Annotated in this window: 59 protein-coding genes and 2 pseudogenes (1 of these 61 running past the window's edge); 24 read left to right on the forward strand and 37 right to left on the reverse strand. The window is 68.7% G+C overall.

What is annotated here, in order from left to right; genetic code table 11:
• Together ON43_RS40900 and ON43_RS40905 are read right to left on the reverse strand one after the other, a co-directional pair.
• A partial coding sequence (locus ON43_RS40900) for a maleate cis-trans isomerase family protein (RefSeq protein ID WP_040816399.1) occupies nucleotides 1–726 on the reverse strand: 726 nt, incomplete at its 3' end.
• Between the two features lie 27 nt (nucleotides 727–753).
• Nucleotides 754–1323 (reverse strand): TetR/AcrR family transcriptional regulator, encoded by a 570-nt coding sequence (locus ON43_RS40905; protein WP_040816401.1) that lies wholly within the window; start codon nucleotides 1321–1323, stop codon nucleotides 754–756.
• 81 nt (nucleotides 1324–1404) lie between these two features.
• On the opposite strand from ON43_RS40905, the gene ON43_RS40910 reads away from it, so the two are divergent.
• Nucleotides 1405–2298 carry a DUF4437 domain-containing protein gene (locus ON43_RS40910; RefSeq protein ID WP_040816403.1) on the forward strand — a complete coding sequence of 298 codons (894 nt, stop codon included), beginning with the start codon at nucleotides 1405–1407 and terminating at the stop codon, nucleotides 2296–2298.
• A gap of 43 nt (nucleotides 2299–2341) precedes the next feature.
• On the opposite strand, the gene ON43_RS40915 is transcribed toward ON43_RS40910, so the two are convergent.
• Genes ON43_RS40915 through ON43_RS40955 form a run of 9 tightly spaced genes read right to left on the reverse strand, consistent with a single transcriptional unit; the run spans nucleotide 2342 to nucleotide 11029 of the window.
• Nucleotides 2342–3325 carry a serine aminopeptidase domain-containing protein gene (locus tag ON43_RS40915; protein WP_157514443.1) on the reverse strand — a complete coding sequence of 328 codons (984 nt, stop codon included), beginning with the start codon at nucleotides 3323–3325 and terminating at the stop codon, nucleotides 2342–2344.
• 25 nt (nucleotides 3326–3350) lie between these two features.
• Nucleotides 3351–4094: a maleate cis-trans isomerase family protein gene (locus ON43_RS40920; RefSeq protein WP_040816407.1), complete on the reverse strand. Its 744-nt coding sequence runs from the start codon at nucleotides 4092–4094 to the stop codon at nucleotides 3351–3353.
• 15 nt (nucleotides 4095–4109) lie between these two features.
• Nucleotides 4110–4904, reverse strand: a complete 795-nt coding sequence (locus ON43_RS40925) for an SDR family oxidoreductase (RefSeq protein ID WP_040816409.1) — start codon at nucleotides 4902–4904, stop codon at nucleotides 4110–4112.
• Nucleotides 4901–5818, reverse strand: coding sequence for a hypothetical protein (locus tag ON43_RS40930; protein ID WP_040816411.1), 918 nt, complete (start codon nucleotides 5816–5818; stop codon nucleotides 4901–4903). Before ON43_RS40930 ends, ON43_RS40925 begins: the two co-directional genes overlap by 4 nt.
• Nucleotides 5815–6504 carry a hypothetical protein gene (locus ON43_RS40935; RefSeq protein ID WP_040816544.1) on the reverse strand — a complete coding sequence of 230 codons (690 nt, stop codon included), beginning with the start codon at nucleotides 6502–6504 and terminating at the stop codon, nucleotides 5815–5817. The genes ON43_RS40930 and ON43_RS40935 overlap by 4 nt, the downstream gene beginning before the upstream one ends.
• Nucleotides 6479–7621, reverse strand: coding sequence for an aromatic ring-hydroxylating dioxygenase subunit alpha (locus ON43_RS40940; protein WP_040816412.1), 1143 nt, complete (start codon nucleotides 7619–7621; stop codon nucleotides 6479–6481). Before ON43_RS40940 ends, ON43_RS40935 begins: the two co-directional genes overlap by 26 nt.
• A 10-nt stretch (nucleotides 7622–7631) precedes the next feature.
• Entirely contained in the window at nucleotides 7632–8573 is a 942-nt protein-coding gene (locus ON43_RS40945; protein ID WP_040816414.1) for an alpha/beta hydrolase family protein, read from the reverse strand.
• Nucleotides 8574–8576: 3 nt separating this feature from the next.
• Nucleotides 8577–9386, reverse strand: a complete 810-nt coding sequence (locus ON43_RS40950; RefSeq protein ID WP_051180178.1) for an oxidoreductase — start codon at nucleotides 9384–9386, stop codon at nucleotides 8577–8579.
• Nucleotides 9383–11029 (reverse strand): nitrilase-related carbon-nitrogen hydrolase, encoded by a 1647-nt coding sequence (locus ON43_RS40955; protein ID WP_040816416.1) that lies wholly within the window; start codon nucleotides 11027–11029, stop codon nucleotides 9383–9385. Before ON43_RS40955 ends, ON43_RS40950 begins: the two co-directional genes overlap by 4 nt.
• A 249-nt stretch (nucleotides 11030–11278) precedes the next feature.
• Here ON43_RS40955 and ON43_RS45395 point away from each other — a divergent pair, with 249 nt between their 5' ends.
• Genes ON43_RS45395 through ON43_RS40980 form a run of 5 tightly spaced genes read left to right on the forward strand, consistent with a single transcriptional unit; the run spans nucleotide 11279 to nucleotide 14936 of the window.
• The gene (locus ON43_RS45395) at nucleotides 11279–12346 is read left to right on the forward strand and encodes a hypothetical protein (protein ID WP_040816418.1); all 1068 of its coding nucleotides are present in this window, start codon (nucleotides 11279–11281) and stop codon (nucleotides 12344–12346) included.
• Nucleotides 12343–12945 (forward strand): neocarzinostatin apoprotein domain-containing protein, encoded by a 603-nt coding sequence (locus ON43_RS45400; protein WP_040816420.1) that lies wholly within the window; start codon nucleotides 12343–12345, stop codon nucleotides 12943–12945. The genes ON43_RS45395 and ON43_RS45400 overlap by 4 nt, the downstream gene beginning before the upstream one ends.
• A gap of 9 nt (nucleotides 12946–12954) precedes the next feature.
• Nucleotides 12955–13365 carry a neocarzinostatin apoprotein domain-containing protein gene (locus tag ON43_RS40970; protein WP_083914350.1) on the forward strand — a complete coding sequence of 137 codons (411 nt, stop codon included), beginning with the start codon at nucleotides 12955–12957 and terminating at the stop codon, nucleotides 13363–13365.
• Between the two features lie 7 nt (nucleotides 13366–13372).
• Nucleotides 13373–13945, forward strand: coding sequence for a hypothetical protein (locus ON43_RS40975; protein ID WP_157514444.1), 573 nt, complete (start codon nucleotides 13373–13375; stop codon nucleotides 13943–13945).
• 16 nt (nucleotides 13946–13961) lie between these two features.
• Nucleotides 13962–14936: an alpha/beta hydrolase gene (locus tag ON43_RS40980; RefSeq protein ID WP_083914353.1), complete on the forward strand. Its 975-nt coding sequence runs from the start codon at nucleotides 13962–13964 to the stop codon at nucleotides 14934–14936.
• Between the two features lie 300 nt (nucleotides 14937–15236).
• Here the strand turns inward: ON43_RS40980 and ON43_RS40985 are convergent, their stop codons facing one another.
• The 6 genes from ON43_RS40985 to ON43_RS41010 form a co-directional block, all read right to left on the reverse strand.
• Nucleotides 15237–15656, reverse strand: coding sequence for an Hsp20/alpha crystallin family protein (locus ON43_RS40985; protein WP_040816546.1), 420 nt, complete (start codon nucleotides 15654–15656; stop codon nucleotides 15237–15239).
• Nucleotides 15657–15776: 120 nt separating this feature from the next.
• Nucleotides 15777–17198 carry an aldehyde dehydrogenase family protein gene (locus ON43_RS40990; RefSeq protein WP_040816425.1) on the reverse strand — a complete coding sequence of 474 codons (1422 nt, stop codon included), beginning with the start codon at nucleotides 17196–17198 and terminating at the stop codon, nucleotides 15777–15779.
• Nucleotides 17195–18337 carry an FAD-dependent oxidoreductase gene (locus ON43_RS40995; protein WP_040816426.1) on the reverse strand — a complete coding sequence of 381 codons (1143 nt, stop codon included), beginning with the start codon at nucleotides 18335–18337 and terminating at the stop codon, nucleotides 17195–17197. Before ON43_RS40995 ends, ON43_RS40990 begins: the two co-directional genes overlap by 4 nt.
• Nucleotides 18334–19722 (reverse strand): aldehyde dehydrogenase family protein, encoded by a 1389-nt coding sequence (locus tag ON43_RS41000; RefSeq protein WP_040816428.1) that lies wholly within the window; start codon nucleotides 19720–19722, stop codon nucleotides 18334–18336. The genes ON43_RS40995 and ON43_RS41000 overlap by 4 nt, the downstream gene beginning before the upstream one ends.
• Nucleotides 19719–20993, reverse strand: a complete 1275-nt coding sequence (locus ON43_RS41005) for an acyl-CoA dehydrogenase family protein (protein ID WP_040816429.1) — start codon at nucleotides 20991–20993, stop codon at nucleotides 19719–19721. The genes ON43_RS41000 and ON43_RS41005 overlap by 4 nt, the downstream gene beginning before the upstream one ends.
• Nucleotides 20990–21469, reverse strand: a complete 480-nt coding sequence (locus ON43_RS41010; protein WP_040816431.1) for a flavin reductase family protein — start codon at nucleotides 21467–21469, stop codon at nucleotides 20990–20992. The genes ON43_RS41005 and ON43_RS41010 overlap by 4 nt, the downstream gene beginning before the upstream one ends.
• Nucleotides 21470–21592: 123 nt before the next feature.
• Between ON43_RS41010 and ON43_RS41015 the strand changes: the two genes are divergently transcribed.
• A complete protein-coding gene (locus tag ON43_RS41015) occupies nucleotides 21593–22381 on the forward strand; it encodes an IclR family transcriptional regulator (RefSeq protein ID WP_040816547.1) in 789 nt (262 codons plus the stop codon).
• A gap of 10 nt (nucleotides 22382–22391) precedes the next feature.
• Here the strand turns inward: ON43_RS41015 and ON43_RS41020 are convergent, their stop codons facing one another.
• From ON43_RS41020 to ON43_RS41030, 3 genes are all read right to left on the reverse strand, one after another.
• Nucleotides 22392–23099 (reverse strand): hypothetical protein, encoded by a 708-nt coding sequence (locus tag ON43_RS41020; RefSeq protein WP_040816434.1) that lies wholly within the window; start codon nucleotides 23097–23099, stop codon nucleotides 22392–22394.
• A gap of 83 nt (nucleotides 23100–23182) precedes the next feature.
• Entirely contained in the window at nucleotides 23183–23791 is a 609-nt protein-coding gene (locus ON43_RS41025; RefSeq protein WP_306304997.1) for an isochorismatase family protein, read from the reverse strand.
• 103 nt (nucleotides 23792–23894) lie between these two features.
• Entirely contained in the window at nucleotides 23895–25109 is a 1215-nt protein-coding gene (locus tag ON43_RS41030) for a CaiB/BaiF CoA transferase family protein (protein ID WP_040816435.1), read from the reverse strand.
• 142 nt (nucleotides 25110–25251) lie between these two features.
• Here ON43_RS41030 and ON43_RS41035 point away from each other — a divergent pair, with 142 nt between their 5' ends.
• Entirely contained in the window at nucleotides 25252–26166 is a 915-nt protein-coding gene (locus ON43_RS41035) for a hydroxymethylglutaryl-CoA lyase (protein WP_040816437.1), read from the forward strand.
• Nucleotides 26167–26169: 3 nt separating this feature from the next.
• Here the strand turns inward: ON43_RS41035 and ON43_RS41040 are convergent, their stop codons facing one another.
• The 3 genes from ON43_RS41040 to ON43_RS41050 are packed head-to-tail and all read right to left on the reverse strand — an operon-like array spanning nucleotide 26170 to nucleotide 29584.
• Complete coding sequence (locus tag ON43_RS41040; protein WP_040816440.1) at nucleotides 26170–27585, reverse strand: MmgE/PrpD family protein; 1416 nt, start codon at nucleotides 27583–27585, stop codon at nucleotides 26170–26172.
• Nucleotides 27582–28400, reverse strand: coding sequence for a cyclase family protein (locus ON43_RS41045; protein WP_040816442.1), 819 nt, complete (start codon nucleotides 28398–28400; stop codon nucleotides 27582–27584). The genes ON43_RS41040 and ON43_RS41045 overlap by 4 nt, the downstream gene beginning before the upstream one ends.
• On the reverse strand, nucleotides 28397–29584 hold the full coding sequence (locus ON43_RS41050; RefSeq protein WP_040816443.1) for a CaiB/BaiF CoA transferase family protein: 1188 nt from the start codon (nucleotides 29582–29584) through the stop codon (nucleotides 28397–28399). The genes ON43_RS41045 and ON43_RS41050 overlap by 4 nt, the downstream gene beginning before the upstream one ends.
• 138 nt (nucleotides 29585–29722) lie before the next feature.
• Here ON43_RS41050 and ON43_RS41055 point away from each other — a divergent pair, with 138 nt between their 5' ends.
• Nucleotides 29723–31180, forward strand: a complete 1458-nt coding sequence (locus ON43_RS41055) for a dihydroorotase (RefSeq protein WP_040816445.1) — start codon at nucleotides 29723–29725, stop codon at nucleotides 31178–31180.
• On the opposite strand, the gene ON43_RS46635 is transcribed toward ON43_RS41055, so the two are convergent.
• Together ON43_RS46635 and ON43_RS47395 are read right to left on the reverse strand one after the other, a co-directional pair.
• Nucleotides 31162–31824, reverse strand: a complete 663-nt coding sequence (locus tag ON43_RS46635) for a carbonic anhydrase (protein WP_051180221.1) — start codon at nucleotides 31822–31824, stop codon at nucleotides 31162–31164. The two genes, ON43_RS41055 and ON43_RS46635, sit on opposite strands and share 19 nt — an antisense overlap.
• A 99-nt stretch (nucleotides 31825–31923) precedes the next feature.
• Nucleotides 31924–32481: pseudogene (locus ON43_RS47395) on the reverse strand (TetR/AcrR family transcriptional regulator); the annotation flags it as partial.
• 376 nt (nucleotides 32482–32857) lie between these two features.
• Here ON43_RS47395 and ON43_RS41065 point away from each other — a divergent pair.
• Nucleotides 32858–33283, forward strand: coding sequence for a DUF4189 domain-containing protein (locus ON43_RS41065; protein ID WP_083914361.1), 426 nt, complete (start codon nucleotides 32858–32860; stop codon nucleotides 33281–33283).
• A 139-nt stretch (nucleotides 33284–33422) separates the two neighbouring features.
• Here ON43_RS41065 and ON43_RS44280 read toward each other — a convergent pair.
• Nucleotides 33423–33806 (reverse strand): annotated as a pseudogene (locus tag ON43_RS44280) (flavin reductase family protein); the annotation flags it as partial.
• Between the two features lie 191 nt (nucleotides 33807–33997).
• Between ON43_RS44280 and ON43_RS41075 the strand changes: the two are divergent.
• Nucleotides 33998–34561, forward strand: coding sequence for a TetR/AcrR family transcriptional regulator (locus ON43_RS41075; protein ID WP_040816552.1), 564 nt, complete (start codon nucleotides 33998–34000; stop codon nucleotides 34559–34561).
• 16 nt (nucleotides 34562–34577) lie between these two features.
• Entirely contained in the window at nucleotides 34578–35270 is a 693-nt protein-coding gene (locus tag ON43_RS41080; RefSeq protein WP_040816554.1) for a ubiquinone/menaquinone biosynthesis methyltransferase, read from the forward strand.
• Nucleotides 35271–35416: 146 nt separating this feature from the next.
• Here the strand turns inward: ON43_RS41080 and ON43_RS41085 are convergent, their stop codons facing one another.
• Nucleotides 35417–35647 carry a hypothetical protein gene (locus ON43_RS41085; protein ID WP_040816450.1) on the reverse strand — a complete coding sequence of 77 codons (231 nt, stop codon included), beginning with the start codon at nucleotides 35645–35647 and terminating at the stop codon, nucleotides 35417–35419.
• Between the two features lie 421 nt (nucleotides 35648–36068).
• Here ON43_RS41085 and ON43_RS44285 point away from each other — a divergent pair, with 421 nt between their 5' ends.
• Nucleotides 36069–36284: a winged helix-turn-helix transcriptional regulator gene (locus ON43_RS44285; protein WP_281033417.1), complete on the forward strand. Its 216-nt coding sequence runs from the start codon at nucleotides 36069–36071 to the stop codon at nucleotides 36282–36284.
• A 162-nt stretch (nucleotides 36285–36446) separates the two neighbouring features.
• The gene (locus tag ON43_RS41090) at nucleotides 36447–37037 is read left to right on the forward strand and encodes an Rv1733c family protein (protein ID WP_444543751.1); all 591 of its coding nucleotides are present in this window, start codon (nucleotides 36447–36449) and stop codon (nucleotides 37035–37037) included.
• Between the two features lie 20 nt (nucleotides 37038–37057).
• Here the strand turns inward: ON43_RS41090 and ON43_RS41095 are convergent, their stop codons facing one another.
• Genes ON43_RS41095 through ON43_RS41100 form a run of 3 tightly spaced genes read right to left on the reverse strand, consistent with a single transcriptional unit; the run spans nucleotide 37058 to nucleotide 38708 of the window.
• On the reverse strand, nucleotides 37058–37975 hold the full coding sequence (locus ON43_RS41095; protein ID WP_040816454.1) for a 2-hydroxyacid dehydrogenase: 918 nt from the start codon (nucleotides 37973–37975) through the stop codon (nucleotides 37058–37060).
• A 55-nt stretch (nucleotides 37976–38030) separates the two neighbouring features.
• Nucleotides 38031–38183, reverse strand: coding sequence for a hypothetical protein (locus ON43_RS44520; RefSeq protein WP_086008116.1), 153 nt, complete (start codon nucleotides 38181–38183; stop codon nucleotides 38031–38033).
• Between the two features lie 51 nt (nucleotides 38184–38234).
• Complete coding sequence (locus tag ON43_RS41100; RefSeq protein ID WP_051180180.1) at nucleotides 38235–38708, reverse strand: LapA family protein; 474 nt, start codon at nucleotides 38706–38708, stop codon at nucleotides 38235–38237.
• 130 nt (nucleotides 38709–38838) lie between these two features.
• Between ON43_RS41100 and ON43_RS41105 the strand changes: the two genes are divergently transcribed.
• The 6 genes from ON43_RS41105 (at nucleotide 38839) to hpnE (ending at nucleotide 45400) form a co-directional block, all read left to right on the forward strand.
• Entirely contained in the window at nucleotides 38839–39030 is a 192-nt protein-coding gene (locus tag ON43_RS41105) for a hypothetical protein (RefSeq protein WP_040816455.1), read from the forward strand.
• A 162-nt stretch (nucleotides 39031–39192) separates the two neighbouring features.
• Nucleotides 39193–40131: a non-homologous end-joining DNA ligase gene (gene ligD / locus ON43_RS41110; RefSeq protein WP_040816456.1), complete on the forward strand. Its 939-nt coding sequence runs from the start codon at nucleotides 39193–39195 to the stop codon at nucleotides 40129–40131.
• A gap of 71 nt (nucleotides 40132–40202) precedes the next feature.
• Entirely contained in the window at nucleotides 40203–40616 is a 414-nt protein-coding gene (locus ON43_RS41115) for a pyridoxamine 5'-phosphate oxidase family protein (protein WP_040816457.1), read from the forward strand.
• Between the two features lie 182 nt (nucleotides 40617–40798).
• The gene (locus ON43_RS41120; protein ID WP_040816458.1) at nucleotides 40799–42202 is read left to right on the forward strand and encodes an amino acid permease; all 1404 of its coding nucleotides are present in this window, start codon (nucleotides 40799–40801) and stop codon (nucleotides 42200–42202) included.
• 159 nt (nucleotides 42203–42361) lie between these two features.
• Entirely contained in the window at nucleotides 42362–43921 is a 1560-nt protein-coding gene (locus ON43_RS41125) for an LCP family protein (RefSeq protein ID WP_040816459.1), read from the forward strand.
• Nucleotides 43922–44011: 90 nt separating this feature from the next.
• The gene (hpnE, locus tag ON43_RS41130; RefSeq protein WP_040816461.1) at nucleotides 44012–45400 is read left to right on the forward strand and encodes a hydroxysqualene dehydroxylase HpnE; all 1389 of its coding nucleotides are present in this window, start codon (nucleotides 44012–44014) and stop codon (nucleotides 45398–45400) included.
• Between the two features lie 38 nt (nucleotides 45401–45438).
• Here the strand turns inward: hpnE and ON43_RS41135 are convergent, their stop codons facing one another.
• Nucleotides 45439–46098 carry a TetR/AcrR family transcriptional regulator gene (locus ON43_RS41135; RefSeq protein ID WP_245569082.1) on the reverse strand — a complete coding sequence of 220 codons (660 nt, stop codon included), beginning with the start codon at nucleotides 46096–46098 and terminating at the stop codon, nucleotides 45439–45441.
• A gap of 65 nt (nucleotides 46099–46163) precedes the next feature.
• On the opposite strand from ON43_RS41135, the gene ON43_RS41140 reads away from it, so the two are divergent.
• Both ON43_RS41140 and ON43_RS41145 read left to right on the forward strand, forming a co-directional pair.
• A complete protein-coding gene (locus ON43_RS41140; RefSeq protein WP_051180183.1) occupies nucleotides 46164–47204 on the forward strand; it encodes an oxygenase MpaB family protein in 1041 nt (346 codons plus the stop codon).
• Between the two features lie 4 nt (nucleotides 47205–47208).
• On the forward strand, nucleotides 47209–48543 hold the full coding sequence (locus tag ON43_RS41145; RefSeq protein ID WP_040816465.1) for an oxygenase MpaB family protein: 1335 nt from the start codon (nucleotides 47209–47211) through the stop codon (nucleotides 48541–48543).
• A 4-nt stretch (nucleotides 48544–48547) separates the two neighbouring features.
• Here ON43_RS41145 and ON43_RS41150 read toward each other — a convergent pair whose 3' ends face one another.
• From ON43_RS41150 to ON43_RS41160, 3 genes are all read right to left on the reverse strand, one after another.
• Nucleotides 48548–48898, reverse strand: coding sequence for a hypothetical protein (locus ON43_RS41150; RefSeq protein ID WP_040816467.1), 351 nt, complete (start codon nucleotides 48896–48898; stop codon nucleotides 48548–48550).
• Nucleotides 48899–49027: 129 nt separating this feature from the next.
• Complete coding sequence (locus tag ON43_RS41155) at nucleotides 49028–49669, reverse strand: LysE family translocator (RefSeq protein WP_040816469.1); 642 nt, start codon at nucleotides 49667–49669, stop codon at nucleotides 49028–49030.
• Between the two features lie 217 nt (nucleotides 49670–49886).
• Nucleotides 49887–50690, reverse strand: coding sequence for an SDR family oxidoreductase (locus ON43_RS41160; protein ID WP_051180185.1), 804 nt, complete (start codon nucleotides 50688–50690; stop codon nucleotides 49887–49889).
• 58 nt (nucleotides 50691–50748) lie between these two features.
• Here ON43_RS41160 and ON43_RS41165 point away from each other — a divergent pair, with 58 nt between their 5' ends.
• Nucleotides 50749–51108 (forward strand): winged helix-turn-helix transcriptional regulator, encoded by a 360-nt coding sequence (locus ON43_RS41165; protein ID WP_051180186.1) that lies wholly within the window; start codon nucleotides 50749–50751, stop codon nucleotides 51106–51108.
• A gap of 16 nt (nucleotides 51109–51124) precedes the next feature.
• Here the strand turns inward: ON43_RS41165 and ON43_RS41170 are convergent, their stop codons facing one another.
• Nucleotides 51125–53122 (reverse strand): APC family permease, encoded by a 1998-nt coding sequence (locus tag ON43_RS41170; protein WP_040816471.1) that lies wholly within the window; start codon nucleotides 53120–53122, stop codon nucleotides 51125–51127.
• A 189-nt stretch (nucleotides 53123–53311) separates the two neighbouring features.
• Here ON43_RS41170 and ON43_RS41175 point away from each other — a divergent pair, with 189 nt between their 5' ends.
• Entirely contained in the window at nucleotides 53312–54088 is a 777-nt protein-coding gene (locus ON43_RS41175) for a GntR family transcriptional regulator (RefSeq protein ID WP_040816473.1), read from the forward strand.
• Between the two features lie 70 nt (nucleotides 54089–54158).
• On the opposite strand, the gene ON43_RS41180 is transcribed toward ON43_RS41175, so the two are convergent.
• Together ON43_RS41180 and ON43_RS41185 are read right to left on the reverse strand one after the other, a co-directional pair.
• Nucleotides 54159–54452 (reverse strand): hypothetical protein, encoded by a 294-nt coding sequence (locus ON43_RS41180; protein WP_040816475.1) that lies wholly within the window; start codon nucleotides 54450–54452, stop codon nucleotides 54159–54161.
• 172 nt (nucleotides 54453–54624) lie between these two features.
• Nucleotides 54625–54758 carry the 3' portion of a hypothetical protein gene (locus ON43_RS41185; protein ID WP_040816477.1) on the reverse strand. It continues 52 nt past the right edge of the window, so the window shows 134 of its 186 coding nt (coding positions 53–186); its start codon lies off the right edge, out of view; its stop codon occupies nucleotides 54625–54627.

Raw genomic sequence — 54758 nt, forward strand, 5'->3', positions numbered from 1 at the left:
CCGGCCCGCGCCCTCCACCCGGTCGTCGAGGCCGTGGTCGCGTAGCGCGTGCCACAGGGTCGCGGCGTTGATCGCGATCACCGGTTTGCCGAGTTCACGCTCGAGTTCGTCGGCGAGGCCGACGAACGAAAGGTTGGTGCCCACTTGGACGATGGCGTCCACATCGGGGGCGTCGAGGGTGGCCACGACCCCGCGCAGCCGGTCGGGGCCGACCTTGGCGATATCCATGGCGGTCGGGCAGCGCAGGCCGGTGATGGCGGCGACGTCGAAACCGGCCTCGGTGAAGAAGCGGCCCACCTCGCGGTCGGCGATGGGCTGGTAGGGGGAGAAGACCGCGATGCGGCGGCAGCCGAGCTCGCGCAGTGCCGCGCGGCACGAACTCGCGCCGGTGGTGACCGGCAGGCCGGTTCGCGCGCGCAGGCGCCGTTCGAAGGCCGCATTGCCTTCGACTCCGCCCCAGAAGGTTTCGGCGGACATGCCCATGACCATGCGGTCCGGTTCGGCGGTCAGCGCGTCGCGCACCGCGGTGTCGATGGAGGCGCGAATCTGGACCAGTAGCGCCTGGAAGTCGTCGTCATCGCCCATGACGGGATCGGGGATGTACATGGATCCGGCCCGGTAGGCGATGCCGGGCAGCCCGGCGCGCCAATAGTCGTGTTCGACAACGGTGTTCGTGCTGGGCACGATCACGCCGAAGACGGCGCGGGTCCCGACGGCGTTGGTCATGGTATTCCTCTTTGTGCTCTTCGATCGTCAGTTCGGGTGGAGTGCGTTGCGGGACAGCGCATCCGACACCGCCCGATGCGCGCGCTCGCGATCGGCCGGGCGTTCCAGCAGCAGGACGTCCAGCAGCAGCGGCGCGACGATGGCCATCGCGGTCTCCTCGACGACCGGTTCGCCCGTGACACCCGCCGCGCGCACGGCCGCGCGGATGGGGTCGAGCAGATCGTCGACGTAGCGCTGCCGCAGTTCGGCGCAGGCGGGATCGGTGGCCGAGGCGGTCACCAGGGCGCGCAGGAACGCGGCGACGGGCTTGTCGCGCAGGCGATCACACAGCGAGTCGACCGCGGCGTGCAGATCGGTCACGGCGTCGCCGGTGGGCTCGGGTGCGGGATGGGGTGCGACCGCGATGAGAGCGGCGAGGAAGTCGCGCGGGGTGGGCCAGTGCCGGTAGATCGTGGTGCGCGCGACACCCGTAATGCCGTGCAGCCGTTGCGGAGTCAGCGCCGCGGCGCCCTCGGTGAGGATCAACTCCAGCGCTGCGGTCAGCACGATCTCTGCGGTGTCGGTGGCGGGGCCCGCCGGGCGTCCTGGTCTGCTCACGAAATAAACGATACATCTTGTTTTGGTTATTGATAAGCACTACATTCTGTATCGGAAACATCGCTTCCCGCAGGAGGATTCATGCGTCCCCATGTCGAACTGATCGACGAAAAAGACCTCATCTGGCATGTCGCCGAATTCACGAACGCCGAAGGCATTGCCGAGCAACGCAATCTGAGTTACGACGAGGAGGACGGCTCGGCGTCACTGAAGGTGCGCTTCACCAGCGACTGGACCCGGCCCGCCGGAGTCCACACCGCCGACACCGAATGGTTCGTGCTGTCGGGGCGAGTCACCATCGGCGACACCGAACTCGGCCCCGAAGGGTTCTGGACGGCACCCGCCGGTGTGTTGACCCCGTCGCTGCGTGTCGCGGCAGGCACCGAGATCCTGCTGTTCCGCGAACGCGGCGGCTGGGATTTCGAACCCGCCGACAACGACCGCGAATTCGTCCGCCCAGACCAGAAACTCGTCGTCCGCGACTCCGCGGCCATGCCCTGGATCGACGTCAAGGACGGCAGTCCGATGCGGTTCGACCTCGGCGGCACCCCTGTCCCCGGGCTCTACATCAAACTGCTGCACCGCGACGAGAAGACCGGCTTCTACACCCGCCTGATCAAGGCCAAGCCGGGCTGGCGGGAAATGCCGCTGGCGCATCACCCGTGCAGCGAGGAGGCCTACTGCCTCGACGGCGGTTTCGAGTACAACTTCGGCAGCATGTGGCCGGGCACCTATTTCTGGCGGCCGCCGTTCATCCGCCACGGCGACTTCACCGCCGACGCCGAACGCGGCTGTACCTGGATCGTCCGCTCCGACGCCGACCTCGTCGACTGGTACACCGATAACGCCAGGGTCGTCATGACCGGCGACCCCACCAACTGGGGCGAGGGCTTCCCGCACAGCGCGGCACCCCGCTTCATCAGCCCGGTGCGCTCCAAATCCATTGGGGAATGGGCGGATCCGACCCATCAGTAGTCGCGCGATACCGCCGGGTGTGCACACCCGGCGGTTCGCATCGTCAGCGGCCGAGGAGGGTCTGTATCTCGCCCGCCGCGGCCTCGCCGTCGTAATACCCGCCGCCCGGGTAGAAATCGGGAGATCCGTCCGCAGTGAGTTCATCGCGGGCCCAGGCCGTGGCGAAGGTTCTGGTCAGCCCGGCATTGCGGTCGGTGACCGTGCCGCACAGCAGGCCCGCGGCCGCGGCCACCGTGGCGTCGCCGGTGCCGAGCGCGTCGACGTGGCTGCCGGTGGTCAGCTGGATGCCCAGGAATCGGCCCGGCAGGCGGGTTTTCGCGGCGGCGGTGGCCGAACCGCTGTTGTTGCACAGGGACGGCGGTGTGGTGATCAGGCGGACGGGCAGGTCGGTGGATGCGAGCGCGGTGAGCGCATCGTCGGTGACCGAGGTGTCGATGCCGAGCACAGGATCGAGCTGAACGAGTCCGGCGAGGTGGATCGGGGCGCTGGGGTAGGTGGTGACGAGCCGGGCGGCGATGCCGAACACCGCGTCGCCACCGGCCGAATGGCCCATCAGCACCATGCGATTCGGGAGCGCGAGGGCGGCACGGCCGACTTGGTTCGCGGCAGCCCGGAAGCTGCGTCGCAGCTCCCCATCGGTGCCGAGCAGCCCCGCGAGACCGTCGAGGAAGCCGCGGTTGGGGATGACGCTCGACAGTGCACAGCCGCTCGGATCCATCAAGGGCAGGGTCGGGACGAAGACCAGATCACCGGCGGCGGCCAGCGCGGTGGCCAGCTCGCGGTACTGGTCCTTGGTAGCTCCGAAACCATGTAGCAGCACGACCAGGCCGCGCGGCTCACCGGTGGGGAAATACCAGTCGGCATCTTGGCGCAGATCCATTCCGGCGCAATCGATATCGATGTCGGCGGCCACGCGGATCGGCCCCGGCGGCGCGGCCGTCGCGAGTAAGGGCGACATCGCCGTGACTCCGCCGAACATCAAGATGCTCAGCATGATTCGCGTGACAATCCGGGATCTCGTGGTCACGGTGGTTCTCCCTCGGTGGATGGGCTCAGTGGTCGCGCAGCAGCCCGCCCGCGCCCTCGACGCGGTCGGTGATGCCGTTGTCGCGCAATGCCATCCACCAGGTGGCGGCATTGATGGCGAGTACCGGTTTGCCGAGCCAGCGTTCGGCCTCGTCGGCCAGCCCGACCATGGACAGATTGGTGCCGCACTGGACGAGGGCGTCGATGCCGTCGCCGTCGACCTCGCGCAGCGCGGCCCGCAATTCGGCCTCGGTGACATGGGCGATGGATACCGCGGTGGGGCAGCGCAGTCCGCGGATCGCTTCGACGTCGAAGCCGAGCTCGCCGAAGAAGCGCACCACGTTCTCGTCGCCGACCGGCTGATACGGGGTGACCACACCGATGCGCTTGGCTTTGTACAGTTCCAGTCCGCGGCGGCAGGCCTCCGCGCCGGTGGCCACCTCCAGCCCGGTCGCCTCCTGGATCTGGCGCACGAAGCGCCGGTTGCCTTCGACTCCGCCCCAGAAGGTTTCGGCGGACATGCCCATGACCATGTAGTCGGGTTCGCAGGTCATGATGCGTTCGCAGGTGGCGGTCAGCTCGGCGCGGATCTGCTCGAGCAGCCGGCCCATGCCGGCGTCGTCGCTCATGTTCTGGTCGCGGATGTGGATGCGCCCGAAGTGGGCGGTCACCCCCGGCACACCCATACGGGCGAAATCGGGTTCGACGACGGTATTGGTGGAGGGTGCGAGCACACCGAACTTGGCGCGCCAGCCCAGGACGTCGGGCATGGATTCTCCGGTAGGTCAGGCGGTTTCGGGGGCGGCGAACAGGTCGCGGTGGCGGAACGGCGCGGCCGCGAAGCGGCGCATCACCTTGCCCGGCGTCAGCCAGGCCACGCGTACGCCATTGCGGGTCTCGGTGACCGCCCGCCGCGCCAGCCAGGGCGCGACGGTCTCGACCCTGTCGGCGAGAACGTTGAACACCTTGCGCGCCTTGGCGAGTTCGGCCTCGTCGTCGTAGCCGTGGGTGAGCAGATCGGTCACGACCATCCCGGGACTGAGCAGCCCGATCGATACTCTGGAAGGCATCTCCTTGGCCAGCCCCTCGGTGAGATAGGTGACCGCGCGTTTGGTCGCGCCGTATCCGGTCAGGCCCGCCACCGAGCGGCCGTCGCTGCCGAGCCCCTCCATGTTCCACACGTGCCCGCCACCGGCCTCGGCCATGCCCGCGATGGCGACCGCGCAGCCGTTCACGACACCGATCAGGTTGGTGTCCACCACTTTCCGTGCCTCGCCGGCCGGTAGTGACCACAGCGGGGTGCGGGTGTGCGTTACGCCCGCGTTGTTGATCCACACGTCCACGCCGCCGAAGCGTTGCACCGCGGCGTCCCACAGCTCACGCACCTGCTCGCGGTCGGTGACGTCGGCGGGCACGACCAGCGCGGGCCCGTCCAGTTCGGCGCGCACCTTCTCGATGCGTTCGATATCGGTGCCGCACAACGCAACCCGATGCCCGTCGGCGAGCAGTGCCCGCGCCATCCCGAGCCCGATGCCGCGCGTGCCGCCGGTGATGACGACAGTGCGTGCGCCCGTGCTCATGCGCGTTCCAGGACGCCGTGCACGACCACCGCCAGCCGATTGCGCTCGAACAGCTGATACACCACGGCCAGCCGCGAACCCGGTCCCATCCCCGGCTCGGCGTCGAGCATGAATTCGCGGCCCACCAGCCGCCGACCGTCGGTCAGGTGCAGGAGCACGAAATTGACGCGGCCGTACGCCTGTCCATTGCCCCAGAGGTCGGGGCCTTCGTGGAACGAGCGCGCGCCGTCGCGGCGCACGGTGGTGCGAACGTCGGAATCGAGGACCCCGGACATGGTCAGGTGATGTTCGGCCGTCAGCAGGCCGAGCGGGTCGACGGTCAGCGACATGCGGGTCTTGCCCAGCTCGACCTGATCGGCGGACCACACCTCGAGGTCACCGGCGAAGCGGCTCTCGTCCTTGGTGGGCAGGGTGAATGTCACCGCACCGCAGCGGGTTTCGGTGGCGATGCGTTCCTGCACGAGCGCGGGATCGCGGGTGTAGACGCCATCGAACACGCCGACGACGGCCGGACCCTGATACAGCACAGAGGAGTACGCCTGCATATCGCCGAGGGTCTGATTCCAGGTGTTGAGCGAGACCTGCCAGCCGGGCCCGTAGTAGTGCGCGTCCACGAAACCGCCGTAGGGCTGCCCGGACCCGTAGAAGTCCGGCCCTGTATAGATCCGATCCCCGTCGCGGTCGAGCACCCCGAACGCGAACGGCGCACCGAGGGTGAACCGCCCGGCCAGCTTTCCGCCGCCGCTCAGCCCGCCGTCCATGAGGTAGGTGATCTCCCCGCTCTCGAAGACCGACGAGCGGCGGATGTCCTCGAATCCGAGCCACACGCCCTCGGCGTCGAACAGAGAGGGCCGCCCCACCCATTCCCCGGCGATACGCTCCTGGAACACACTGGGTTTCGCCTGAACGCTCATGCTTGCAGCTCCCCGCGTACCCGTTCGGACTGTTCGCTGCCCAGCAGCCGGGTGACCTGTCCCCACACCGGATCCACCTGCGGGTTGAACAGATTCGCGCGGTTGGCGCGGTCGCGCGCCGCCAGATCGGTGTCCACCGCGGGAACGCCCTTGTCCACCAGCGTGAGCCAGTGCCGCAGATACGCGTCCACGGTGCCGCTCAGCTCGCCGAAGGCGGACTCGTCGGCCCGGCACACCACCATCCACGGCGACATGAGCGCCCGCTGCCGCGGCCCGATCGCCGCCGCCGACACCCCCTCGAGCTGCCAGGCCGCGTCCAGCAGCGGCGTCAACGGCAGGTAGGCGGCATCGAGATAGTCCAGGTGCACGGCCAGATCGGCGCGCGGAATCAGATCCAGGTGCATGGCGTAGTACTCGCCGCCGTACACCGAGTCCAGCGTGAAATGCGGTACGGCCGAATCGCTTCGGGTGAAGGCGAAGATCATGTGGCTGTCCAGCCCGATGGGCGGCACCACCAGATCGACCGTCACCGCCTTGTCTATGGGCCTGCCGCGCAGCACACGCAGCCGCCCCACCGGATCCGGGGACATGGCGCTGGTCAACGCCACATCCTCGGTGACGGTCAAACCCAGTGTGCTGGAGATGGTTTCGAGGGTGCGCTCACTGAGCGCGGCCGGCAGGGTCATGCGGTTGTCCTCCATTGCGGGCCTTGTGCACCCAGGCGCTGGCCAGTTCGGGATTGTCGCGGCGCGCGGGCGAGGCGATGACGGTGGCGGTGCGCCGGGGCGCGTCACCGGTGATGATGTCGTCGCCGCCGACCCACCAGCCCTGCTTGATCAGCTGGCTGCGCCGGCGACGGTAGGCGACCTGCAGGGCGTCGCTGCGCACGTGCAGCTCGTCGGACAGATCGAAGGGAAGCAGTTCGGGCCGTTGCGATTCCACCACCGGCCGGTCCTGTAAGAGGATCTTCTCGATGCGTTTGCGGGTATTGGCGTCGGCCCAGCCGCCGGTGAAGAAGTTGCGGAAGCCGAGGATCTTCACCAGGGTGCGGTCCTGCGACAGCGGAATGTTGAAGTCGTAGAGCAGTAGATCGCCGATCGGCAGCCGGACATGCAGCTTCACGATATTGGGCAGATACCAGGCATTGGTGACGGTCACGTACTCCGCGCGCGGCTTGCCGCGGAAGAGCAAGCCCCACAGCCCTTTCGGCGGGGGCGGGCTCAGCTCGATATCGGCCTCGGCCGACCAGTCCGTCTGCCGCACCCGGAAATCGGGGATCTCGGGCTTGTCCGGATTGCCGAAGGCGGTGCCGTGCACGAACGGGGTGTGCGAGGCGTCGACGACATTCTCGAAGGTGCGCTCGTAATTGGCGTCGACCACCATCTCGTACTCGACCGCGCGGAAGGCCGGATCACCCCACTGCGGGATCTCGGGAATGGGCGGGCGCTCCGCCTCGGGCAGATCGCCGAGGAACGCCCACACCATGCCGTAGCGTTCCGCGGTCGGATACGCGTCCACCCGCGCCTTGCGGGGAATGGTGCGCTCGGGCGCGTTGGCCGGGATGCGCACGCACACCCCGGCGGAGTCGTACTGCCACCCGTGATACGGGCAGGTGATGCAGTCCCCGGTGACCTTGCCCATCGACAGCGCGCCGCCGCGGTGCACGCACAGATCCGACAGGCAGACCACCGCACCGGATTCGGTGCGGTAGAGCACGAAATCCTGGCCCAGGCAGGTCACCTTGCGGGGCTGACGGCCGACGCGGCTACCGAATTCGACGGCGTACCAGAAGTTCTTGAGCAATGTGATCTCCTCAGCGCCGTTTCAGCAGCATGCCGTCGTCGAACCCGGCCAATTCGTCCCGCGCGGCCGGTGAACCGCGCAGGTGGGCGTGCAGGAACAAGGTGGTCAGGTGGGCGAATCTGGCACAGGCGTCGGTGTCGCCGAGCCCGTCGAGGAACGCACGCGCGGCGGTGGGGTCGGCGTCGGCGATCGCGAAGTGATTGGCGCCCGGCACCACCGCCAGCAGATGCTCGCCGTCGGGCAGCGCCTCGGTGAAGGTGCGCTGCACCGGGTCCGGCCGGTCCTCGCCCTCGCCGTAGCGGTCGGCGCTGCCCTTGATGACGCCGTCCTCGGTGCCGACACCCAGCAGCACCGGACATCGGACCTGGGCGGGAAGCACGGTGCCCGGATCCCAGCCGAGCATGGTGGCGACCATGGTGTGCGCGCCCCACGCGAAAACCGCGCGCACGGAAGGGAAGTAGCGCGCCGACTGCAACACCACGGTGCCGCCCGCCGAGTGCCCGCCCAGCGCGACGCGGTCGAGATCCAGTGCGCCGCGCAAGGGTTCGGTCTCGTTGAGCTCGGCCAGGCCCGTGAGAATGGCGGGAATGCTCGGGCAGGTGGGCCGGGTGCCGTAGGCGTCGGGGCGCGCGGCCGCCAGATCCACGCCGGGCGTGAGGCCGCGCTGCCCGCCGAACAACTCGGCCACCCGATCGAAAGTGACCACCACGAAACCGGATTCGGCGATGGCGGTGGCGAAGCGGCGATAGGAGTCCTGGCCGACATTGACCCCGGACAGGAACACCACCACCGGGTACGGTGCGCCGGCCTGATCGGGCGCGAACACGCCGGTGAGTCGTTCGGCGTCGTCGCCGGTGGCGACGGCCGGGTAGTAGATCTTCAGATGGGCGGTGTCGAACGGCGCGTCGCCGTCGGTGCGGACCGACCACCACAGGGAACGGATCAGGGTCATCGCTCACCCCACCGGCCGCGGCAGCACGCGGTCGCCGCCCCACAGGGCGCGCACCAGGCGCTGGGTCAGCTCGGGTCCGAACATGCGCTCGCCCATCACATTCGCCGGATCGCGTTCGGCGATATTGCGGCGGACCCGCAGATCGCGCGCGGCCAGGTCGGCGCGCTCGGCCTCCGGGACGGTCTCGGCGGCGTCCACCCAGCCCAGCCACTGCTCGACCTTCACGGTGAGCAGCTCGGCCACGGTGTCGAGATTGGGCCGGGTCGGCGGGAACGAGTAGCAGTAGGCGGTGGGGGACAGGCTGGCTCGGATGAACCCGGTGCGACTGGTGAACCAGGTGAAGTCAGGGTGGTCCTGTTTGAAGGTCAGCCACGGCGCATCGGCGTCGGCGTAATAGCGGTCGTAGTAGTCGCCGTCGCCGACCAGGTCGCCGCGCGGCACCCCGTCCACATAGAACCAGCCCTCCGGCCACAGCAGCAGCGCCGACCCCAGATGCGGCACCCGCACCTGCGGACCCAGCCACGCGGTGAGGTGCATGTTCACGAAACCCGTTGCGGGATCACCGATCCAGGAGTGCACCAGCCAGTCGATCTCCGGGCCGGAATAGGCGGCCAGGCTGCCGGACGGGCCGCTCTCGGCGCTGCCGTAGGAGTCCAGATCGATGGTCGAGGGGTCGCGCGTGAGCTCGAAGCGTGCCTCGATGCGCGTCTTCAACCGCGCCAGCAACTCCTGCCACTCCCGAAAGGTCTCGGTCACATCGGTTCTGGGGTTCTCGTCGACCATCTGCTCGACGTGTTGGAGGGTTTCCTTCATGGCAGCTCCGGTTCGGTTGTCGCGGTCACTGATTCGCGCGTGAGGGCGGCGGTGGCGGCGAGCGGTCGGCCCGCCACCAGATCGGTGCCCCGGGACACGCGGCGATTGCTTGCTTGCGCCGGGCGGACGGTAGCGATCAGGCGGTCCGCACCCGGCGGCGCGGCGAACACCTCCGGGTGACTGATGACACCGGTGAACGGGCCCTGCCAGGGCGTCCAGAGGGTGAAATCGGGGCTCAGCGCATAGACGGCCGCGGCGAGCCCACCGGCCGGATCCAGGCCCGCGGCAACGATGTTCACCCGATTCTCGGCCGCGCGTTCGGGCAGGCCGAGCCGGTGCTCCCAGGGCTCGGCGGGCGCGTGCGCGACGGCCACCACATCGGCGTCGGCGAGCGCGGCCAGCCGGAAGGTCTCCGGGAACAGCGCGTCGTCGCCGACCACCAGGGCCAGCCGGGCCCACGGCGTCTCGAAGACCTCGAGCCGGGAGCCGAGCTCGGTGAGCCAGGGGTAGCGGCGGGTGCGATGCAGCTGGGGTTGCCTGCCGCGCACGCCCTCGGCGTTGACGAGCAGTCCGACATGCGCGCCGCCGGACCCCGTGGTCAATACCGCATGCGCTTGCGAGCCACGCAGCGCCGCGACCACGGCGGTGACCGCCAAGGGTTTCGAGAGGCATTCGGGTACCACGATCAGTTGCGCACCGGCGGCAGCCGTTTCGGCGATGAGATCGATATCGGGCAGCGTCACGGCGACCCGCTGGGTCTCCGCGGCCGTGGTGGTGCGCGCGCTGTTCGTCGCGGTCAGCAGCGGGGCGTAGACCCGGGGGCGGCGCGCGGCGAGCAGATCGGTGCCGTCGGGCCGGTGCTTGTCGTCGGCACGGCGAATATCGACGTCCGCCACCACCAGGGCCTCGCCGGTCGGAGCGGCCTTGGCCACGGTGGTGCCGTCCGGGGCCACGATCTGGCTCTCGCCCGCACCGTGCAGCCGATCGGCGGGCACGCCGAGTTTCGCGGCGATGGCGGGCAATTGGTCTTCCGGCAGCAGCGGGCCCACCTTGTTGGCGGCGATCACCCACACCTTGTTCTCTGCCGCGCGCACCGGAATGTGCAGGCTCGCTTCGTCGGTGGCGAAGGAGTTGAGGCTGTTGAGCAGCAGTTGCGCACCGCGCACCGCCAGCGAGCGCGGCACCTCGCAGATCACGCCCTCCATGCACGCGTACAGGCCGAGGCGGCCAAGCGGGGTGTCGACGACCTCGGAATCGGTGTCGCCACGGTCGAGATAGTCGTTCTCCGCGCCCATGAGGATTTGCTTGTCGGATTCACCGAGCAGGCTGCCGTCGGGCCCGTAGAGCAGGCTGGTCGCGGTGGTGCGGCCAGCGGCGCGGGCCAGGGTGACGCCGATCTTGAGATACAGGCGGTGCCGGGCGGCGCGCTCGGCGACGGCGATGAGGAAGGAATCCCCCAACCGGCAGGCCATTCGGCGCGCGTGAGACCGGTCGGTGTACCACGATAGGTGGTTACAGAACTCGGGCAGCACCAGCAGTTCGGCCCCGTCCGCCGCGGCGGCGTCGATCATGCGCAGGCAGGTCTCGAGGTTGACCGCGACATCGGTGCCGGCGGCGAGCTGGGCGGCGGCGACTCGCGTCATGAACGCGCACCTCCTGATCCACAGTGTTTCGGAGATCGAAACACTGTTTCCGATTCTGTACCGGTCTCCGGAATCTGTCCAGTGGACGGGCGAAGATTTCCCGCGGCGGTCCGGCGGCATTCCAAAAGCGCCTGTTTCCAGGCGGTTACGTGCGAATTCGCGCTTGACACCCATGGTCGGCGACGGTTCAATATGGCAACTGCGAAACCGCGTTTCGGTGTGCGAAACGGGTGTTTGGAGGTGAGGCGAGTGGGACCACTGCTCCTGCTGATCGCCACCGCGGCGGCCGGACCCGCCGCCGGAATCGAGATCGCGCTGCTGTGCAAACCGCTCGGCGGGGCCACCGGCCTGCCGGGCGCGGTCGTCGGCTACATCGGGCTCACCGCGCTGGCGCTCGGCTGCGCGGCGATCCCGCCCGCTCGCCGGTGGCGGCTGCTGTCATCCGGCCGGCGCATCGGGATCACGGCACTGGTCGCGGGTGCGGGAATGCTTGCCGCCGGGCTGATTTCGACCGTATGGGGCCTCACCGTCGGCGTCCTCGCGACCGGGCTGGCGGCCGGGCCACTGCTGGCGGCCGCGCTGGCCGAGGCGAGCGTGCGTGGATTCCACACGGCCATGTCCGCGGGCGCTCTCGCCGGGGCACTCGAAGCGGCGGAGTTCTTCGAACGACCGGGTATCGCATTGGCCCTCGCGGGCGGCATCGCCGCAGCGGCGGGATCGGTTGCGGCGGTGCTGAATCCGGTGCCGACCGCAGGTTTCGATGGCGGTCTGCGGGCCGGTGCGCGGAGCCTGCGCTGGGCGTTGATCCACTACGGCGCAATCGGTTTCGTGGCGGGAGGCGCGGTGCTTCCCGCCCTGCACCTGCTGCTTTTCCGGTGGAGTGTGCTCGATGTCGATCAACCCGCGCACCTCGCCGTCGCCATGACCGCGGCCCTGGTCGTCGCGCTGCTGGGCGACAAGCTGATCACCGCACCGGCCGCGTGGTTGATTCTCGCGGCGGGCGGTCTCGTGCTCGTCGCCACCGCGCCGAGCGCATGGCAGGCCACAACCGGTCTGACGGTCTCGGTGGCGTCCGGGGTGGGAGCGATGGCCGTCGCCGATTCGACTGCGCGCCAGTCCATTCCGGATGCCGAGCGGTGGACCTCGGCCGCGGTGACCGGGCTCGCGCTGGCGCTGGGGGCGGGGTGCGGTCTGGGGGCCGCCGTCGGCGCCGGTCGGGTGTGGGGGACCGGGTCCGCGCTGACGCTGCTCGCCATCCCCGTGCTGGCCGCCGCATTGACCGCCACCCGGTTCTCGACGCGAGGAGCCACCCGATGACCCACGCCTGGACGCGCGGCCGTGCCGCGTTCGCCCTCGCCGCCGCCCTGGCCGCGCCGACCGGTCTCGCCGCGGCCGACCCCGGCGCTTCCGCCGCACTGCACATCAACGCGACCGCGGACCTGGCCGAGGGGCAGCGGATCACCGTGAGCGGCAGCGGATTTCAACCCGGGCTCGCGGCCGTGGCGGTGGGCCTGTGCAAGCAGGGGTTCACCAACGGCCTGAAGGACTGCGACCTCGACGGCGGGGCCACCTTCGTCAATATCGACGCCGAGGGCGGTTTCAAGACCCTGACCCTCACGCTGCACGCGCGGTTCAAGGAAATCGACTGCACCCGTCAGCAATGCGTGGTGGCCGCCGCGCCCCTGCCGGGTACCGAGCCGGCGGCGGTCATCGCGGCCAACTCGGCCGCGGTGGCGATGTCCTTCGCCGGATCACAGCTGACACCGGCGGCCTCGCCGCCCCCGCTCACCTCCGCGACGGTCGCGTCCACCGATACCCGGGGCCCCTCCACGGCGCTGTGGTCGGTGACCGCGGGACTGCTGGTCATCGTCGCCGCAATCGCCTTCGCCGATCGGCGCAGGCAGCAAGAAAGGTAAGGAAACACCATGTTTCGATACGGAACTCGACTGGGCGCCGTGCTCACCGGCCTGACCGCCCTGGCCATGTTCGGCGGCGCGACCAGCGCACAGGCGGCCTCGGTGGACGTGAGCCAGGCGTGGGGCGTCTCGGCCGGGCAGACCATCGGCGTCTCGGTGAGCGGGCTCCCGCCGAACCTGGCATCGGTGGCGGTCGGCCAGTGCAAGGCGCAGATCTCCGGGCCGTCGGACTGCAACCTCGGCGGCTCGCTGCTGGGAACCGCTGACGCGCAGGGCAATTGGTCCGGCGGCGGCATCACGCTGGTGGCGTCGATCGGCGGCGTGGACTGTACCGCGGCGGCGGGTGCGTGCACGATCTCCGTGACCAGCCTGACCGATCCCAACAACATCCTGGCCTCGGTGCCGCTCAGCTTCGGGTGAGGACACCATGAGACACGACATCCTCCGGGGTGTGGTGGGCGCGGCGGTCACGGCCGCCGCGCTGCTCGCCACCGCGCCCTCCGCCGGCGCCGCACCCGCACTGCACCCGACACCCGGCGGGGAGGTGAGCGTCGGCGAGGTGATCACCATCGCCCTCGACGGCCTGCCCGCCAATCTGCCCAATGTGGCCATCGGCCAATGCAAACCGGCCATCGCCGCCGCGTCCGACTGCCAGCTGGATCGCTCCCTGCTCGGCAACGCCGACGCGCAGGGCGTGTGGCAACCCGGCCAACGCGGCCGCACCATCGTGCTGACCGCCTCGGTCGGCGGCGTCGACTGCACCTCCGCACCCGGCGCGTGCACCCTCGCCGTCACCAGCCTCACCAACCCGACCGCGATCCTCACCTCCGTCCCGCTCACCTTCGGGACCGCCCCGACCGCGAAACCGGCTGCCCAGCAATCGGACTCGCGCGACTCCCACGTCGGCGAGATCATCGCCGGAGTCGTCGTGGTCATCCTGCTCGCGGCCGCCCTGACGTATCTGCTGCTGCGGCAACGCAAGTCATCCACATCTCGATGAGGAACAGGAAAGTCCCTTGAACATTCGACGCCTGATGGCGGTCGCGGCCTCCGCCGTGGTCGCCCTCGCCGCCTACACCGGCTCAGATACACCGATGGCGAACGCCGACAGTGCCGTCGGCTTCGTCGCGAACACCGTCGACATCCGCTGCGCCTTCACCACGTTGCATCAGAGCAGCAACTGGTACTTCCCGACCGGAACGCCCAAGGCGCTGGTCTGGTTGCAGCACGGTTTCGCCAGCTCCAACGACTCGGTCGCCGACACCGCCCGCAAGTTCGCCGCGCAGGGCTTCCTGGTCTTCGCGCCGACCCTGCCGACCGCCAACCTCTTCGGCTGCACCCTCGAAAACCTCGGCAACAACACCGATTTCCTGCACAATGTGGCGGACCTGTTCGGCAAGTCGAACGACCTCGGCGACAAGCTCGGCCGGAGTTTCACCGACGCGCGGGCCAAAGCGGGTCGCACCGACGTGACGCTGCCGACCGCGTGGGTCTTCGCGGGGCACTCCGCGGGCGGTGAGGCCGTGCCGTACGTGACCCAGGCGCTGCGCGCGGACTATCCGGGCGCCTTCGCCAACCTGCGCGGTGAAATCCTCTACGACCCGGTGAAGAGCTTCATCGGCAGCAACCTGAGCAGCGCGCTCAACCACCTCGACAACACCACCCTGCCGATCCTGGCCGTCACCGCGCCGCCCTACACCTGCAATCGCGACGGCGCCGGCACCCAGGTTTTGATCGATCAGCTGCACCGGCCGTTCCTCGGCGTGCGCCTCACCTCCGGCGCGCACATCGACGTCGAGGGCGCGAGCGCGCCGACACCGGACAAGGTGGCCTGCGGCACCCCGCAGGCCAAGAACATCGATGCCCTGCAACATCTTTCGATCGGCTGGGCCGGTGATTTCGTGAGCGGAGCCAAGACCGCCGACCTCTATCCCGGCGGCGGCTACTACCAGTCACTGGTCTCGGCGGGCACGATCACGACCCTGCCCTGAGACAGGAGAACGCCGGGCGGGCCCGCGAGCCCGCTGCTGTGCGGGCCCACCCGGCGTAGAAGGGATCCGAACCTCATGACTTCATGGTTTCAGCGGCTTCGCGCCGAGCCGGGCGTGGTGTCCGGGCCGTCATCGCCATGTGCATGGCCGGGCACTGCCCGCGGTGACGCTCGCGGGCGTTACGGTGCCGAGAAGCAGGCTCGCGGATCGGACACGTCCGGCGCCGTGCGCGGGAGTCGCTGTGCTGCTGTTCTTTCGATAGGCATCACCTCGCTTGTTCGCATCCGTTCGGGGGGTGGGTCAGGCGTTGATGGCCTGGCGGTCGTCGGAGCGGGAGATCTCGATCTTGCGGGGCTTGGCCTGCTCCGCGATCGGGACCCGTAGCCGCAGCACTCCGTCGCGGTAGTCGGCGCGGATCGCGTCGGTGTCGAGGTTCTCACCCAGGAACAGCTGGCGGGAGAACACACCGCGGGTGCGTTCCGCGGCGATCATCGACCGGTCCTGATCCAATTCCGGGCGTGCGGCTTTCACGGTGACCACATTGCGTTCGACGTCCAGGTCCAGCGAATCCGGGTCGATGCCCGGCAGGTCGAATTCCACGAAGAACTCGTCGCCGTCGCGCCAGGCGTCCATCGGCATCACGGCCGGGCGGGCCGGTGTGCCGAACACCTGCTGAGTCAAACGATCCAGGTCACGGAAAGGATCGGTGCGCATCAGCATGGTCGCCACCTCCAACTAACTCCAATCTCTGTCGATGAGTTGTCAGATAATCTGTTTCATCTGACATAGATATTTTTTAGCACTCGACACATGAGAGTGCAAGAGGGTCGGACGGGGAAATCAGGCGTTCGTGGTGGTGGGGTAGGCGCGGGCGGGGAGGCCGGGGCCGCCGGGGCGGAAGGCGGCGGGGGAGTGGGTGACGGTGGGCTGGATGTATTCGCGCAGTCCGTCTTCGGCGTATTCGCGGCCGTAGCCGCTGCGCTTGATGCCGCCGAACGGGGCGCGCAGCGACATTCCGGTGCGATTGTGGGTGTTGACGAAGGTGAATCCGGCTTCGAGCCGGGCGGCGAAGGCGAAGGCGCGGTCCTCGTCGGCGGACCAGACCGACGCGCCGAGGCCCAGCTCGGAATCGTTGGCGCGAGAGCGGACTTCGGCCTCGTCGTGGTAGGTGAGCAGGGGTACGGCCGGCCCGAACTGTTCGGTGCCGACCAGTGGCGCGTCGTCGGAGAGTCCGCAGGCGATGACCGGGTCGACGAAGTAGCCCTCCCCGCCAGGGCTTTTCGCCAGGGTGATGATCCGAGCGCCGCGGGCGGCGGCGTCGGAGATCAGCGCCGTGACCCGGTCGGCCGCCGCGCGGCTGACCACCGGTCCCATGGTCACCGACTCGTCCAGGGGGTCGCCGACTCGCAGAATGCGGTGCGCCGCTGCCAGATACGAGTCGAGGAACTCATCGGCTCGCCATTGCGGGACATAGAGACGTTTCGCCGCCATGCACACCTGGCCGGAGGTGGCGAAGGACGCCAGCACCAGCCGCTCGTAGTCGTCGGGGGTGAGCGCGAAATCGTCGAGGAACACGGCCGGGTCGTTGCCACCGAGTTCGAGGACAACGGGTTTGAGCGCCTGCCCCGCGGCCGCGGCGATGGCCCGTCCGGCGGCGTCACCGCCGGTGAACGCGACCTTGCCGACTCGCGGGTCGGCGATCAATGCCCGCACCAGATCGGGGCCGCCGTGCACGACGGTGGTCTCCGGCAGCAGCGCCGCGACCCTGGTCACGGTGAGCGGTGCCAGCGGAGAGGGCTTGAGCAGCACCGTGTTCCCCGCCGCCAGGGCCGGGCCGAGCTTCAGCATCGACAGGATGATCGGCGCGTTCCAGGGCGTGATGGCCGCGACCACGCCGTAGGGGCGCGGTGTCACGCTCAGGCGTCCCTGGCGGTCATCGATCTCGGTGGTCACGAACATGGTGCGGGCGTGGTCACAGACCCAGCGCAGATACACCGCGGCGAAGGAGATCTCGCCCCGGCAGTCGGCCACCGGCTTCCCGGTCTCGCGGGCCAGGAGGACCGAAAGGTCCTCGACCTCGGCGTCGATCGCGTCGGCGGCCGAACGCAGCGATTCCAACCGCTCCGCGAGCGTCGTTCGCGACCACTCCCGGAATCGGCGATCCGCCTCCCGCGCAATGATATCCACCGCCTCGGACGGTGTGACCGGCACCGACCCGACCAGCTCGCGCGGCCGGGCCGGATTCTCGCGATGGATTCTCATGCCGTGGCCTCGAGCGAATCCATCAGGCACGCGCGCCGCAGGTGGGCGCGCGCGGCGGCCGGGTCCGCCGCCAATTCCCGCAGGTGCCGCCGGTATTCCTCGTCGTGCCCGTGCAATCGCGACCAGTTGGCGCGGCTGGTGCGCTGCACATGGTCGACCGCGACGGTACGGCGTTGCCGGGCAACGTGATCGAGCACCGCGTCCGGCGCACCGTCGAGCACGTCGGCCAGCGCCGCGGCCATGCGGACCGCGTCGTGGATGCCGCTGTTCATCCCGAGTCCGCCCAGCGGATTGTTGACGTGCGCGGCATCGCCCATGAGCAGCACCCGGCCGTCGCGGAAGCGTGAGGTCACCCGCTCGTGGACCCGATACAGGCTGGCGTGCGCGATGCGCCACGGCCGCCCCAGCTCGGCGACGCCGGTCAAACGGTCCGGGAGCCTGCGTAATTCGTGTTCGTCCGGCGTGCCGTCCGGGGTCGGCAGCAGCACCCGCCAGTGGTCGGGGGTACGCAGCAGCACCAGCCACTCATGCGGGTCGAACACATAGTTGATCGGCGCGATCCCCGGCAGCGCGGCGGAGAGATCCTCGTCGACCGAGGCGACCAGGAAGCGCTCCGGATAGGTGCTGCCCTCGAAATCGGCCGAAATAGCCTGGCGCACCGCCGAATGCGCGCCATCCGCGCCGAGGAGATAGTCGCAGCGCACCGGTCCCCGCGAGGTCGTGATCTCGACGCCGTGCGCGCCGGCCGAAACTCCCTGCACCGCATGGGAGAACCGCACCTGCACCCCGTCGGGCAGCGCGTCCAGCAGTATCGGGGTGAGCTTGCTCTGCTCGCACTGCACCCGATACGGGAAGCCGGTGTCCTCGGCCAGCACGCTCAAATCCAGGGTGGCGATGGCGTCGCCGCCGCGCTCCCGATACTGGAACATGGAGGCCACCAGACCTTTTCGCAGCAGCGCGTCCACCACGCCGAGTTCGCCCAGCATCTCCAGGGTGGGCGGATGGAAGGTGGAGGCTCGGGATTCGTCCGCCAGCCCCGGCCCCTGCTCCAGGACGGTGACATCGATTCCACGCCGCGCCAGGGTCAGCGCCGCGGTCAGCCCGACCGGTCCCGCACCGGCGATCACGACGGTGCTCATGAGGTGTGCAGGGCGAATCGCCCCTCGACGCCGACCACCCGGGCTCCGGTGAAGAACCGCAACGTCTCCGCGGTGCCCTCCTCACCCAGCCCGGAGACGCCCCACGCCGGGCGCGGGGTCATGAGATCCAGGCTCATGATGGACGAGCCGTTGACCTTCACCTCGCCCGCCCGAATCCGGCGCGCCACCGCCAGCGCGAATTCGGTATCCGTCCCGCACACATACGCTTCCAGCCCGTAGGGCCCGGCATTGGCCAGCCGCACCACATCCTCGACGCTGTCGTAGGCGAGCACGCCCGCGACCGGGCCGAACACCTCCTCGCCGAGATCGTCCGCGAGAAGCGCCGGGGCGACATAGTTTCCGCTTTCCGGCGGCGTCCCGAAGGACCGGTGCTCACGTCCCTCCAGCGCCGCCCGCACGGTCCGCACGTGCCGGGAATGCACCAGCGGGCCCAATTCCGTCGCACGGTCCAGCGGCGATCCCATGCGCAGCGCCTCGAGCCGTTTGCCGATGGCCTCGGTCACCTCGTCCGCGCGCGCCGCGGGCACGATCAGCCGCCCCAGCGCCCGGCACCACTGCCCGTTGAGGGTGGTCAGCAGTTCCGCGCCCATGCGCGCCGCGGTGTCGAGATCGGCGTCGGGCAGCACGATCAGCGGGTTGTTGCCGCCCAATTCGAGCTGGCAGGGCCGAAACAGGGGAGCGGACACGGTGGCGATCTCGCGGCCGCCCGGCACACCGCCGGTGAACGACACCGCCTTGATGCGCGGATCGGCCACCAGCCGTGCGCCGGTCGCGGCATCGCCGTGCACGAGCTGGAACATGCCCGCGGGCGCGTGCTCGGCGATCACCTCGGCCAACACCACCGCGCTGTACGGGGTCAGCTCGCTGACCTTGAGGATCACCGGGCAACCCGCAGCCAGGGCGTTGGCGACCTTGTGCGCGGCCATCGGGGCGGGCGCGTTCCACGGCACCAGGCACAGGGCGGGACCCAGCGGCAGCCGATGCACCTCGACCGCGCCGCGGTCGGCCCGCAGCGCGCCGCCGCGAATCTGGTCCGCGGCCAAGCGGAACGAGCCCGACACGATCGCGCCCAGCGGTTCGGTCTGGCGCACCGGCACGCCGGTGGCGAAGGCATCGAGTGCGGTGATGCGCTCCAGGCGTGACTCGAGCCCCGTGGCGATGGCGTCCAGGGTGTCGGCGTCGATGCGCCCGGAGGCCCGCTCCGCCACCGAAAGCGCCCGCTCGAGCCGCTCGGGTCCGGTCGCCACGGCCTGCGCCACCTCCTCTCCGGTGGCCGGATCCTCCAGCGCCAGGCCGATATCCACGGCGGGCGCGTCCCATTCCCCGTCGATCAGATCGCGAATCGGGGGCAGCTCGATGCTCATCGCGCGGCCGCCGCGGGCGCGGTGGCGAACAGGTCGTTGGCGCGGGCCTCGGTGACGATGCGCGCCACCTCGAGCATGCCGCGCTCGGCGGGGAAGGTCATGACCAGACCCATGGCCAGATCCCTCAGTGCGCGCCCGGTGACGCCGTGCATGGAGGCCGCCGAGGTGCCGCCGGCCTTGAGCGCCCCCAGCGCCACCTGGAAGCACGCCTCGGTGACCGCGCCCTTGCCCAGCCGCCACTGCGCGAACACGTCCTGCTTGGATTTGAAGGGCACCTCGGCGGTTTCGACCGCGAGCTGATAGCGCAGCCACAGATACGCGGTCTGCAGGCTGCGGGTCATCTCCCCGAACAGCAGTTGATGCACGGGCGAGGAGGCGATCGGCTCGCCGGTGTCGGCGAAGCGTTTCGTCGTGGTGGCGGTGAGGATCTCGTCGTATACCCGTTGCGCGCAGCCGGTGTAGACCGCCGCGATGGCCAGCTGATTGCCGACGAAGCTGCCCCGGCTCATGGTCAGCATCTTGGTGAAAGCGCCCGGCACGCCGAGCGCTTCGTCGTCGGGCACGAACACGTCCGCGAGCCGGATGCCGTTGTTGGCGGTGGCGCGCATGCCCAGCCCGTCCCACGGGGCCCGGGTGCTCACACCCGCGGCTTCGCGCGGGACGAAGAAGGTGGCCAGCCCCTCGGCGGTTTCGTGGCCCTCGAGTTTGGCGGAGGTCAGGTAGTAGTCGGCGACGCCGGTCGCGCAGCCGAAAGACTTCTCGCCGTTGAGAATCCAGCCGCCGTCGACCTTGTGCGCGGTGGTGGCGATGGTGATGTTGGCCGCGGAGGTCTTCACCGATTCCGAGGCGAAATTGGCCAGCCACGCCCCTTCGCCCATGCGGGTCAGGACCTTCTCGGCGAAGGCCCGCACCACCGGGATCTCGGCGTCGTCGAACAAGCCGGCGTCGATGGCCTCGAGTGGAAGCAGTCCCCGGGAGGCGCTGGTGTTGTGGAAGAAGTAGGCCAGCGCGGTGGACGGGCAGGCGGTGCCCATGGCGTAGGTGGCGGCCGCCAGATCCCGCAGCGTGCCGCCCAATCCGCCGAACTTCTCCGGCACCACCAGCCCCAGCAGTCCGGCCTCGCGCAGCAGCGCGATGTGCGAGGCGGGGAAGGTGGCGGTGGCGTCGGCCTGTTCGGCGGCGGCGCGCAGCGCGGGCAGCACGGATTCGACGCGTTCGGCGCGTTCGAGTTCGGCAGGCGTCATGTCTTCGACGAGTCGTTGGCCGATCATCGGGCGATCCCCTCGTAGTAGGTGCGGTCGTGATAGATGAGCGGGGCGGCCGGACGCGGCATGGCGGCGTCGCGGACCAGCCCCAGGACGATGGTGTGATCCCCGGCCGGATAGCACGCGGCCACAACGCAATCCACCCAGGCGACGGCGTCGGCCAGCACGGCCGCTCCGGTGGTGGCGGTGCCCCAGTCGCCGACCGCGAACCGGTCGGCGGTGGCCGGTCCGGCGAAACGGCGGCCCACCTCCCGATGGTCGCTGCCGAGCACGTTCACCGCGAAGACCCCGCTGTGCCGGATCAGCCGGCAGGTGGCGCCACTGGATGTCACACACACCGAGACGAGCGGCGGATCCAGCGCCACACTGGTGAACGAGCTGGCGGTCATGCCGTGGCGGCCGCCGTCCGGGGTGCGGGTGGTGACCACGACGACCCCGGTTGCCCACTGCGCCAGTACCGTCCGGAGATTCTGCGATTCCATCTCTACTCCGTTTCGGTAGTGGAAACGCTGTTACGCACAAGGTAACGATAGGTGGTCGGGGGCGCAACCGCCACCCGGGCGATCGTGTTTCCCATGGGGAAATCGCACCTCTACACTGGCCGCGTGCCCGATACCGAAACCGACAGCCAGAGCCGGTCCATCGCCGCGGTCGAACGCGCCATGGACGTCCTGCTGCTCTTCGGCCGCAGCGGCCGGCCCGACCTCGGCGTCACCGAGATCGCCAATGAGCTCGGCATCACCAAAGCCGCTGTGCACCGCATACTTACGGCATTGCGGAGCCGCGATCTCATCACCCTGGAACCCACCACGCGGCGCTACGCGCTCGGGCACGCGGCCATGGCACTGGGCCGCGCGTATCTGGCGCGCACCGATCTGCGGGTGATGGCGGGCCCGGAACTGCGGCGGCTGGCCACCCTCACCGGGGAAACCGCCACCCTGTCCATCCGGCGCGGCGACACGCGCATGTACGTGGACCAGGTGGTGCCGGATCAGGAACTGCGCATGGAAGTGGCGCTGGGGCAGCCGTATCCGCTGCACGCCGGCAGCTCCTCCAAGGCGATCCTGGCCTACCTGCGCAAGGAGGAGATCGACGAATACCTGCGACGGCACGAGCTGACCGCCTTCACCGCCGCCACCATCACCTCGCAGCGCAAGCTGCGCACCGAGCTCAATGCCGTCCGCACGCGCGGCTACGCGGTGTCACTGGGGGAGCGGCAGATCGGGGCCGCGTCCATCGCCGCGCCCGTGCTCGATCACGACGGTGGCGTGGTGGCGGCGATCAGCGTGTGCGGTCCGCTGTCACGGTTCGAACCGCACATCGACGATTACGTGCCGATGCTGCTCAAGGCATCCGGCGCGCTGTCGACCCAACTCGGTTACACCGGAGAGTGATTCGCGCACCTCACAGGTGCGCGCCCGGTTTGAACACGCCCAGCGCCGCGGCGGCCAGCACGCTGCCCCAGATGACCCAGACATAGGGCAGGCAGCCGTTCACGCTGCGGCGCAGCACGGTCTCGGCCTCGGTTCCCGGGCCTTCGGCGAGCATGCGGCCGAAGGCGGGACCGAAGGGGCGCAAGGTGATTCGAATGCCCAGCCCGGCGGCGATCGCGGCGCAGTACAGCAGGATCTTGCCGCCCAGCCAGCGAGGGTTGGTGGTGACGCCGAACGGGTCGTTCGCGCACAGCGTGTACACCCCCGCCGCGGTCATACCCGCGATCACCGCGATGCGCAGTGCCAGATCGGCCCGCTGGATCGCGGCGATGCGTCCGTGTGTGCGGTGCGTGATGATCGTGCACGCCAGCCACACCGCGGCGAGAACCCACACCAGCGCGATCGACCACCACGGGAACAGATCGATACCGAGAAAGCTTGCGCCGTGCGGTGATTCGGCCATGAGTGTCACGCCGCTGGGCAGAAACAGCACCAGGCAGATCTTCGGCCCGAGGTCGAGACCGCTCATGATGGCCAGCGCCGTTGCCCGCACGGGCGGGGCGAGCCCGGGGTCGATGACGAAGCGGCTCGAGTAGAACACACCCAGATCACCGCCCAGCCAGAACACGAACAGGACCAGATGCAGCAGGATCCACCACCCGTAGTGATGCGGGCCCATGATTTCCTAACCAGGCTCGGCTGAACGACTGTCAGCGGAAGGGGCGATCGGCGCGGAAAGGCCGATCGGGGAACGAGATTCGGTCAGCCCAGCACCGCGAGGGCGGTGTCCAGATCGATGACGTCGGCGTATTTGGCGTCCAGGTCCAGCAGATTGGCCGCGTGCAGGCGCGGATCGCGGTCGCCGCACGCGTCGGCCACCACCAGCGGCCGAAAGCCGTGCTGCAGCGCGTCGGTTGCGGAGGCGCGCACGCAGCCGCTGGTGGTGAGCCCGGTGACGAGCACGGTGTCCACGCCCAGCGCGGTCAGGGTCGCGGCGAGTGAGGTGCCGTGGAACGCGCTGGCGTACTGCTTGCGGACCACGACCTCACCCGGCGCGGGAGCAGGCTCGGCGAGGAACTCGCCCAGCGGATTGCCTTCCTCGAAGACACTGAGAGCAGGGACTTTTCGGCGAAACAGGCCCCCGTCGGCGCTGCCCGGCCGATAGCTCACCCGGGTGAAGATCACCGGGCTGCCCACCGCCCGGGCACGTGCGACCAGCGTCGCGGTCGCTCGCACGGCCGCCTCGACCGGTGCGCGCAGCGGCGAGTCGTCGGCGAGGTAGGCCGTACACAGGTCGATCACCAGAACGGCGGGTCGCGCGCCCGCCCCGAGCCGCCCCGAAAACCCGTGGCGGCGATAGTCGTCAGCCAAGTCGGAGGCGGACAGGCCGGATGGGGCTGGGTGGGATGTAGGCGGACGCGGTGCGGACGGGTCGGATGCGCTCGGTGCGATCGGGTCGGACATCGCGGACTCCTCAGACGATGCCGTTCGCGGTGAGATCCGCGAGCTGGTCGGGAGCCAGGCCGAGCAGGCGGCCGTAGACGTCGGCATTGTGCTCGCCGAGCTCCGGGCCGAGATGCCGGACGCTGCCGGGTGTTTCGCTGAGCTTGGGGAAGACGTTCTGCATCGGGACCTCGCCGAGTTCGGGATGCGCCAGGCGCACGATGGCCTCGCGGGCGGCGAAATGCGGATCGGCGAACATGTCCCGCGCGGTGTAGATGCGGCCCGCGGGCACGCCTTCGCGATGCAGCAGATCGAGCAGTTCGTCCGCGGGCCGGGTGGTGGTCCACTCGGCGATGATCGCGTCGAGTTCGGCCATGTGCTCACCGCGTGCGGAATGGGTGGCGAAATGCTCGGCGCTCACCAGTTCCGGCCGTCCCATGGCCTTGGCCAGCCGGGTGAAGACGGTGTCCTGGTTGGCGGCGATCAGGATCAGCCCGCCGCCGGCGGTCGGATAGACATTGCTGGGCGAGACATTCGGCAGCACCGGACCGGTGCGTTCGCGCTGGTAGCCGGTGACACCCCATTCGGGCAGCAGTGATTCCATCATGGCCAGTACCGCCTCGTAGATGGCCGAGTCCACGATCTGGCCGTGGCCCGTACGTCCGCGATGGTGCACGGCGGCGAGCGTGCCGATGGTCGCGAACACCGCGGCCAGCGAATCGCCCAGGGAGATACCGGTTCTGGCGGGCGGGTGGTCGGGATCGCCCGTGGTGTAGCGGATTCCGCCCATGGCCTCGCCGATGGAGCCGAAACCGGCACGCGGGGAGTAGGGGCCGTCCTGGCCGTATCCGGTGACGCGGGTCAGGATCAGGCCCGGGTTGATCGCGCGCAGGGTGTCGTAGTCCAGGCCCCACCGCTCCAGCGTGCCGGGGCGGAAGTTCTCCACCACGATGTCGGCCCGGGCGATGAGGTCGCGGGCGAGAGCCTGGCCCCGCGGGGTACGCAGATTGCAGGTGACCGATTTCTTGTTGCGCGCCACCACCGGCCACCACAGCGACTTGCCGTAGGGCTTCTCGCGGCCCCATTCCCGCATGGGATCGCCCTGGCCCGGCGACTCGAGCTTGATCACCTCGGCCCCGAAGTCGCCCAGCAGCTGGCCGCAGAACGGTCCCGCCAGCAGCTGTCCCATCTCGATCACCCGCAGATCGGCCAGCGGGCCCGATGCGGGGGTGGTGTCCTCGGCCATTCGGCAACTCCGTCCTGTCACGCCTTCGGAGTCGCTCCGCGACCTCCGCAAGAATGGATACAATGTATCCCGTAGCGAAACGGCGAGCAAGATCGAGTCGAATCCGGTCGATCGCCGAACACCTTGGCACTACGGAGGATTCGTGGACATCACGCTGGTCGAGGTCGCGCCCCGCGACGGATTGCAGAACGAGGCGCGGCCCATCGCGACCGCCGACAAGATCGAACTCATGCGCCGGGCCGCGGACGCGGGGGCGCGGCGCATCGAGGCGGTGAGCTTCGTCAATCCCGAGCGGGTGCCGCAGATGGCCGATGCCGAGGCGGTCATGGCGGGAGTGCGCCGCGACGGCGAGACCTCCTATGCCGGACTGATTTTCAACGATCGCGGTCTGGATCGCGCGGTCGCGGCGGGGGTGGACGAGATCAATGTGGTGGTGGTCGCGACCGACACGTTCAGCCGCCGCAATCAGGGGTGCACCACCGAGGACGGGATCGGGCGCTGGGTACGGCTGGCCGCGCGCGGCGCGGAGGCCGGGCTGTGGCGCAGCGTCACCATCGCCGCCGCGTTCGGCTGCCCGTTCGAGGGCGAGGTGCCCGAAGCCCGGGTGCGCGATCTCATCGCCCGGGTGGCCGCCGCGGGGCCGGACGAGATCGCGCTGGCCGACACCATCGGCGTCGGAACACCCGACCGGGTGCGGCGGCTGGTGTCCGCGGTGACCGAGCTGGCCCCGGATGCATTGCCGCGCTGCCATTTCCACAACACCCGCAATACCGGCTACGCCAACGCGGTGGCCGCGCTCGAGTCCGGTGTCCGCGTCCTGGACGCCAGCATCGGCGGGATCGGGGGCTGCCCTTTCGCTCCGGCGGCGACCGGCAATATCGCCACCGAGGACCTGCTCTACCTCCTGGATCGCATGGGCGTCACGACCGGCGTGGACATCGCGTCGACGATCGACACCGCACGGTGGTTGGGCGGTGTGCTGGGCGCACCGGTGCCCGCGCTGCTCGGGCGGGCCGGAGTATTCCCCGATGCCGCAGTGGCGCAGGCGCATTCGTGACGCTCATGCCCGCAGCGTCCGGAGGGGCCGGAGCAGTTGGTTCAGATCGGGTGCCGCGGCCAGTCGGAAGGTGATGTCGCTGAGCGCGTCCGCGGTCGCGGCATCGAGCAGCCGGGCGGTATTGAGGCGGAACTTGAGCGCGAGTTCGTCTGCCGACAAAGGGTTTCCGGGGCCGCCGCGGTTCGCCTCGACACGCTCGGTGAGGGTGCGGCCGTCGTGCAGGCTGGCGGTGAGAACGGCGGGAAACTGCCGCGGGAAGATCTCGTCGCAGCGTGCGTCGGGCGCGCACCGGACCCGGGCGGCCAGGGCCAGGCGGCGCGGATCACGGGCCGCACTGTCGGTGAAATCCTCGTGGAACACCCCCAGCCCGCCACCTCCGACCAGCGCGGCGGCCACCGTGTACGGGCCGGAAAACGCGGCGTGGTAACCGGATTCGGGGCGCGCCTTCAGCTCGGGCGGGAAGCCGATGGTGCGCAGGGCCGCCGCGGGCGCACCCAGCTCGAGCGATTCGATCTCCTCGGCCCGCACGCCCCGGGCGCGCAGGCGCAGGGCCGCGTCGATACCGGCGTGGGTGAAATGGTTGCACGGGTAGGGCTTGAAGCAGACCTCGCGCACCTCCCACCGGTCACCCAGCTCGGCGACGAGGGCCGCGGGGTCGGCCCCGTCGCCGCAGAAGGCGTGCAGCAGGCCGAATCTGCCCTCGAAGACGGTAGGCGGGCCGGTGAGCCCGGCTCGTGCGAGACCGGCCGCGACGACCGCGGCGTGGGCGGCCCAGCCGCAATGGACGCGTTTGATGGTGCCGCCGGTCCGGTTGGCCTCCAGCAGGCCCGAACCCATGCTGGCGGCGATGCCCATGGCGTGCGCGATGCCGGGGGCGTCCAGCCCGGACAGCATCGCGACCGCGGCGGCGCCGCCGACCGCACCGCAGATGGCGGTGGCGTGCAGTCCGCGTTCGAAGAAGATCGAATTGCCCAGGGCGGCATCGTATCCGGCGAGCCCGGCGCGCACGGTGATCTCAACCCCGACCGCCACCGCGTCCAGCAGCGCCGCACCGCTCGCGCCGCACTGCTCGGCGACGGCCAGCGCGGCGGGCACCACCGCCGCCGACGGGTGCAGCACCGACAGCAGGTGGGTGTCGTCGAAATCCAAGGCATGCGCGAGGGTCCCGCCGAGCAACGCGGCACTCGGCGCGGGCAGCTCGCCCGGCAGGCCGAGCGCGGTGGCGGCGGCATGACCGCCCCAGTCGGCGATCACCGCGCGCACGGCCGCGGCCGGCGGAGAATCCATGGCCGCCAGACTGTTTCCCAGGACGTCGAGGACCCGGCGCGCCGCGTCGGTGCGGAGCGCGGAGCCGACACCCTTGGCCCGGGCGGTATCGGCGAATTCGGCCAGGCGCGTGACAATGGTCGGCTCGCTCATCGGCTCACCGCCGCGAGCGGGCGCACCGGCGAACCGGTGCCGCCGACGATGCGCAAAGGCGCCAGCAGGAAGGCGAATTCGGCGAGCCCGGCCTCGGCCAGCGCCTCGAGCGCGAGGTGCTCGAGAATGTAGATGCCGGACTCCACGAGCAGGATCCGATGCACCGGCAATACGGCGTGCCCGGCGCCCGGCCGGATGCACTCGAAGGCGGTGGTGTCCGAGCCGGTGGCGACCACGTTTCGCGCCGCGAGCCAGCGCGCGGCCTCGACGCCCACGCCGGGCACACCCGATGCCGCGCCGAGGTAGGCGTCGCGGTCCTCGAACAGCCGCGACCAGCCGGTCCGCACGAGCGCCACATCGCCCGATCCAGGTTGCACCCCAGCCTGTTTGGCGGCGGCCAGCAGATCCTCGACGGTGATCTCGTAGCCGCCGGGCAGTGTGTCGACGCCGTGCACGCGCGCCACGTCGAGCAGCACGCCGCGGCGCAGCAGGCCCGGCAGGTGCTCGGCGCCGTGCTCGTGGAACAGCCCACCGCGCTGTGCGTGCTCGGCCGCGACGCCGCCGTGCAGCAGGCCCTCGTGGCTGACATGGCTGAGCGCGTCGATGTGCGTGCCGACGTGCCCGCCGGTCACGATGATCTCGTTGGCGGCCGATCCGCCGTCGGGGCGCACCATATCGCCGTGGCGGCGGATCAGGGTCATTCGGAAGCCGGGATGGTTGGGCGAGCAGGGCATGCCGGTGAAGAACGGCTGGCCCAGCTCGATCAGGTCGACGCCGCCGGAGATGACTTCCAGCAACGGATTTCGCTCGGTCATCGGACCACTCCCGTCGCCCGCAGCCGCGCCAATTCCGCTTCGCCGACACCGTGGCCGGCCAGCACCTCGGCGGTGTGCGCGCCCAGCGGCGGCCCGCTCCAGCGGATGCCGCCGGGTGTTTCCGAGAGCCGGAAGAGGATGTTCTGCATGCGTATCGGTCCCAATTCGTCGTCGGGCACGGTGACGATCGACTCGAGCGCCCGGAACTGCGGGTCGGCCAGGATATCGGCGGCGGTGTAGATCGGCGCGACGGCCGCCTCTGCCTTCTCGAAGGCCCGCACCACCTCGTCGCCGGGGCGCTGGGCGATCCACTTGCCGACCGCGGCGTCGAGCTCGTCGGCGTGCGCCGCGCGGCCCGCGCCGGTGGCGAACCAGGGCTCGCCGAGGAATTCGGGCCGGCCCACCAGCCGCATGACGCGTTCGGCGATGGATTGCGCGCTGGTGGATACCGCGACCCAGCGGTCGTCGGCGGTGCGATAGATATTGCGCGGGGCATTGTTGCTGGAGCGGTTGCCGGTTCGGGGCTGGATTTCGCCCAGCTGGTCGTAGGCGAGGATGTGGGGGCCGAGCAGGGTGAGGATCGGCTCCACGATGGCGAGGTCGATCTGCTGGCCGTGGCCGTCGCGCTCCCGGGCCCGCAGCGCGGTCATGATGGCGAAAGCGGTGGTGAGCGCGGCGATTCCGTCGGCCAGGCCGAACGGCGGCAGGGTGGGCGGGCCGTCGGGTTCACCGGTCATGGCCGCGAAGCCGCTCATGGCCTCGGCCAGCGTGCCGAAACCGGGACGACGCGCGTACGGGCCGAACTGTCCGAAGCCGGTCACGCGGGCGAGCACCAGGCGCGGATTGTTCTGCCGGAGTTCGGAATAGCCGAGCCCCCAGCGTTCCAGGGTGCCGGGGCGGAAGTTCTCGATCACCACGTCCGCGTCGGCGGCCATGCGGCGGAACAGGTCCTGGCCGTCGGGGGTGCCCAGATGCAGGGTGACCGATTTCTTGCCGCGGCCCAGCATCTTCCACCACAGGCCCACTCCATCGCGCGCGGCGCCGTGGCCGCGCACCGGATCCCCGTCCGGATGCTCGATCTTGATCACCTCCGCGCCGAAGTCGGCCAGCAGGGTGGCGGCCAGTGGGCCCGCGAACAGTGTCGCCGCGTCGATGACCCGGATTCCCGAGAGTGGACCGGCCATTGCTGAACTCCTAACCCCGCCAGAATGTTTCCCACAACGAAACAATGACGATGATGCAGACGTTGACTACCTGCGAATCCTACTGCCATGATCGGTCTGTTGGTAAAGTCGTTTCGCACAAGGAAACTGGAGTCAGTCGTGGCGGAGATCGATCTGCTGATCCGGAACGCTTGCGTCGTCCGCCCCGGGGCGCCGGACGCCGTCGAGCCCGAAACCCTCGACATCGCGGTGACCGCGGGGGTGATCAGCGCCGTAGCGTCCGGGATTCCGGCCGCGTCGGCGACCGAGGTGTTCGATGCGCAGGGGCGGCTGGCGTTCCCCGGTGTCGTTGACGCGCACCAGCACTGGGGGATCTACTCGGAGTTGTCCGAGGACACCGAGACCGAGAGCCGGGCGTGCGCCCAGGGCGGTGTCACCACCTCGCTCAGCTATCTGCGGACCGGTCGTTACTATCTCAATCGCGGCGGCTCCTACCGGGATTTCGTGCCCGAGGTGCTGAGCCGCATGGCCGGGCGATCCTATATCGACCACGCCATTCACCTCGCGCCCATGACGCGCGAGCACATCGAGGAAATCCCGTACCTGGTCGAGGAATTCGGCATCACCTCGTTCAAGATCTTCATGTTCTACGGCGGGCACGGCCTGCACGGCCGTTCCAGCGATCAGGCGGAATTCCTCATGATCCCGCCGCAGGAGCGCTATGACCTGGCGCATTTCGAATTCGTCATGCGCGGGTTGCAGCGGGCGCGCGAGCGGTTCGGGGACGTGATCACGCTGTCGCTGCACTGCGAGACCGCCGAGATCATGGCCGCCTACACCGAACTGGTGGAACGGGAAGGCACTCTCACCGGGCTGCGCGCCTACAGCGCCTCACGCCCGCCGCATTCCGAGGGGCTGGCCGTCACCACCGCCTCGTACCTGGCGCACGAGACCGGCTTCCCGGCCATCAATCTGCTGCACCTCTCCTCCGCCAAGGCGGTCGATGCCGCCCTGCGGATGGCGAAAGCCTTCCCGCACATCGATTTCCGCCGGGAGGTCACCATCGGCCATCTGCTCGCCGACGTCGACACCGCGCACGGCATCGGCGGGAAGGTGAATCCGCCGCTGCGGGAGCGGGCCGATGTCGAGGCGCTGTGGCGGCACATGCTGGCCGGTGAGATCGACTGGGTGGTCAGCGATCACGCATGCTGCCGCGACGAACAGAAGTTCGGCGCCGACCGCGAGGACGTCTTCCTCGCCAAATCCGGGTTCGGCGGCGCCGAATACCTGCTCCCCGGGCTGATCGGGGAGGGCATGAAACGCGGCCTGAGCCCGCAGCACATCGCCCGCCTCACCTCGTGGAACCCGGCACGCCGCTACGGACTCACCGGCAAAGGCGACCTCGCCCCCGGCTTCGACGCCGACATCGCACTCGTCGACACCGGCGTCAGCTGGACGGTGCGCGCCTCCGACTCCGAATCCGCCCAGGAGTACACGCCTTTCGAAGGCTTCGACATGACAGCCCGGGTCAGCGACGTCTTCCTGCGCGGCCATCGCATCCTCGCGGAGGGGCGCGTCCAGGGCGAGCCCCGCGGGCGCTACCTGCCCCGAGGCTGAATCACCGCAGGTAATTCCAGCTCGCCGATATTGCCGATCACCCGCTGCAGCTTGGCCTTGCCATCGGCGAGGGTGTAGGTGACACACGCGATCGCGCACTCGCCGACGGCGATCCGGTCGGCGATGACCTGCGACCGTTGCCGCAGCAGGTCCGCGGTCTCGACCACGTGCCGGCCCTCCAATTCGTCGAGTGCCTCGAGACCTTCGCGGCGGGCGAGCAGGATCGATGGCGTAATCCGCTCGACCACGCTGCGGATGAATCCGCCGGGAACCGTGCCGTTGTCGAGGGCGTCGACGGCGGCCTGGATCGCTCCGCAACTGTCGTGGCCGAGAACCACGATCAGCGGCACCGCGAGCACCTCGATGCCGTACTCGATGGAACCGAGCACGCTGGCGTCGAGGACGTGCCCCGCGGTGCGGACCACGAACATGTCACCGAGACCCTGGTCGAAGATGATCTCCGCAGCCACCCGGGAATCCCCGCAGCCGAACAGAATCGCCGAGGGCCGCTGTCCCGCAGCCAGTTTCGCTCGATCGGCCGCGCCCTGATTGGGGTGCCGCAACCGGCCTTCGACGAAACGATCGTTCCCCTCGCGCAAGGTCTTCCAGGCGGTCACCGGCGTCAGGTCGCTGACGCGGCCCATGCGACGCACCAGGCTGTCCTCTTCGGACGCGGCATCGGGGAGGGCTGACGGCCGCGCCGCCGGATCCAGACGCACACCGGACAAGCCGCGCCAGCCCAACCGCATCGTCGCCGCGACCGCTTCGTCCTTGGGGATCGGCCGCCCGGCCGCCAGCCAGGTCCGCGCGCAGGACTGCGCGGCCCCCACCAGACCGACGGCCAGCAGCTTGGACCGCTGGGCCTCCCACGCTGCATGGGGTGCGATCGCGTCGAAAACCGCGTCGACGCACCGTGCCCCGGCCCGTTGCGCCCTGCCCTGCACCGCGGGCTCCTCGACCACCTGCGCGTCGAACAGCACCATCGAGAAGTGCTCGTGCGCGTCGACGAAATCGAAGTAGGCATTGACCGTCGCCCACACGGCCGACCGCAGTCCGCCGGCCCAGCACAACGCCTCGCCGAGCCCACCCACCATCCGGTCCACAGCCGCATCCAAGACCGTCAGATACAACTCCAGCTTGCTCGAAAACGTCTTGTACAGCACCGGTTTGCTGATCCCGACCTCGGCCGCGATCTCATCCATCCCCGCCTGGTGATATCCGCAGTCGGCGAACACCTCGGCCGCGGCGGCCACGATCGCCCGCCGCCGCACCGCCCTCCGCTCCCGGAACGCCCCTTCCATCGGCTCTCACCTCCACCGCGATGCCCGCCCGGGGCGGCGGGGCTGCACCGAGTGTGCCAGGTGCCAAGTTGACGCGATGGGCGGCGTCGAGGTCGGCGCTCCGGGCGTAGTCGACGACCCGGGTGCCGTCGAGGCTGCGCAGGTCAAGACGCGATTGCCCGGATTGCCCGGACTGGACCGGGCGCCGGGATGTACGGTGCGTGAGGACATGTCCACAGCTACTGATCAGCGAACAGAGTTGGGGCTTTCGGTCACGACCCGCCCTGGTGGCGCTGTAGCGGTCGTGAGCATCGATCGTTCTGAGATCGTCGGTAATGGTGCCGGTCTTCGGCGGTAATGCTCGCCGGAGCCGGTCTCGACGCAGGGAGCAGGCTTCATGTCCAGATCGCTTGCGGCTGTTGGTGTCTCGGTGTTGATGTCGGTGGTGTTCGCGACCTGTGGGAGTGGCGCCGCGGGTGCGGAGGCCGGGCCGGACGGCCGGCTGTACGGGTCGATGGCGGGTGAGGTGCTCGGCGATCAAATCGCCGCCATGTGGGCGGTCAACTACCCCAACTGGGCCGAGGCCGACGCGGACGCGTTGTCGCTGTGCGAGAGCGCCCACTGCACCGTTCTGGCGCGGTTCGTCGACGGCTGCGGCTCCATCGCGGCCAAGGGGGATGTCCTGATGGGTGGGGCCGGAAACACCCGAGGCGACGCCGAGGGCGCGGCGATCGGCGCGTTCGGCCCACCGGATCTGGTGTCGATGAGCGCCGGATTGGGTCCCGTCGTGGTCCACACCGAATGCACCGGCAACGCCGGATAGCTCGCGCTGCCGTCCAGTCAGGGGTTGTTGCCGGGCGTGAGGTCGCTGACCGCGCTGTACCGCAGCGGCTGTAGGGCGGGTCCGGGGCATGTGCGGCGGTCGGGGCGAGCAGCATGCCGACATGGTCACCGAAGTCGGTGCGCCGCAGAATCTCGCCGGTGAACCAGCCGGACGCGGCGGTGAGGATCGGCAGGGCATGCGGTCCTTCCTGCCAATCGCAATGGTCGAACTTGTCGATGTCGAAACCGGTCTCGGAACCGAAAAGCTGTGCCAGTGCGGTGGATTCGTCGGAGAGCAGATGGACCGCCAGATGGTGGGCGCCGGAGGCGACCCGAAAGGTGTAGTTCCGCTTGGAGAGGCAGACCAGGAATCGCCTCGGCTCGATCGAAACCTGTGTGGCGAATCCGACCACGCACCCCGCCCGCCGTCCGGCATCGGCGGTGGTGACGACCAGTACCGCCGCATCGGCGCCCGCGACGACGAGATCGAACGTGCTGTCCGTACCGTGAATTTTGCGTGGCATGCCCCACCTCCCGGCCTCGGGCGCTGTCTGGCCCGCCCAGCCTACTCAAACCGATAGGTCTGTATCCGCCAGGATCGCTCGCCGGATCCCACCGCTGTCGCCGGTCCTCCGAGAATTGTACGGTTGCGTATAGTCGAAGGCTGGATCTGTTATACGGTTCCGTGCAACGGTGGAGTGAGGTGGATCAGGGCATGGGCGCACTGCGCACGCCGCGCGAAACATGGGTCGACGCAGGGCTTTCCGCGTTGGCCTCCGGAGGCGTCGACGCCGTGCGCGTCGAAAGCCTCGCCAAGGCGCTCGGCGTCAGCAAGGGCGGGTTCTACGGGTACTTCGCCGACCGCAACGCACTGTTGACGGCGATGCTCGACACCTGGGAGCGCGAGGCTGTCGACAATGTGCTCGACGAGATCGCGAAATCGGACGGCAGCGTGCTCGACAAGGCCCGGCTGGCCGGCCATCTCACCTTCTCCGGTGACCGGCTGCTACCCATCGATCTGGCCATCCGGGACTGGGCGCGCCGCGACACCGCCGTCGCCGAACGTCTGCGCCGGGTGGACAACCGGCGCATGGACCTGCTGCGCGAGGCGATCGGCACGATCTGCTCGGATCCCGACGAGGTCGAGGCCCGCAGCCTGCTCGCCTTCTGCGCGGCCATCGGCAGCCATTTCCTGGCCGCCGATCACCCCGGCCGTACCCGGGAAGAGGTCATCGCCCGGGCAGGCGACCTGATCCTGAATCGCTCGGCGGGTGCGTGAAATGGCCGAAGGTGGCATGACATCCGGCAAAAGTGTTGAGGTGCACGGGATCTTCCAGAAGATCGCCGGCTACTACGATCTGATGAACCGACTCATGACGCTCGGCCGCCATCGCCGGTGGTGTCGTGAGGTCGCCGAGCGCGCGGCCCCGCCCGAGAACGGTCGGGTGCTCGATCTGGCGACCGGCACGGGTGCGATCGCGTTGGAGGTGGCCCGCAGGTATCCCGCGGCGACCGTCGTCGGCGCCGACTTCTCGGAGCGAATGCTGGCGCACGCGAAGGCGAAACCGGGTGCCGGCGTCGTCCAATGGCGACACGCCGATGCCGCCGACCTGCCGTTCGACGACAACTCCTTCGATGCGATCACCGAGGGGTACCTGCTGCGCAATGTCGACGATGTCGAAGGGGTGCTGCGCGAGCAGCGCCGGGTGCTCCGCTCCGGGGGCCGCCTCGTCATTCTCGAGACCTGCCCGCCCAGCGGGCCGGTGAGGCCGATCGTGGAGTGGGGGATGCGCATCATCGTCCCGCTGCTGGGACAGGCGGTGTCCGGCGACCGCTCGTCCTACGCCTATCTCGAATCCAGCACGCGCGCTTTCGAATCGCCTAGCCAGGTCGCCGATCTTTTGGGTCGCATGGGTTTTCGCGATATCGGCTGGCGCAGGAGGTTCTTCGGGACGAACGTCGTCCTGTGGGCCACCAAGGTCGGGTGAGCGCGCCGACATACGCGCCTCGCCGGGTATCGATGGTCGGCCGAGGTTCTTCGCGGCGAGTTCGGTGAGGAATCGGGGCCCATGGTTTTGCGGGCCGCGGCGAGACGCTCGGCGCGGCGTCGGGGTCTGCTCCGCCGCGCGGTCGCTCACATGGTGATGGTGATGACCTCGTTGGCAGCGGTGATGCTGGCCAAGTCGGCGTGCTGGATCCGGATGGCTTGTTCGATCAGATAGGTGTCGCGACCGTGGAAGGCGACGACGGCGAGCGTGCGAGGGTCGAGAGTCTGTACCACGGCGTGGGCGGCGACGGTGGCGCCATCCGAGTGGGGGAGCCGGAGCTCGCGGATTCGGATTCCCAGTTCCTCGATGCTTGTCATCGGTTCGATTCCCGTTCCGTTGCGCGGAAGTCCGTCGGACGTTGCCAACCGGCGGCGACTTCTCGACGGACTCACTGACCAAGTCTGATCCGGACATCTCCAGCAAATCGGGCTTACCCGAGTTACTTTCGAATCTTAGCAACTTTATACATAGGCGACGGCAAAACGCGCATCTGCTCCACCCGCGCCTGCGGGATTCCGGCCATGTAGGGGTGGGCGGTATCCCATGCCGAGAAGTCCAAAGGCAGCCCGGCGAAATGCCCGCCGGGGATCCGCTGGACAACGCCGTTGGAAAGGCGACCGAGCAGACCTCGCGACTCCGAGACGTCAATTGTCCGTGGTTGCAGCCCAAGAGCTTTGGATTGACCACTTCGCCTTGGACCGGCTCCCACAATGATCACATCGGCTGTCATGTCGCGCCATCCCGGGCATCACGCCCAAGGTCCTGACCGAGTCCCTACGCGGACTCGAACGCGACCTGCTCATCACTCGCACCGAGTTCGACCAACAGCCACCACGGGTCGAATACGAGCTGACCGGGCTGGGCCGCGCCCTCCTGGAACCCATTGCCGCAGCATGCCGATGGACCGAACAATTTCTGGCGGCGCTGGCCGCGCACAACGAGCAGCACCCCTGACCCGACAGGTCATTTCGGCGAAAGGCAGTGCCCGAGGGGTTACGTAATGTACTCGCAACGCGCTGACCTTGACGTTCAACCGGTTCATGGCGTATCAGAGTGGGTACAGCTACCGATATAGCCGGTAGAACCGACGCGTGGAGAGAGGCGGTCCAGGTGTCGATGCGTCCTCCTTTGCCGACTCGTGTGTGGCGGGTGCGGCCCTGGAACCCCAATCCGCTGATGCGCGTCTCGGATCGGGCCGAGGTGCTGTTGCGGGCCGTGGCGGTGGTTGTCGTGGTGGCGGCGGTGCCGGTCGCGGGGGCCATCGGGACCGTGAGTTATACCGGCGCGCAGGCGCGGATCGCGTCGCAGGATGCGGGCAAGACCAAGGTGAACGCCATCGAGACCGGGGATGCGGTGCGGGTGGCCGGATCCGATCACTACGCGGGGCAGCAGCGGTATCAGGCTCCGGTGCAATGGGAAATCGACGGCAAGACCGCCACCGCGACCGTGGATGTGACCGGACCGCAGGTCACGGGCGCGACGGTGACGCTGTGGGTCAAGAACGGGCAGCCGACGCTGGCCCCGGCGCGGCCGGGGGCGGCGGCCGCGGAGGGGATCGGGACGGGGCTGGCGGTGCTGGTCGAAACCTGGTGTGCCGCAGCGGCGACGGTGTGGTTCACCGGCACGGTGTTCGATGCCCGGCGGTATGCGCGCTGGGAGCGCGAGTGGCGCGGGATCAATCGGCCGATCGGCAAGGATTCGCAGTAGGGCCCTGGACCCTGCGGTGATCAGTATTCGCCGCGAATGAGATTGCGCGGCGGCTCACCCGCCAGATAGCGCGCGATCTCGGCCGTCGCGATGGACCAGCCGCGCCGCAGATTTCCCGCGCTGCTGCCACCGACGTGCGGGGTCAGCAGCAGGCCGGGGGCGTCCCACAGCGGATGATCGGCGGGCAGCGGCTCCGGATCGGTGACGTCGAGAATGGCGCGCAGACGGCCGGATTGGAGTTCGGCCAGCAGATCGTCGGTCTTCACCACCGGGCCGCGCGCGGCATTGACCAGGATGGCGCCGTCGGCCATGCGGGCCAGGAAGGCGGCGTCGACCATGCCGACGGTCGCGGCGGTGACCGGGACCATGAGCACGACCGCGTCGAAATGCGGGAGCAGGTCCGGGATTTCGTCGACGCCGTGCACGCCCTCACGAGCCTTCGTACCGACCAGTTCGACCGTGGTGTCGAAAGGCTCCAGCATCCGGCGCAATTCGGTGGCCAGATCGCCCGCGCCGATGATCAGGATGCGCTTGCCGTGCAGGGTGTCGGTCCGGTGCTGGGTCCACCGGTGCTCGCGCTGGGCCACGGCGAATTCGGTGAATTCCCGGTAGACCGAGAGCAATCCGGTGATCGCCCACTCGGCGGTGCTCGCGCCGTGCGCGCCGCGGCCGGTGGAGATCATGACCTCGGCGGGCAGCTTGCCGACCCACATCTCGGCCCCGGCGGTGAGCAGCTGGACCAGGCGCAGCTTCGGCAACGAGCGCGCCAGCTCCACGGTCTCGGGGCGGGCGGCCAGAAAAGTGGGGACGAAGATCTCGGCCTCGTCGGCCCCGGCGGGTAGCGGTTCGCCCAGCGTGTAGCGCAGCGGCCGGGCCGCCTCCAACCGCGAGACCGCCTCGAAACCATACTCATCCGGAACCAGCACCGTCACCGTCATGACAGCGACGCTAGCCGACCGGACGAGGACCGGTCGGCGCGGTCGGTGTGCGCGGTCAGTATCGAGGATGGGCGAGGTAGCGGGCGGGCGCGCCCAGCAGCCATTGGACCAGTGCCGCGGTCAGCACGACGATGCCGAGTGAGGTGAGAGCCGGGGTGGCGATGAGCCAGCCCGCGTCGAGCAGCGCGAGGCCGAGCACGGCGAGCATGCGGTGTCCTCTGGGGGGACCGCGGGGTCCCCACTGGATCGGACCGGGATCCTATTTGGCGACGGATTCGGTTTTGGCGGGTGTGGTGCCCGGGCCCTTCCGGAACGGGTTGACCGACCAGGTCGGCCGCGCGAACAGGCGTTGCGGCGGCGTCTTGGTCATGGGAACCACCGGCTGCCGGGGCGAATCCACGCTACGCGCCGGTTGGGGTGCCGGTACAGGTTTCGCGAGTTCCTTTCGTGCCGCGGCCATTTCGCGCCGCGATTGGCGCAGCTCGCGGCGCGCGGTGACACCGCGGCGGGAGGTGGTCCAGAGACCGGCCAGCAGCAGGATGAAGCCCGCCGTGCCGATCGCCCCGACCAGAATCCCGTAGGCGAACAGTAATCCGGAGGAGCCCCCGTAGTTGTGATCGAAAACCGTGAAGCCACTGGGCAATGCATGGCTGTCCCCGCTGTTGGCCTGAATACCGGCCACCCCCACGGTCACAGCACCCAGCAGAGCGATGAGCCCGATGATTGTCAGCATGTAGGGGTCATGCCCGCTGATCCGCAGGTCAAACCCGCGGTCCGGCGGGTTGTGCGGTGAGTCTGCGCGGTTTGGCCGCCACGGCGGCGGCTATGTCCGGATTGCGAACCCCCACAGGCAGGAGCACATCATGTCGACCTACACCTACGACCTCACCCACTTCGCCACCGAGGCCGATCTGGCCGAGCGGGCGCTGCGCGGCATGGACTCGACCAGCGGGGTGAGCGTGGACAAGGCGGCGGAGACCATCACCGTCACGTCCTCGCTGACCTACGGCGAGGTCCTCGACGCGATTCGACAGCAGGGCATCTCGGCGCGCTAGCCCGCGCGGGCAGCGTATTCGATAACGACCCGGCGGCGTCCGGCGTGCCACTCCCGCTCGAGGGCAACTCAATAGCAAACTCCAGGGCATGTCCCTATTGCCTGATTGTCGGCGCGGGTAGCGGCTGCGGTGGCCGCCTCCGTCGGTCGTGGCCCGTCGCCCATGCTGGCGACCGGGGGCGCGCCGCCGGACGGGCCCGGGTGGGCGGTCGAGATGAAATGGGACGGGGTCCGGATCATCGCGGTGTGCGAGGGCGGCGGATGCTCGCTCTACAGCCGCAACGGCAATGATGTGAGCGCGGCCTATCCGGAGATCGTGGCGGCCTTGAAAGAGTTGCCCGGCAATGGATCTCTGATTCTCGACGGGGAGATAATCGCCCAGGATCGCGAGGGCGTGCCGTCGTTCGGGCTGCTGCAGCGGCGAATGCACGTGGCGCGGCCGGGGGAGCAGCTGGTGGCCGAGGTGCCGGTGCGGTACTTCGTCTTCGACGTGCTGCGGATCGAAGGTGTCGACGTCACGGGGGAGACCTATCTCGAGCGGCGCGACCGGCTCGCCGAATTGCGGCCGCTCGCACCGATTTCGGTGCCGCCGTACTGGACCGATGTGGATGCGGAGAAATTGCTGGAGGTGGCGCGCGAGCATCGGATCGAGGGCATCGTGTCGAAGCGTGTCGATTCGGTGTACCTGCCCGGGCGGCGCTCACCGGCCTGGATCAAGACGCCGCTGCGGCAGAACACGGAAGTGGTGGTGGCGGGCTGGACTCCCGGGGCCGGGGGATTCGGGACGACATTCGGCTCCCTGGTGATGGGCGCGCACGACGAGACCGGGCGGCTGGTCTACATCGGCAACGTCGGCACCGGCTTCACCCAGGCCGCCCGTCGGGTGCTGCGCGAGGGTCTGGACGAGATCACCGTCTCCGCAAGCCCTTTCGAGCAACCCCCGCCCGAAGCCGCTGCGGGCGGCTGGCACTGGGTGCGGCCGATCCTGGTCGGGGACGTCGAATATCGCGAATTCTCCGGTGAGCGACTGCGCATGCCCAGCTGGAAGGGGTTGCGCACCGACAAGCCGCCGGCGCTGGTCGAGGTGCCGCCGCGGCGCTGATGCTGGGAGTGAACCACCGGACGCGACAAGGCAATTGGCGTAATTCGTGAGGATCGACCACAATCGGAGGAATGGGCGGCGTTGGGGCACGAAAGCTGCGCGAGCTCTCGGCTGCCGATTCTCTGAAACGGCTGGCGAGCGCGCAATACGGGCGAATTGTGTACTCGCGTAGAGGGCTTCCGATCATCAGACCCGTGAATCACATCGTCGAGGAAGACGTTGTGGTGGTGCGTGCGCATCTCGGCGCAAGCCTGTTGCGGGGTGACGGCCAGGTGGTGGCCTACGAGGCGGACTCCTTCGACGAGCACACCCGGCAGGGCTGGAGCGTGATCGTCACCGGGGTGGCGCGCGTGGTCATGGATCCCGAACAGGTGCAGCGCTACGAGACGCTGCTGGACCCGTGGATCAACCTGCCGATGGATCACGTCATCCGGATCGAGACCGAGGTCGTCACCGGACTCGAACTGATCGACGAGGCGGGCTGAGGCCGACTTCCGGCAATCCTGCAGCGCGCCACGTGCGGCGGTGACTGTGACGTCAAATACCTCTCCGGTAGCGTGACACGCCGTTGGACCGAGCCCGGCAATCCGTCGGCTAGCTCGGCGCGACCGTGTTCCCGCGATCACGACTGGCGGGTGCGCGGCCGCACGCACGTGGAAGGACATGCATGACAGCCTCAGAAAGGCAGCTACCCGACACCGGTACCGCACCCGCTGCGGACGAGGGGTACTCGCGCGGCCTGTCGCCGCGCACCATTCAGATGATCGCCATCGGCGGTGCGATCGGCACCGGCCTGTTCTACGGCGCGGGCGGGGCCATCGAGAAGGCCGGCCCGGCGCTCATCCTCTGCTACCTGGCAGCTGGTCTGGCCATTTTCGTGATCATGCGCGCGCTCGGTGAGCTGCTCACCTATCGCCCGGTCACCGGCAGCTTCGCCGAATACGCGAACGAGTTCCTGGGCCGCTTCGCGGGCTTCGCCACCGGTTGGACGTACTGGGCGGTGTGGGTCGCGACCTGCATGGCCGAGATCACCGTCGCGGGCAAGTACGTGCAGTACTGGTTCGACATCCCGCAGTGGGTGACCGCGCTGGTGGTGCTGGGCATCATGTTCATGGCCAACCTGATCTCGGTGCGGCTGTTCGGCGAGGGCGAATTCTGGTTCTCCGCCATCAAGGTGACGGCCATCATCGCCATGATCGTGATCGGCATCGGCGTGCTGGTCTTCCACTTCGGCCACGCCACCAACCCGACCGTCACCAACCTCTGGAACGACGGCGGAGTGTTCCCCAACGGGTTCGGGCAGGCGCTGCTGGCGCTGCAGATCGTGGTATTCGCCTATGTCGGTGTGGAATTGGTGGGCGTCACCGCCGGTGAGGCGCGCGACCCCAAGCGCACCCTGCGCAAGGCCATCAACACTCTGCCGTTCCGGATCGGCCTGTTCTACATCGGCGCGCTCATCGTCATCATGTCGGTGTCGAGCTGGCGTAACTTCCACGCGGGCCGCAGCCCGTTCGTCGAGGTCTTCCAGCAGATCGGCATCCCCGGCGCGGCCGGCATCATCAACTTCGTCCTGCTGACCGCGGCCCTGTCCTCCTGCAACTCCGGCATCTACTCCACCGGCCGCATGCTCCGCAGCCTCTCCCAGCGCGAAGAGGCCCCCGCCGCCCTCGGCACCCTCAGCCCCCGCTCCGTCCCCGCCGTCGGCATCGCCGTCTCCGCCGCCGTCATGGTCATCGGCGTAGCGGTGAACTACTTCTCCCCCGACAAGGCCTTCGGCTACATCACCTCGGTCTCCACCATGGGCATCATCTTCGTCTGGGGCATGATCCTCGTCTGCCACCTCCTCTACCGCCTCCGAGTCAACCGAGGCCTCCTCCCCGCCACCGACTACCGCCTCCCCGGCGCCCCCTTCACCACCGCCTTGGCCCTGGCCTTCCTGGCCCTCGTAGTCGTCCTCCTCTTCTTCACCGAAGACGGCCGCAGCGCCCTGGTCGTTGGTGTCGTCTGGGGCATCCTCGTCTGCATCGGCTATCCCCTCCTGTCCCGCAAGCACTCGGAAGTCGACGCCTGACAAGTACGCTCGGAGGGCATGACGCACGCTCGGGATCGTCGGGGGAGACATTCGGGTGCGTATGAGCCTGCGACGGTGCCGCTGCCGACGGCGCCGAAGTCCAGACCCCGCCCGCCCGGTGGGCGGCGTCCGAGGGATCGTGGCAAGCGATCGCATCGGATGCTCGTCGCCGGGCGGGCGGCATTGGCTTTGGTGGCGGTTGCGGTGTTGGCCGTTACCGGGGTGGCCTGGCGGCAGTATCACCATGAGTTGAATGGGTTGACGATTTCGGGGGTTAGTCCGGAGGGGCCTAAGTCGAGTGGGAAGACGCAGAATATTTTGATCATGGGGTTGGATAGCCGGCTGGATGAGCATGGGAATCCGTTGCCTCAGGAGATGTATGACGCGTTGCATGCGGGGGATGAGGGGGAGGGTGGGTTCAATTCGAATGTGTTGATATTGGTGCATATTCCGGGGGATGGGTCGAAGTCGACTGCTATTTCGATTCCTCGGGACGACTATGTGACGTTGGATCCGGCGTCGTGCACGAGCTCGCCGTGTAAGGGGAAGATCAAGCAGGCGTACGGGTTTGCGTATGCGCGGGCCAAGGAGAAGCTGACGGCGGCGGGGGTGAAGGATCCGCTGGAGTTGGATCAGCGGTCGCGGGATGCGGGGCGGCTGGCCGAGAGCAATACGGTCAGCAAGTTTTTGGGCAATGTGCCGGTGGATCATTTCGTCGAGGTGACGCTGGCGGCGTTCTTCCAGATCGCGCAGGCGGTGCAGCCGATCACGGTGTGCCTCAACGAGGACACCTCCGACAGCTACTCCGGCGCCAATTTCAAGAAGGGCAAGCAGCAGATCGACGCGTCGCAGGCCATGGCGTTCGTGCGCCAGCGCCGCGACCCGGACCAGCCGCTGTTCACCGACCTCGACCGCACCCGCCGCCAGCAGGCCTTCATCGTTTCGCTGCTGCGGCAGCTGCAGGACAGCGGGACGCTGGGCAGTCCGAGCAAGTTGCGGAATCTGCTCGATATCGCCAAGCAGAACACCGCCATCGACAAGAACCTGGATCCGCTGTCGTTCGCGCAGCGGGCGTCGGCGCTGTTCAACGAGGGGGTGTCGCTGTATACGCTGCCGGTCAAGGACTTCGGGACCGACGACGCGGGGGAGTCGATCAATATCGTTGATACCGAGGAGATCCGGGGCATCGTGCGGAATCTGCTGTCGCCCGGCGATTCCGGGACCACCACGACGACCACCACGCCCGCGCCGACCGGCACGGCGATTCCCGCCGCGGCCGGTGTCGTATTGAACGTGGTCAATAGTTCCGGGCGCAACGGCCTGGCTGCCCAGGTGCAAGAAGCCCTGGCCCCAAGAGGATTCACCCGTGGCACCACCTCGACCGGCGCGGCACGGACCACCACCACGCTGACCTACGGCACCGGCGCCGAATCCGCCGCGCAGGCACTGGCCGCGCAACTCGGGCTCACCGCCACCAAATCGGCGGCGGTGGAAGAGCAGACCGTGCAGCTCACCCTCGGCAGCGACGCGCAATCCGGACCCATCGCGAATCTCCTGGCCGAGCAAGCCGATCCGAGCGCCTCGGCGACCCCCACCTCCACACCGAAGACCTCGACCACACCCCCGGCCCCGGTCTCCGCCACCGCACCCGGCACGAACGCCCCGGCCGCCACCGACCTCTCACAAATGGATACCGGCGGCATTCCCTGTGTGAGGTAAGGGAATACGGGCATGGCGGTGCCAATCCGGACATGGCGAGGCCCCGCCGGGCGTAACTTGCTTGTCAGGGTACGGCTCGAGGGGTGTGCGATGAACGATCAGCGACGCTACGTGGTGATCGGCGGCGGCCTGGCGGGCCTGGCGTCCGCGGTCTGGCTGGCCGAGGCTGGAAAGCGTGTCACCCTGCTGGAACGCCGCGGCAGGCTGGGCGGACGCACCCACGCGCTCGAGGTCGCGCCGCTGCGGGACGTGCCCGACAACGGACAGCATGTGATCGCCAGCGGGTACGAGCATCTATTCCGGTACCTGACCAGCGTCGGCACCCGGCAGTACGTGGCCTTCCCCCAGCGCGGTGTGCTGCGCTGGCCCGGCGGGCGCGTGGTCACCATGGGCACCAAGGGATTTCCCGCCGTGCGCGCACTCTTCGGCGCGCACCCCGACGCCAGCGCCGCCGATCGACTGCGGGCCGCCGCGGCCACCATGCGGATGGGCTGGCAGTGTCTGCGCCAGCCCGGCGATCTGGCCGATCTCACCACCGACCAATGGCTGCGCCGGCTCGGCATGCCCGAAACCGCGCGCGAGGCACTGTGGGACTGGCTGGCGCTCGGCATCGCCGCCGAACCGGTGCGCCAAGAATCGGCCAAGGTGTTCGCCGACGTGATGGCCACCGGAATCCGCCTGGGCGTCAAGCACATGCGGCCGGTCACCATCGGGTATCCGACCACTGACCTCGACACGCTGTTCGTCTCCGGCGCGCAGCGGGTGTTCGAACGCCACGGCGTGGAGGTGAAATATCGCGCGGTCGCCCGGCGCATCCGGATCCAGGACGGGGCGGTGACCGGCGTGGTGCTCGCCGACGGCGACATCGAACCCGCGGACGCGGTGGTGTGCGCGGTACCCAACTCCTACATCGGCGGACTGCTCGACGAGCTACCCGAGCACGACGAGATCTATTCGGCCGCGGACAAACTCGGCTACACCCCGATTGTCAGCACCAATCTCTACCTGGACCGCCCTTTGGGCACCGAGGCCGCGATGGAGGCGCTCATCGGCGGCGCGGGCGTCATCGACGAGGTATTCGACCGCCAGCGCATGCACGGACGCGGCACCCTTAACGGCTGGCTGTACTGCCTGACCACCAGCGGGGCCTACGAGCAGATCCACAAGCCGCACCACGAGGTGGTCGAGGAGCAGATGGCGTTGCTGCGGCGCTACTACCCGGACGCGCGGGACGCGAAAGTGCTGCACGCGCAGGTGGTTCCGATGCCACGGGCGACCTTCTCGCAGGTGGTCGGCACCGACGGCCTGCGGCCGGGCCAGCGGACCTCGGTGCCCACGCTGGTGCTGGCCGGGGATTGGACCCGTACCGACTGGTCGGCCACGATGGAGAGCGCGGCCCAGAGTGCTGCGAAGGCCGTGGATCTGCTGCTCGGCCTGCCCGCCGCGCCGTCGATGGCGGGCCGTTCCGCGCGCGGCTGACGTCCTGCCCCGATCCGCCAGTCGACCAGACGGTCTGATTACTCGCGTTCTGCTCGCGGCCTGGATTCGCGGAAGAAGTTCAGGATCAGCCGCGTGATATCCGACAGGAACCGCTCGCGTGGAATGGACGGGCCGTCGAGCAGGTAGCGGATGGTCAGATGCTCGACCACCCGCACCAGCATCCAGGCCGCGGCATCGGCGTCGACATCCTCGGGAATCGGATACTGCCGCATGGACAATGCCACCCGGGCGAGCTCGCTGATCTGCTGTTCGAAGGCGACCACCGGCCCGTCGGCCGCGAGCCGGGGCGTCTGCTCGACGACGGCTCGCAGCAGTTCGCGGTCATTGCCCAGCGCGTCCAGCAGATACGAAATGGTCTCCGGCACGGACACTTCCGGCGGCTTGCCGATATTCGACAGCACCCGCGCCCGCACCAGCTCGGTGACATCGCGGGTATACCGCTCGATCACCGCGGCGACCACCGCGTCCTTGTTCGGGAAGTACTGATACAGCGAGCCCGGGCTGATATCCGCCGCCGCGGCAATGCGATTGGTGGAGGCCCCGTCGTACCCGTGGGTGATGAGCACCCTCTGCCCGGCATCGACGATGCGGGCCACCATGGCTCGCGAACGGTCCTGCTGGGGCGTGCGGCGCGGCGGTGGCGCGGGGGATTTCGGGATGCGGCGTTTCGATGTCATGGCGTTTCGGGGGAGATTCGGAATGCGAATTGAATGCGAGCGATTATTCGTGTCAGCGTTGAATCATGGTGTCACACAGCGCGGTGTCCGACCAGGGTGAAGTCCCGGCGCCCGGCCCCCATCACGATCCGGTCCCGCTCGGGCCGGACTCACTGACCTGGAAGACCTTCGGATCGCTCTACTTTCTGCCCAGCGCCCTGTTCGTCGGCATGGTGCAGAACATGCATCCGGGGCTCGGCGCGGGGGTGGAATTCCATTCCGAAATCCAGGACGAGTTCTATCAACGGATTCTGCGGTCGCTGTACCCGATCTACGGCGTGGTGTTCGACGGTGAACGGGCGGAGCAGACGGCGCGCGAGATTGTCGGATACCACCGGGGCATCAAAGGCGTCGACGGTCGGGGCCGCCGGTATCACGCGCTGGATCCGGGAACCTTTTACTGGGCGCACGCGGTGTTCTTCGTGCAGAATCTGCGCGCGGCGGACCTGTTCATGGGCGGGCTGAGCGAGGCCGAGCGCGAACAACTCTGGCGTGAGCATTACCGCTGGTACGAGATGTACGGCATGAGCATGCGGGTGGTGCCGACCAGTTGGGCTGCGTTCCAGCGGTATTGGCGCGAAATGTGCCGTGACACGCTGGAGCCGACCAAGGCCGCCTGGGACGTGTACCGACTGGTCGATACCGTCCCGGTGCCACCGTTCCCCTTGGTGCGGCAGCTGCCGAAACCGCTGTGGGAACACCTGATCCGGCCGACCGGTGCACACTTCTACAAGTTCGTGACCATCGGCCTGTGCGATCCGGAGATCCGCCACACCATGGGGTTCACCTGGACCGCCCGCGATCAACGCCGTTTCGACCGCCTCTGCCGGACGCTGTCGGCCATGAACCGGGTGACGCCCGACGGGATCAAGTACTTCTTCCCCCGCATTCACGCCGCCCGCCGCCGCGCCGCCGGAAAACGACCCGCCCGGCTCGCACCGCCCGAGGCGCCCGAAATGCTCTGGCCCGCCGCCGAACACCGCGCCGAGGGCAAGCACTACTGCCCGGTCCACGCCGACCGGGGCAGCGATTCGATCACCCGATTCCGCCAGCTGACAGGGTTCTGACGCCATGACACAGGGACTCGAGACCACCCACCCCTACGACTACTACTACCGGCCCGGCCTGCCGCTGCGCCCGCCACCGCCGCGCGCCGTGCCGTCGGACCTGTGGTTCGAACCGCGAAAGGCCATGCTGGGACCGTGGATCGACGTGCGTCGCGAGCCGGTCGACACGCCGCGCACCCGGCTCATGGCCGATCACCTGTGGCAGGGCGACGAACCCATGGACGCACTGGTCGCCGCGTTCCGCCGGCTCGGATCCGCCGGCGGCCGCCGCATGTTGAACCAGGCCCTGGCGCACGGCATCGACAGCGTCGACGAGCCGCTGCCCGAACTGGTGAATCTCTTCGCCCTGCTGGACAATCCGCCCGACTGGTACGACCCCGACCTGTGGGAATACGGCCGTCGGTTGTGGATCAACGTCTCCCTCGCCGGGAAAATGGCCATGGGCGTGCAGGACTTCATGGGGACCTTCGTCGGGGCGGAGGTCGCGTCCGCCGTCGGGCAGACCGGGCGCTTCGTCAAAGACCCGTATCGCCGCGGCCTGGAATCCTCGGTCTGGTTCCGCAGTGTCACCGCGCCGCGGGCGCTGGAGCGCGGTAACCCGATCTTCCATGACACCGTTCGTGTCCGGCTCATGCACGCTCAGGTCCGGGCCATGCTGCGCCGCACCTGGGGCGACGAGCATTTCGCGCAGCACGGCAACCCCATCTCCAATGCCACCACCATGGGCGCGGCCGTCACCTTCGGCCTGTCACCCATGTGCTTCGACCACGTGCACGGCCGCCGGTGCAGCACAAGGCAACTCGATGCCGTCATGCACTACTGGGCCTACATCGCCCATGTCTTCGGTGTCGCCGACGAGCTGATCCCGCGCTCGGCCGCCGAAGGCATGGAACAGGCCGACTACATGGTCGCGACCGCGGGGGTGGCCCCGCAGTGGACGGCGAACATGGCCGGCGCCGCCACCCGTAGCTTCACCGGCGACACCGTGACCGGTCGCCTCCGCGTAGCCGCCACCGCACCGGTGCTCGGAGCCCTGGCCTACTACAGCGGTGAGCCCTTGGTTCGCACCTTGCTCGCCGACACCCTCTTGAAATCCGTTCCGCTGCGCCCCTTCTCCCGGCTCGTCGGTCTCGCCGCGAACACCGAGGTCCGGCTGCGCGCAGTCGACGATCACCTCCCCGGCGCTCGTTCCCGCATGATCCGCCGCGCCCGCCACATCGACCCGATGTGGGACCGCAATACCCGTGTCGCCCGCTACCTCGCCGCCCGGGCCGGCATTCGCGGCACCCCGTTCGACCACCACGACACTTCCGCCGAAGCGCCGCGCTGCCCGATCTGACCGCTCAGCCCTGCGTCCCGGCGATGCTCAGGTACACGACCATGATCGTGAACAGGAACCAGCCGACGCCCTGCCAGATCGGCCACGCCCGCTCGGCCCGCCACGCTCGGAAGGCGATCACCAACGCACCGATACCTCCGGCCAGCAGGATCCCACCCGGCACCAACCCGACCACGACCCGCGAGGTCGCATCACACAAACTCGACCCCTCGTTCAAACACGCGGGCCGCGCCGCCGCCCAGATCAACACGATCACCGCGGCTACGGCGGTCACGCCCAGCACGGCCAGGACATAGGTCGTCGCGTGCCGCAGCATCGACGGATCGTTCCACCGTTTCTCCACGTCATTCACCATGTCCCCACCTCCTCGCCGTAGCAGTACCCCACCGGACCCGATACCACCATGATCGTCCCGCCGTGGGTTCGCGGCCACGCCGCTGCGCCACGAATCCCGGGCCGTGGGGCGCGGCGCGAGGTCAGAGCTTCAGCGGGCGTCGGCGGCCAGGCCGATGCCCAGGCCGACCAGCACCGCGGCCAGGGCGCGTTCGATGCGGCGGCGGATTCCCGTGCGACGTAGCCACTCTCCGGCGCGGTCGGCGGCCAGGACCACACCGACGCACCAGGCGGTGTCGATCACCAGCTGGATGACGGCGAGGATCAGGACCGTGGGCAGGACCGGGCCGGAGCCGGGTAGGAACTGCGGCAGGATCGTCAGGCCGAAGACCGCCGCCTTGGGGTTGGCGGCGATGGAGATCAGCGAGGCCCGGAAGGCGGCGGCGGGGGTGCGGCCGCCGGGCAGGGCCGCAGTCAGGGCGGCGCCGAAGGTGTCTTCGCCGCGGGATCCGCGCCAGGCCTGAATTCCCAACCACACCAGCACGAATGCCCCGAGCAGATGAACTCCGACATTCAGGACCTCGTTCGCGACCAGTAGCGCGGACAACCCCGCCCCACCCGCGAGGGTCCAACCGAAAACGCCGATCTCATTGCCCGCCACCGCCGCCAACCCGGCGGCGCGGCCGTCCCGGACCGACCGCTGCAGGAACAGCGCGGTGGCCGGACCCGGAATGGCGGCCAGAATCAGACAGGCGAGAGTGAAAGCGGGAAGGACGGAGATCAAGTGCGGCATGCCTCGATGCTGTCACCCTCCCAGCGCTCTGGCCAGCGGATTTCCTCGGTGAAGGCAACTTCGCACCCCCTGGCGGCGAGTCTCGCCACCACACACCGACGAGTGCCGGTGCGGCAGGCGCGCAACGGGCCAACGCGGTAACGCGATCCCGCGCTGACCTCGGCGCTCTCGAACCTGGTCTGCAGGGGACGGCCTGCGCGAGGTTCGAGACGCCGGATCAGATATGGGTCGTGGTCGGCGCCGCGACCTTATCGGACAGGAAGTCGGTCCCGCCGACGTAGACCGTATGCCCGTGCTCGGCGTCCGCGGTGGTGGCGTCGGCGACCGCGGTGGCGAAGTCCTCGACGGTCGGCAGGTCGCCCTGGTCGCGGCGGGCGGTGACGGCGGCGGGGTCGCGGCGTTCGAGGAGGCGCACGATGATGGTGCCGTCGATCATGTCGCCGGAGACCACGGTGAAACCGATTCCGCGGTCGGCGAATTCGTCGATCATGGCGCGCAGGGCGTCCTCGCCGGCGCGCTTGCTGGCGGCGATGGGCTCGTAGCCGGGCGGGACTTCGCGGGTGGGGGAGAAGTGGGCCTGATGGCTGGTGACGAAGACGATGCGGCCGCCCTCGGGCAGGTGTGGGAGGGCGAGGCGGACCAGGCGGGTCTGGGCGTCGCGGTTGAGGAGCATGGCGTAGCCGGGGGCGGCGTCGCGTTCGAGGCCGCCGGAGGCGTTGAGCACCAGTACATCCAGGCGGCCGAACTCGGCGATCACCGTATCGATGAGCGCCCGCGCACTGTCCGGGTCGGCGATATCCGCGCCCGCCACCGAGGCACTGCCACCCGCGGCCGCGATCTCCGCCGCCAGGGTTTCCGCGCGTTTGCGCTTCTCCCGGTAGTTGATCACCACGTGGTCGCTGCGCGCCGCCAGCACCCGCGCGGTTTCGGCCCCGATCCCGCGAGAAGCGCCGGTGATCAGCACGATTCGCCGTTGCCCACCCGTCTCGCCGCTGCCGCCTAGATCCCCACTGTCTGCCATCCGCCTGCCTCCGGCCCGATCGAGTGCTTCTATTTTCGAACCACTATGGTAGTTCGAAATGAGAAGCGCAAGCCAGCCACCGCCCGCGAACAGCCGCGCCGATGACTCGACGACCTCGGTGCTCGCCGCCATGGACCTGCTCGGCCAGCGCTGGATGCTGCGCGTGATCTGGGAACTCGAACCCGGCCCGCTCGGCTTCCTGGAACTGCGCCGCCGCATGGGCAATTGCTCGTCCAGCATGCTGTCGATGCGGTTGCAGCGGCTGGCGGAGGTCGGTGTGGTGGAGAAGCTGCCGGACAAGTCCTACGAATTGACCATTGCCGGAGTGCAATTGGGTTATGCCCTGGAACCGATCTGGCGCTGGTCGGAGCACTGGGCCGCCAATCTGGAACGCGCCGGAGATGACACCGACGCCTGACGAGACCCCGTGCTGCCTAACGCGGCCCGGTGATGCCGCGCCGAATCTCACCCACCGAGTGCTCCACCCGCAGCGGATCCCGCGAATGCGACGAATGCAGCTGATACGGCACGCTCGTCACCATCACCCCCGGCTCGAACAGCAGCCGCGCCTTCAACCGCAGTGAACTCTGGTTGTGCAGCAGGTTCTCCCACCATCGCCCGACCACGTATTCCGGAATGAACACGCTCACCACATCCCGCGGCCGCGACTTGCGCTGGCGCTTGATCTCTTCCAGCACCGGCCGCGTGATCTCCCGATACGGCGATTCGACGACCTTCAGCGGAATCCCGACGTGGTACCGCTCCCAGTCCCGGGCCAGGTCGCGGGTATCGGCGTCGTCCACGTTCACCGTCACCGCGGTCAGCGTGTCCGGCCGGGTGGCCCGCGCGAACTGCACCGCCCGCTGGGTCGCCTTGTGCCATCCCGACACCAGCACCAGCGCGTGCACCCGTCCCGGCAGCATCTCCAGATCGTCCGGGTCGATGGCCAATTCGGTCCGCACCGACGAATAGTGCCGGTGGATCAGCCACATGATCGCCACCAGGATGGGAATGGCGATGACCACCAGATACGCGCCGTGGGTGAACTTGGTGATCATCACGACCACCAGCACCACCCCGGTGAAACACGCCCCGAAGGCATTGATCAAGCGCGCCCGGTGAATCCGCAGCCGATCCGCCCCGCCCTCGGCGCCCCGCAACTCCCGGTTCCAATGCTTCACCATGCCGATCTGGCACAGCGTGAACGAGGTGAACACACCCAGGATGTAGAGCTGGATGAGCCGCGTCGTCGACCCGTGGAACGCGTAGATCAGCGTCCCCGCCACCACCGCCAGCAGGATGATGCCGTTGGAGAACGCCAGCCGATCACCGCGGGTGTGCAGCTGCCGCGGCATGTAGCGCCGCTGCGCGAGGATCGAATTCAACAGCGGGAAGCCGTTATACGCGGTATTGGCGGCCAGGATCAGGATCAGCGCCGTGGTCACCATCAGGTAGTAGAACGCCACGCTGTGCCCGCCGAACACCGCCGCCGAGATCTGCGCGATGACGGTCTTCTGCGCGTCGTTGTGGCAGTCGCCCTCGAATCCGATGAGGTCACAGGCGTTCTCGACCACCCGCGTCTTGGTGATCATCGCCAGCGCCGTCACCCCGGAGAACATGGCGATGGCGATGACACCCATGGCCGTCATGGTCCGCGCGGCATTGAGCGCCTTGGGCTTGCGGAACGCGGGCACCCCGTTCGAGATCGCCTCAGCCCCGGTCAGCGCCGTACAGCCGGAGGAGAACGCGCGCAGCAGCAGGAACGCGACACCGGCGGTGGACAATCCGACCTGCTCGGCGTGAATCCCGTAGTTCGCGCTCTCGGCCACCGGCGTATGCCCGAACGCCGTCTGGCCCAGCCCGACCGCGATCAGCACGAACACCCCGATGATGAAGCCGTAGGTCGGAATCGCGAAGGCCCGCCCCGATTCCCGCACCCCGCGCAGATTCATGGCGGTCAGGAACACGATGAACCCGATATTGATGGCCACCCGATACGGATTCAGATCCGGCACCGCCGAGATGATGTTGTCCACGCCCGCCGCCACCGACACCGCCACGGTCATCACGTAGTCGACCAGCAGCGCCGCCGCCACCACCAGACCGGGCATCGCCCCCAGGTTCTCGGCCACCACCTCGTAGGACCCGCCGCCGGACGGATACGCCTGCACCACCTGCCGATACGACAGCGCCACCACCGCCAGCAGCACCACCACCCCGCCGGCGACGATCGGCGTCAGATGCAGATACGCCAGCCCGCCGAGGGTGAGGATGAGCAGGATCTCCTGCGTCGCATAGGCGACCGACGACAGTGGGTCACTGGCGAAAATGGGCAATGCGAGCCGCTTGGGCAGCAGGGTCTCGCCGAGCCGATCGCTGCGAAACGGACGCCCGAGTACGAGTCGTTTGGCTACGTCGATCGGTGAAACCACGGTGCGCAGCCTAGGTGCGAAAACCGTAGGAATCGGAACCACATGCCGTATGGATTTCGTAAAGATACCTAAAGGTCTTCCTCATTCTTCGGCGAGTTCGAAGACTTGTGCGGTTGACCGAACAACCACCTAGACTGTCTGGGACGTGAACAAGATTTGCTCCGAACGAGTCTGTGGAGAGGTGACACGATGGGAGACCGGACGGTCGTCGCCGACGTGGCCGATGAATTGGCGCGCCGCGTGGCATCCGGGGAGTACGAGCCCGGTGGTCTGATGCCGTCCGTCCGCCAGGTCGCCGACGAATTCGACCTCAATCGCGCTACGGCGCAATTGATTCTGGGCCGGCTGGAGTCCTACGGATTCGTGGACGCCTTCCGCGGCAAGGGATTCGTCATCCGCGATGTGCGCGCCGAGGGCGGCGTGGACGTGTACCGGCGGCTGTTCCGGCTGTCCATGCCGGATCCGGAGATCGCCGCGGAGATGTTCGGCAATATCGTCGACGAGGAACGCGGCATCGCGCTCGAGGCGCTGCTGGCCTACACCGGCAGCGAGCGCGCGCTCGATCCGGGCATCCTCAAGGACGCCATCGACGAACTGGAAACCATTGCGCGCGGTACGGATCCGGATCCGCACCGGATGCTCGCCATCGAACTCGGGCTGCTGCGCGGGCTGCTGACCGTGCTCGGGCACACCGTGCAGCGCGCGGTGCTCAACTCCATCGGCGAGATGGTGCTGGAAGTGCCGGAGGCCGTCGAGGCGTACTTCGCGGTCTCGCCGGATCTGCACGTGCTGGTGTGGCGGGCGCTGGTCGCGGTGTGGGAGTCCGACGGCGGGCCGAGCCAGGCGCAGCTGGCGCTGTTCGAGGATCTGTTCGGCATGTACCACCGGAAGGTGGTGGCGCGCTTCGAGGAACTGGTCGGTGCGGCCGGGTCCGAGACGGCCGACGAGGTGGCGGCCACTGCCTGAATCGGCCCGATCATCGGTGTTTCAAACCCGACGGGTCGGTTTCGTCTCAGACAAGCCCTCTTGGCAGAAATTATTGCCCGATCACCGCGTTCATGATGGTGCCCGCGCTCGTCGCCACGATCCCGCCGACGAGCGCGCCGGCCACCTGCTTGGGTGCCTGCACCGCGCCGCCGCTCCACTTCTCCCAGGCGAAGCGACCGCCCGCGTAGGTGATCGCGAGAATCCCCGAGAGCAGCACGAACCAGGTGAAATAGCGGACCAGCCGCAGTAGCTTGTCGGCCACCGGCGGTGTCTCGGGCGTCGGGTTGAAGACCTGTGCGTGTTGAATCTGGGTCAGCAGTTCGTGGGTTGCTGTAAGAAACATCTTCGGCGCTCTTCCACGTGTCGGCTGTTCTCCATCCGGAGTACCCGTTATACACGCCGGCGCGCAAGGAACTTGCCGCACAACAGAATCCGGTCGCCGTGCAAGGCGCCTTACGCGGTGCCCGCGAACGCAAGGTTGCGCTCAGCAGGCGTGGAACGCGCGAGCGGGAAGGTCAGTCCACATCGTTGTCGGCCGACAGATACGCTACGGCCGCCAGGTACTGTCGGCACGCGAAGTGCTGATCGTGCGCGCGGAGAATGGCGCGGGCCTGGCGGTAGGTGAGCGAACGCGGTTCTGCCTCGCAAT

Origin of the sequence: Nocardia concava NBRC 100430 (assembly GCF_000308815.1) — a bacterium.
GTDB lineage: Bacteria > Actinomycetota > Actinomycetes > Mycobacteriales > Mycobacteriaceae > Nocardia > Nocardia concava.

Bases quoted from the DNA above. Each gene is read 5' to 3' on its own strand.
- ON43_RS40970 (WP_083914350.1), top strand. From the start codon at position 12,955: ATGTTTCGATACGGAACTCGACTGGGCGCCGTGCTCACCGGCCTGACC.
- ON43_RS41115 (WP_040816457.1), top strand. From the start codon at position 40,203: ATGGGCGGCGTTGGGGCACGAAAGCTGCGCGAGCTCTCGGCTGCCGAT.
- ON43_RS40955 (WP_040816416.1), bottom strand. From the start codon at position 11,029: ATGACGCGAGTCGCCGCCGCCCAGCTCGCCGCCGGCACCGATGTCGCG.
- ON43_RS41125 (WP_040816459.1), top strand. From the start codon at position 42,362: ATGCTCGTCGCCGGGCGGGCGGCATTGGCTTTGGTGGCGGTTGCGGTG.
- ON43_RS41105 (WP_040816455.1), top strand. From the start codon at position 38,839: ATGTCGACCTACACCTACGACCTCACCCACTTCGCCACCGAGGCCGAT.
- ON43_RS41145 (WP_040816465.1), top strand. From the start codon at position 47,209: ATGACACAGGGACTCGAGACCACCCACCCCTACGACTACTACTACCGG.
- ON43_RS41030 (WP_040816435.1), bottom strand. From the start codon at position 25,109: ATGGCCGAGGACACCACCCCCGCATCGGGCCCGCTGGCCGATCTGCGG.
- ON43_RS41155 (WP_040816469.1), bottom strand. From the start codon at position 49,669: ATGCCGCACTTGATCTCCGTCCTTCCCGCTTTCACTCTCGCCTGTCTG.
- ON43_RS40985 (WP_040816546.1), bottom strand. From the start codon at position 15,656: ATGCTGATGCGCACCGATCCTTTCCGTGACCTGGATCGTTTGACTCAG.
- ON43_RS41085 (WP_040816450.1), bottom strand. From the start codon at position 35,647: ATGACAAGCATCGAGGAACTGGGAATCCGAATCCGCGAGCTCCGGCTC.
- ON43_RS41040 (WP_040816440.1), bottom strand. From the start codon at position 27,585: ATGAGCGAGCCGACCATTGTCACGCGCCTGGCCGAATTCGCCGATACC.
- ON43_RS41180 (WP_040816475.1), bottom strand. From the start codon at position 54,452: ATGTTTCTTACAGCAACCCACGAACTGCTGACCCAGATTCAACACGCA.
- ON43_RS41045 (WP_040816442.1), bottom strand. From the start codon at position 28,400: ATGACCGAGCGAAATCCGTTGCTGGAAGTCATCTCCGGCGGCGTCGAC.
- ON43_RS40950 (WP_051180178.1), bottom strand. From the start codon at position 9,386: ATGAAGGAAACCCTCCAACACGTCGAGCAGATGGTCGACGAGAACCCC.
- ON43_RS41165 (WP_051180186.1), top strand. From the start codon at position 50,749: ATGAGAAGCGCAAGCCAGCCACCGCCCGCGAACAGCCGCGCCGATGAC.
- ON43_RS41080 (WP_040816554.1), top strand. From the start codon at position 34,578: ATGACATCCGGCAAAAGTGTTGAGGTGCACGGGATCTTCCAGAAGATC.
- ON43_RS40990 (WP_040816425.1), bottom strand. From the start codon at position 17,198: ATGAGAATCCATCGCGAGAATCCGGCCCGGCCGCGCGAGCTGGTCGGG.
- ON43_RS41100 (WP_051180180.1), bottom strand. From the start codon at position 38,708: ATGCTGACAATCATCGGGCTCATCGCTCTGCTGGGTGCTGTGACCGTG.
- ON43_RS41005 (WP_040816429.1), bottom strand. From the start codon at position 20,993: ATGATCGGCCAACGACTCGTCGAAGACATGACGCCTGCCGAACTCGAA.
- ON43_RS40995 (WP_040816426.1), bottom strand. From the start codon at position 18,337: ATGAGCACCGTCGTGATCGCCGGTGCGGGACCGGTCGGGCTGACCGCG.
- ON43_RS41020 (WP_040816434.1), bottom strand. From the start codon at position 23,099: ATGGGCCCGCATCACTACGGGTGGTGGATCCTGCTGCATCTGGTCCTG.
- ON43_RS44520 (WP_086008116.1), bottom strand. From the start codon at position 38,183: ATGCTCGCCGTGCTCGGCCTCGCGCTGCTCGACGCGGGCTGGCTCATC.
- ON43_RS40935 (WP_040816544.1), bottom strand. From the start codon at position 6,504: ATGACCCTGCCGGCCGCGCTCAGTGAGCGCACCCTCGAAACCATCTCC.
- ON43_RS40930 (WP_040816411.1), bottom strand. From the start codon at position 5,818: ATGAGCGTTCAGGCGAAACCCAGTGTGTTCCAGGAGCGTATCGCCGGG.
- ON43_RS40920 (WP_040816407.1), bottom strand. From the start codon at position 4,094: ATGCCCGACGTCCTGGGCTGGCGCGCCAAGTTCGGTGTGCTCGCACCC.
- ON43_RS41050 (WP_040816443.1), bottom strand. From the start codon at position 29,584: ATGGCCGGTCCACTCTCGGGAATCCGGGTCATCGACGCGGCGACACTG.
- ON43_RS40975 (WP_157514444.1), top strand. From the start codon at position 13,373: ATGAGACACGACATCCTCCGGGGTGTGGTGGGCGCGGCGGTCACGGCC.
- ON43_RS40910 (WP_040816403.1), top strand. From the start codon at position 1,405: ATGCGTCCCCATGTCGAACTGATCGACGAAAAAGACCTCATCTGGCAT.
- ON43_RS41150 (WP_040816467.1), bottom strand. From the start codon at position 48,898: ATGGTGAATGACGTGGAGAAACGGTGGAACGATCCGTCGATGCTGCGG.
- ON43_RS41095 (WP_040816454.1), bottom strand. From the start codon at position 37,975: ATGACGGTGACGGTGCTGGTTCCGGATGAGTATGGTTTCGAGGCGGTC.
- ON43_RS41065 (WP_083914361.1), top strand. From the start codon at position 32,858: ATGTCCAGATCGCTTGCGGCTGTTGGTGTCTCGGTGTTGATGTCGGTG.
- ON43_RS40945 (WP_040816414.1), bottom strand. From the start codon at position 8,573: ATGACCCTGATCCGTTCCCTGTGGTGGTCGGTCCGCACCGACGGCGAC.
- ON43_RS41010 (WP_040816431.1), bottom strand. From the start codon at position 21,469: ATGGAATCGCAGAATCTCCGGACGGTACTGGCGCAGTGGGCAACCGGG.
- ON43_RS41135 (WP_245569082.1), bottom strand. From the start codon at position 46,098: ATGACATCGAAACGCCGCATCCCGAAATCCCCCGCGCCACCGCCGCGC.
- ON43_RS41090 (WP_444543751.1), top strand. From the start codon at position 36,447: ATGCGTCCTCCTTTGCCGACTCGTGTGTGGCGGGTGCGGCCCTGGAAC.
- ON43_RS45400 (WP_040816420.1), top strand. From the start codon at position 12,343: ATGACCCACGCCTGGACGCGCGGCCGTGCCGCGTTCGCCCTCGCCGCC.
- ON43_RS41075 (WP_040816552.1), top strand. From the start codon at position 33,998: ATGGGCGCACTGCGCACGCCGCGCGAAACATGGGTCGACGCAGGGCTT.
- ON43_RS41120 (WP_040816458.1), top strand. From the start codon at position 40,799: ATGACAGCCTCAGAAAGGCAGCTACCCGACACCGGTACCGCACCCGCT.
- hpnE (WP_040816461.1), top strand. From the start codon at position 44,012: ATGAACGATCAGCGACGCTACGTGGTGATCGGCGGCGGCCTGGCGGGC.
- ligD (WP_040816456.1), top strand. From the start codon at position 39,193: ATGCTGGCGACCGGGGGCGCGCCGCCGGACGGGCCCGGGTGGGCGGTC.
- ON43_RS40925 (WP_040816409.1), bottom strand. From the start codon at position 4,904: ATGAGCACGGGCGCACGCACTGTCGTCATCACCGGCGGCACGCGCGGC.
- ON43_RS41000 (WP_040816428.1), bottom strand. From the start codon at position 19,722: ATGAGCATCGAGCTGCCCCCGATTCGCGATCTGATCGACGGGGAATGG.
- ON43_RS41140 (WP_051180183.1), top strand. From the start codon at position 46,164: ATGGTGTCACACAGCGCGGTGTCCGACCAGGGTGAAGTCCCGGCGCCC.
- ON43_RS41175 (WP_040816473.1), top strand. From the start codon at position 53,312: ATGGGAGACCGGACGGTCGTCGCCGACGTGGCCGATGAATTGGCGCGC.
- ON43_RS41160 (WP_051180185.1), bottom strand. From the start codon at position 50,690: ATGGCAGACAGTGGGGATCTAGGCGGCAGCGGCGAGACGGGTGGGCAA.
- ON43_RS46635 (WP_051180221.1), bottom strand. From the start codon at position 31,824: ATGGGCCGCGTCAGCGACCTGACGCCGGTGACCGCCTGGAAGACCTTG.